Genomic DNA, 57,671 nt, shown 5'->3' with positions numbered 1-57,671 from the left:
CTTGGCTCTTTCGCTCACTAGTCTCTTTTACAAGTCTCTCTTGCTCTTGAAGCTCATAAAGTCTAGCCTTTAGCACCTTCATCGCAGCTTCTTTGTTTTTATGTTGGCTCTTGCCATCTTGGTTTGTTACAACAAGTCCTGTTGGTATATGCGTGATCCTAACGGCACTATCAGTTGTATTTACCGACTGACCGCCATGACCTGAGCTTCTCATAACATCAACTCTTATATCATTTGGATTGATCTCGATCTCACTATCCTCAACCTCTGGCATAATAGCCACAGTCACAGCTGAAGTATGCACCCTGCCCTGGCTCTCGGTCTCTGGCACACGTTGAACTCTGTGTGTGCCGCCTTCAAATTTTAGCCTCGAGTAAGCACCTTTACCTTTTATAAGTACGATGATCTCTTTAAAGCCACCAGTATTGCCTTCGCTTTGACTAACGATCTCAAATTTATATCCACGAAGTTCTGCATATCTAATGTAAGCATTAAAAAGATCCCCAACAAATAGCGCGGCCTCATCACCACCAGTACCTGCACGAATTTCTAAAAATATATTTTTATCATCGTTTGGATCTTTTGGAAGAAGTAAAATTTTTATCTCTTCTTCAAGCTTTTCTCTTGAAATCTCTAAATTTTTAAGCTCCTCTTTTGCAAGCTCTCCGAGCTCAGAGTCCTCAAGTAGGGCTTTATTTTCGTCGATATCTTTTAAAATTTCTAGATATTTTGTTGAGGCAGTTGCGACTGGCTCGATAGATGATTGCTCTTTTGAGAGCTTTGTCATCTTTTCGATATCGTTTGCTATATTTGGATCGCTAAGAAGCGTAGAAATTTCATTATAGCGATCCAAAAATGGATGAAGTTTATCAGCAAACATTAAATTTTATAGATTAAGCAGCTTTTAGAGTATTTACCAATTGTGCAAGACGACTAACACGGCGAGCAGCAGTTTGTTTTTTCAAAAAGCCCCTACTTACGAAGCTGTGGATACTTTTGTTAGCAACTTTTAAAGCTTCATTTGCAGCATTTAGATCTTTAGCTTCTACGGCTACACGCACTGCTTTTGTGATATTTTTAAGTCTTGTGCGGTAAAATCTATTTCTTTCTGTTCTTTTTATAGTTTGTCTGGCTCTTTTTTCAGCAGATTTATGGTTTGCCATAATATACCTTTTTGAATAATTTTAGTCGGTGATTATATTAAAGATATAATAAATTTAACCTTAATTTAAGTCATCCTTAATGAAAGTAAAATTTTAGATTTTAAATTAGGTAAATTCTGATAAAATAGCACAATTTTATAATAAAAAGGATGAATTTATGAAACTATTTGGAACGGATGGAGTTCGTGGAAAGGCTGGAGAGAAACTTTCAGCTCAAACATCTATGCGTCTTGCAATGGCGGCTGGAATTTATTTTAGAAAGACTTCAGCGACAAATGTAATTTTGGTTGGAAAAGATACTAGAAAAAGCGGCTATATGATAGAAACCGCTATCGTTGCGGGGCTAACTGCAGTTGGCTATAACGTCCTTCAAATAGGCCCTATGCCAACACCTGCAATCGCATTTTTAACAGAAAATATGCGCTGTGACGCTGGTATAATGATAAGTGCTTCACACAATCCGTACTACGATAACGGCATCAAATTTTTTGATAGCTTTGGCAACAAGCTTGATGAGACGATAGAGGCCGAGATAGAAAAAATCTTCTACGACGATGAGCTCATCGCAAACGCTCAAAAGACGATGACAGAGATCGGTGCAAACAAGAGGATCGACGATGTTATCGGCAGATATATCGTGCAGATCAAAAATTCATTCCCAAAAGAGCTAAATTTAAAGAATTTACGAGTAGTTTTAGATGTGGCAAACGGAGCTGCTTACAAGGTCGCGCCAACTGTATTTAGCGAGCTTGGAGCTGATGTCATCGTCATAAACGACGAGCCAAATGGTAGCAACATTAACCAAAACTGCGGTGCGCTTCACCCAGAAGATCTAGCAAGCGAGGTAAAAAGGCTTCGTGCTGACATCGGCTTTGCATTTGACGGCGATGCTGATAGGCTTGTAGTAGTTGACGAAAACGGCGAAGTTGTGCATGGCGATGCGATACTTGGCTCACTAGCTGCATTTTTACACGAGCAAAAGGCTCTAAAAGGCGGCGCCATCGTAGCTACGGTAATGAGTAACGCTGCACTTGATGACTATCTAAAAGCTCATAAGATCAAACTACTTCGCTCAAACGTAGGCGATAAATACGTGCTTGAGATGATGAAAGAAAATTGTATAAATTTTGGCGGTGAGCAAAGCGGTCACGTGATATTTAACGACTACGCCAAAACTGGCGATGGCCTTGTTACCTCAATGCAAGTTGTCGCGATGATGCTTAAAAAAGGTAAAAAAGCTAGCGAAATTTTTGGCGAGCTAAAGCCGTATCCACAAATTTTACTAAATTTAAAGATCACAGAGAAGAAGCCGCTTGATAAGATAGAGGGGCTAAAAGAGCTTGAGGCTAGTCTTGCAAAAGAGGGCATAAGATCGCTCTTTAGATACTCTGGCACTGAAAATTTGATCAGACTTTTGCTTGAAGGCAAAAATCAAACTTTAGTTGAAAAACGCATGGATGAAGTTGAGAAATTTTTTGTAAAAGCCCTAAATGCATAAAAGCTTAGTTAAATTTTTCATTGCGTTTTTTGTCATTTTTATCGTTGATCAAGCGATAAAAATGATATTTATAGATGGTTTTTCGTGGGAGGGCGAGTTTTTCTCGCTAGTTCTTACATATAATAAGGGCGTTGCATTTTCGATGTTTGCCTTTTTAGATGAGTGGCTTAAATTTATCCAGATCGCCCTCATTTTAGGCGTTTTTGTCTATCTGGTCGTTGAGAAAAAGCTGCTTTACTCGCATGCCATTTGGCTTGGAGCTTTGCTAGGAGCTGGCAGCTCAAATATCACAGATAGATTTATCCATAGCGGCGTTGTGGATTATGTCTTTTGGCACAAATGGTTTAACTTTGCGGTCTTTAACTTCGCTGATGTGATGATCGATCTTTGCGTTGTGATGATACTTTGGCAAAGTTTTAGAAAAAGGAGAGAGAGTGGGAAATAATATCTACGTCGCATACGCGCTTTGGCTACTTACTGGCTGGCTTGGAGCGCATAGAATTTACCTTGGTAAATTTATCACTGGCTTTTTGATGATGGGACTATTTTTTATCGGTTACTCTTTACAAATCATCCTTGTTGGATATATATTTTTAGCTATCTGGTTTATCTGGTGGATCATCGACGCATTTTTAGTCGGCAGTGGTGTGGATAAAAATTTACAAAAGGCCGAGCTAAAAGAGAGGCTAAAACTAAAAGATAAAGAAGAGGACTTAAAAAGGCTTTACGAGCTTTTTGAGAGTGGTGCTATCAGCAAGGCTGAATTTGAAGCTAGAAAAGAGATACTTTTTAGATAAGGAGACGTTATGGCAGAATATTATCTTTACTTAAAATACCTCCACTATTTGTTTTTCATCTCGTGGATGGCAGTGCTGTTTTATCAGCCAAGGCTCTACGTTTATCACGTAGAAAATATGGACAAACCTGACTTTGTAAAAGTGGTCGAAGTGATGGAGTACAAGATGTATCACTATATCGGCTGGGTCGCACTGATTGGCTCATTTGTCACTGGTATATTGATACTTATCGCGATGCCTGATCTTATAAAAACTGGTCACATCCATGTCAAAATTTTAGTTGTCATCTTAATGGCTATCTATCACCTAGACCTTGGACGCTACATGAAGCAGCTTAAAGAGAAACGCTGTAACAAAAGTGGCATCTTCTTTAGAGCTTACAACGAAGTGCCAACTATTGCGATGCTCATCATCATCTGGGTAATGATAGTAAATCCATTTTAAAGGAATTTGATGAAAAAATTTTTAGCATTTATCGCTTTGCCAGCGCTCTTGCTCGCGGCTACTCAGTATTTTGAGCCGATGCAGATAAAATTTGACAACAGACTCTACTCGCTAGCAGGCTCAGCCAAGCCTGTGCCAAATTTATTCACGCAGGAGTATTTGCTTCCTGGCGAGAAGATAGATAGTTTTAGCTACATGCTCTCGCTAAATACCCTTAAATTTGACGCTACGCCAGAGCAAGCGGTCGAGCAAAAGATAAATGATCTAAAAGAGCTAAAAGCAAAAGGGCTAAAAGTGGCTTATAAAAAGGGCTCGCTGGCAAATGAAATTTATCTTGATATCACGATATTTTCAAACTTAAATGGCGTGCCAACAGCCGAGCACTCGATATATCGCTACACCAAACAAGGCGGAAATTTAGTCCTTTTTACCATCCAAAGGCGTGCTTATAAAAAAGAGGGCATTCAAAGATTTGCTACAAATTTCACGATCGAGTCGCAAGATTTTAGCAAAAAAGCCCTAGCCACACCTTTCCCACAAATCATCAGCAAATAAAGAAATTTGAGTGTAAATTTAGCCTTTGCACTCAAATTTTAAAACCAGACTTAACAAATTTATCTAAAAATAAAACGAATAGTTATATGATAAGAAAAACTCAAAAAGGATAGCCTATGATACATAAAATTCTTATCGCAAATCGTGGTGAGATCGCAGTTAGGATAGTCAGAGCTTGTAGGGATTTACACATCCAAAGCGTAGGAATTTACACAGCACCAGACAGCGAGTGCTTGCATGTCAGGATCGCTGACGAGGCCTATCAAGTGGGCGAAGATCCGATCAAAGGCTATCTTGACGCCAAAGCTATCGTAAAGCTCGCTAAAGAGTGTGGGGCTGACGCCATACACCCAGGATATGGCTTTCTTAGCGAAAACTACGAATTTGCAAAGGCGGTTGAGGACGCTGGGCTTATCTTTATCGGTCCAAAGGCTGAAGTGATAAGAAAAATGGGTGATAAAAATATCGCAAGATACCTAATGAAGAGAAACGGCATACCAATCGTTCCAGGCACAGAAAAGCTAAATGACGAGAGTATGGACGCCATAAAAGAGCACGCTAGACGCATCGGCTACCCTGTCATCTTAAAAGCAAGCGGTGGTGGTGGTGGCCGTGGCATCAGGGAGGTCTGGCAAGAAGAAGATATGCAAGATGCCTTTGAATCATGCACCAGAGAGGCAAAAGCATACTTTAACAACGACGAAGTTTTTATGGAGAAGCTTGTCGTCAATCCTCGCCACATCGAGTTTCAAATTTTAGGCGATAACTACGGCAACATCATCCACCTTTGCGAGCGTGACTGCTCTATCCAAAGGCGCCACCAAAAGATCATCGAGATCGCACCTTGCCCATCGATCAGTGAAAATTTAAGAAAGATCATGGGTGTGACTGCAGTGGCTGCTGCAAAGGCTGTAGGCTACTCAAACGTAGGAACTATCGAGTTTTTACTAGATGACTACAACAACTTTTACTTCATGGAGATGAACACCCGTATCCAAGTGGAGCACGGCATCACTGAAGAGATCACAGGACATGATCTTGTCGTTAGGCAGATAAGAATAGCAGCTGGCGAAATTTTAGAGATCGAGCAAAGCGATATCAAGCCACGTGGTTACGCGATAGAGGCAAGGATCACAGCTGAAAATGTCTGGGAGAATTTCATCCCAGCACCAGGCACTATCGAGGGCTACTATCCAGCACTTGGTCCATCTGTGCGCGTCGATAGCCACGTCTATAAGGACTACACCATACCGCCATTTTATGACTCTTTGATCGCAAAGCTGATCGTAAAGGCGACCGACTACGATCTAGCGGTAAATAAGCTTGAAAGAGCACTTGAAGAATTTACCATCGAAGGCGTGCGAACGATCATCCCATTTTTGCTAACGATCAGCAAAAGCAAGGAGTTTAGAAGAGGATTTTTCGATACTAGCTACGTTGAGAAAAACTTAAAAACTATCCTTGAAAATACCTATGATGATATGAACAAAGAGCCAAATGACGACCTAGAAGAGGTCATCGTAGAGGCGATAAAAAGATATAAAAAGAAGAGATGAATTTATCTCATTGCGGCTTTGGCGATAAATTCCGCCAAGGCTAAATTTTCGCGCAAACTGCGTAAATTTTAGCTCCGTCATTTGCCAAGGCGTAGAGCCTGCCACCGCTTACTAGTATAATCTGATCTGTAACTAAACCAAAATTTCAAACCCTATCTCTTTTAAAAGCAAGCCATTTCTAGCGCTTATCAAAACTGGCTTATTTTTGTGATTTGCGAACAAAATTTGACCATTAATCCAAGCAAAGTACTCCGTGCAACTGGTTTTAAATTTAAATATCGCCCGTCACTTTTTACATCCACGGCGTAGAGATATAAAGTAAAACATCCCCCTCACACAGATAAACTGGCGTGTGGAAATATGTGCCAAGCTTTAGCCACCAGATAGTTTTGCCTATTCTTGTACTATGCTCTTTAGGCGGCACACTCGCGTTTAAATTTTCATCTTTTGCTTCATTATTGATCGCTGCGCCACCCAAAATTTCTTTGCACTCCATCATAAATGGCGAGCTCATGCGCACGCAAAAGCCTCAAGTTCGTATGTTTTAGCATCGTTATAAATCTCTTTTATGGGCTACGCTGCTTTATCAAGCTAATTTACCTCATCATTAACTCTTTGCAACATCTCGCATTTAGTGATTGCTAGTTTTCTTAGTTATCTCTGCCAGCTTCTTAAATTTATGAAGATTGTGGTCTAAATTTGGCGACAAATGGGTCAAAATTAAAAGCGCACCGAGTTAAATTTGATAAAATTTGCCAAAATTTAGCAGATTAAAGGACTGATATGTTTTTAAAGTTAAACCAGATAGCTCAAAAATTAGATCAAATTTTCTTGCCACTAGAGCAAGAGGGTATGACTGGCATGAGACTCTTGCTTCAAAATGATGTTAAAGCCACCGCACAAGCACTTAAAAACGCACAAGAAGCTCTTGGCATAAATTTCCCAGCTAAATTTACAAAGCTTTTAAGCAAATTTGACCTTGGAAATTTTGAAATTTGCAATGTCAAATTTGGCTCCAAAGGCGATTACGTGAGTGAGCTAGTACGGCTAAATAGCGTAGATGAGTTTGGTGGCAAATGGTGGCAAGGTGAAGCTCGCCCTTTAAATTTGATAGTCTTTGCCGTGGGTGATCCGTGGATATTTTTGCTTGATTGCACGAGTGGCGCGGTCTATGCATGGCTCTTTGGAGATGAGGAGCTTTGCAGCAGGTGCGTCGCAAGCGACTTTGAAAAATTTTTCATAGCGCTTGCCAGCACCTATATAGCAAGACTAAATGATGAAGCCATGCCATCAGCCAAACAAATCCTAAATTTTGTCCAAGCAGACGACACAGCACTTGATTTTTGGCAAGAGATGGCGCAAATTTAGTAAATTTAGGCTCCACTCAGCCTAAATTCTATTTTATAAATTTATCCCAGCGATCGAAACAAAAACCACTTTTTATAAATTTAGTTTCGATATGTAACGCTCATTGCCTAAAATAAAAATATAAAAATAAATTTAAATAAAAATTTTTTCTAGGAGAGTTAATATTCAACTACGAAAATTTGACGAATAGGAGCCAAAATGAGCGAGTACATCGAAAAAACGATGGAGTGGATAAAAAAGACCAATCCGGGTCAAGGCGTCTTTGTCCAGGCTGCGACCGAGGTTTTAAATAGCCTCGAGCCGCTTATAAAAAGAGAGAGCAAGTACCAAAAACACGCAATCCTAGAGCGCATCGTCATCCCTGAGCGCACGGTGATATTTCGCGTCACATACACGGGCGACGACGGCAGACCGCAGGTAAATAACGGCTACCGCGTGCAGTTTAACTCAGCCGTGGGCCCCTATAAAGGCGGTATCAGACTGCATCCTAGCGTCGATCTTGGCGTACTAAAATTTCTTGGATTTGAGCAAATTTTTAAAAATTCGCTCACGGGCGTAAATATCGGCGGCGCAAAAGGCGGCAGCACCTTTGATCCAAAAGGCAAGAGCGAGGGCGAGATAATGCGCTTTTGCCAAGCGTTTATGAGCGAGCTATACCGCCACATCGGCAACACTGTAGACGTACCCGCAGGCGACATCGGCGTGGGCGCGCGCGAGATCGGCTATATGTTTGGGCAGTATAAAAAACTCACGGGCAGATTTGACGGCATACTCACGGGCAAAGGCTTAAACTGGGGCGGCAGCCTAGCGCGTACGGAAGCGACTGGATACGGGTTAGTCTATTTTACGCAAAATATGCTGCAAAAAGCTGGGCTTGGGCTAGAAGGCAAAAAATGCAGCATAAGCGGTAGCGGAAACGTCGCCATATACACGGTAGAAAAGCTCTATCAAGTAGGCGCGCTGCCTATCACGGTTTCTGATTCAAACGGATACGTTTACGACGCCGAGGGCATCGATCTAGCGGTGCTTAAAGAGCTAAAAGAGGTCAAACGCGCGCGCCTTAGCGAATACGTTAAATTTAGACCGAACGCAAAATACGTAAGCGTGGGCGAGTACAAAGAGGGCAGAAACGGCGTGTGGGACGTGCCGTGCGACGGGGCGTTTCCGTGCGCGACGCAAAACGAGCTGCATCTAGCCGACATAAAGACGCTCTACGCTAACGGCTGCCGTTTCGTGGCTGAGGGCGCAAATATGCCAAGCACGCTTGATGCGATAAATTTTATGCTAGCGCAAAAGGATTTTTACTTCGCTCCGGCAAAGGCGGCAAACGCGGGCGGCGTGGGCACGTCAGGCCTAGAAATGATGCAAAATGCAGGTATGACCGCATGGAGCTTTGAAAAGGTCGATCATAGGCTGCACGGCATAATGAATCATATCTTTGAGCTTAGCTACGAGACTAGCAAAGAGTTTGGCGACGAGGGAAATCTGGTGCTTGGCTCAAATATCGCGGGCTTTAGAAAAGTGGCCGACGCGATGATAGATCAGGGATACGTGTAGGGCTGATTTTGCTCTTTGCTCTATAAATTTACGTCCAAGTTAAATTTGGACGTAAATTTATATGAAGTTACTTTGGGTTTTTAGTTAAAAAAGAATTTGCCTTTTGTGTGGCAAATTTTACTGACAAACTATCAATTTTACGCTAGTTTGAAGTATTGTATATATGTGGATTTGAAGCTCGCCTAAATTTAAAATATTGATACTAAGGTGGCGAGCAGATTACTATTTTTAGAGCATTTAATAGAAATTTTGTCAAAAAGCTGGCGTAGTAGCAAATAGTGGAGTGGCGAGATTTGTGCAACAAATTTGAAAGTTTTTGCCATGTATGCTTTTGCTTGATTGCACGAGTGGTATGTTTATGTGTGGCTGTTTAAAGATGAAGAAATTTGTAGCGGGCGCGTTGCGATCGAGAAATTTTTATAGTGTTAGCTGGCATCGATATAACAAGGCAAAATGAAGAAGTCCTGACAGAGAATGAGCAAACACTAAATTTTATCCAAGCAGATTATAGGGCATTTGATTTTTACCAAGAAATGGCTTATAAAATTTAGTAAATTTATGCTCACCCAGCCTAAATTCTCTTTTATAAATTTAAGCTACAAACAAACGAATCTCTTAGCAAATTTATACAGCTACTAGGCGAAATTTAGCTTATAACACTCGAACAGACACTATGAATTTACAACTCGAAAGAAGTTATCAAATTTACTCTTTCAGGCGAGCTCTTGCCTAGTCGAATTTCAGCAAAGCACCCATGTAATGGTTGGCAGAAAAAGGATGGAGCAAATTCTAGTAAGCAAAAATTAAAATTTGCTACATTTAATCCACGAACAAGCAAATTTATCGTCAAATTTGGTCGCCACATAAAACCAAGAGTAGTCAAAGCTTTTTGTAAAAAGTATTATTAAAGCGATATCCCATTACCAAATTTAGCTAAATATTAGGCAAAATTTAGCTTAAAAATACTCACGCAAGCACTCAAATTTTGTAAGCTCACAAGAAATATTTTCAGCACAACATCCATACGAGCGATAACAAAGCGGGTAAATTCCAGCAAGTAAAGACCAAAATTTACTAAATTTAAACCACATCCAAATTTTGCCTATCAAATTTAACCATAAGGTATATCAACCCTGCAAACGCCTTTGCGTAAATTTAACACATATAAAAATGATAGGATTTTTGAAAATAGTTATTTATAAGTTTTTGTATTAAAAAATTTAATGTAACAAAGAGCAAGCCCTAGCCTGCTCTTTGTGAAAATTTAACCCTTTTTTGGAGTTACAAGCATATTTACATAACGACCTTCTATCATAGGTTCTTTGTCGCGATCAGCTTCATTTTTTATCATTTCCCAGACCTTCTCAAGCATAGCTACACCAGCTTCTGGAGTACTCATCTCGCGACCCTTTAAAAATACACGAAATTTAACGTGTTTGCCATCTTGCAAAAACTCACTTGCGTGTTTAACCTTGTAGTTTATATCATTTTGGGCGATCTTGACAGAGAGTTTTATCTCTTTTATCTCGATGGTTTTTTGCTTTTTCTTGGCTTCTTTTTGCTTTTTCTCTTGCTGATAGCGGAATTTACCATAATCCATTATCTTGCAAACTGGCGGCTTCGCATCTGGCGCTATAAGCACTAGATCAAGCCCAAGCTTATTTGAGATCTCTAAAGCCTCTTCTCTTGAGATGACACCGTATGCCGTGCCATCATCCCCTACACATCTTACCTCTCTCGCCCTTATGTCCTCATTGAGCAATACTTCATTTTCCTTACTCAAAAATGTACCTCACTAAGTTTCTCCTTCGTTAAATTTATAAATTCCGCCAAGCTCATATCGCTCTGCGTCCTAGCCTGTCTGTCGCGTAGCGCAACGCTCTTATTCGCTACTTCGTTGTCGCCTAGCACGACTATCATAGGCACCCTTTGTTTTTCAGCCGTTCTTATTCTCTTATTTAAACTCTCATTTTTACTTGCGATCTCGCTATCGACGTTGATCTTTCTTAGCTCACGTGAAATTTCTTTTGCGTAGTCTAAATGTGCGTCGCTAATAGGTACAATGACGACTTGCGTAGGAGCGATAAAAAATGGTAGCTCACCAGCAGTGTGCTCAAGTAAAATTCCTATGAATCTCTCAAAACTGCCAAGCAGTGCTCTGTGAAGCATTACAGGGCGTTGTCTTTCGTTATTTGCGTCGATGTAGCCCAGATCAAAGCGCTCAGGTAGGTTAAAATCGACCTGGATCGTGCCGCACTGCCATTTTCGTTTTAGTGCATCGGTGATTTTGATGTCGATTTTTGGACCGTAGAATGCGCCGCCGCCCTCGTCGATACCGTATTTAAAGCCGTTTTCGTCAAGCGCTTCTTTTAGCGCTTTGGTCGCAGTTTCCCAAATTTCATCTCCGCCGATCGCTTTTGCGGGCTTGGTCGAAATTTCCATCTCGTAATGAAAGCCAAAATTTTCCATTATCTTGCCAGCAAATTTTAAAATTTCTAGGATATTTTCTTTGATCTGGCTTGGCATACAAAAGATATGTGAGTCATCTTGTGCAAATTCGCGAACTCTAAAAAGTCCGTGAAGCACGCCACTTTTCTCATGGCGGTGAACGACGCCGTACTCGAAAAATTTAAGCGGGAGATCGCGGTAAGAGCGGATGTCACTTTGATAGACTTTGATGTGGCCAACGCAGTTCATCGGCTTGATGCCATACTCTGTCTCATCGATCGTTGTAAAGTACATATTTTCTTTGTAGTTTGCGTAGTGGCCGCTTCTTCTCCACACATCAGCCTTTAAAAGCTCAGGACCTCGCACTGGCTCGTAGCCGCGGTCGCGGTGAGCTTTGTATAAAATTTGCTCTAACTTAGAGCGCAAGCGTCCACCATTTGGTAACCATATCGGCAAGCCGCCACCCACTTCTTCATCAAAAGTAAATAGTTTCATCTCGGTGCCAAGCTTTCTGTGGTCACGCTTTTTGGCCTCTTCAATGATTCGGATGTGCTCTTTTAAACTCTCTTTATCTGCATAAGCTGTGCCGTAAATTCTAGTTAGCATCTCACGGCTCTCATCGCCGCCAAGATAAGCTCCAGCCACGCGTGTAAGCTTGAAAAATTTTAAAAATTTAGTATTTGGTACGTGTGGTCCGCGGCAAAGATCCTCAAAATCGCCTTGCGAATAGCTGCTAACTTCACCATCTGGGATTCTTTTTAAGACCTCTTGTTTTAGGTCGTCATCTTTAAATTTATCGCTCATATTAGCTTTGGTTGAGCAGGTTTTGATGATATCAATTTTCTTCTCAGCAAGCTCTTTCATTTTTTCTTCGATCGCTGCTAGATCGCTCTCGCCTAGCTTCGTGCCCTCATCATCAACTCTAAAATCATAATAAAACCCATCTTCTACGTTTGGTCCGACAAAGAATTTTGCCTTTGGATAGAGTGATTTGATAGCTTGTGCCATGAGGTGTGCACAGGAGTGTCTGATAACGTGTAGTGCCTCTTTTGAGTTGTCAAAATAGATAGGCTCGGCACTACTCTCGCGCCCTACGATACTTTGAGTATCGACTATTTCGCCATTTAGTTTGTATGCGATGATATCGCTCATTGTTTTTCCTTATATCAAATTGTCTTTTTTACGATAAAAGAACGATTAAGGATTTTATCTAAATGGGCTTTAAGCTAAACTTAATATTTACTAAGCAAATTTTTATAAATTCTTTTTAAATCCACAAGCTTTGATATATAAATTTATTTATGAAATATATATATTTATATTTAAATGTATAAATCCCTAAATTTAAGGCTTTTTATTTATATAATTTATTATATTTTAAGATTATGCCTGATAATATTTGTTCTTGAAATGAATTTAGCAATTTCTCGTCTTTGCATTATTTAAATTCATTTTTCTCCCGACAATATTTAGTGCTAGGAAGTGGTTAGCCTAGCACTTTTTATTCTGCAAAATTTATTAGCGTTGGTCGTACTATCTTTGTATAATCTTTTGTATTTAAAATGATCGATCTATCAAGTAGTCCTGCATTAAATGCGATCTCATCGTTTCTTTGTAGCAACCTTTCATCAACTACAATGTGTAAATTTTTATGAAAGCTAAATGGTGGCACTGAACCAAAAACACAATCTGTCAATGCCAAAACTTCATCTGGACTAGCTAGGCTTGCTCTTTTGCCGTCAAATTTTTGTGTCAAGCTATCAAGATTTGCTTGCATATCGGCTGGCAAAATAGCCAAAATATAAATTTTACCAGCCTTCATCGCTGGCTTTTCATCGCTTAGCAAATAATCATTTAGCACATTTTCATCTTTAAAAATTTGCCTAAATTTTTCCTCATCTACCCCTTTTATAGAGCAAACTAGAGCCTTTGCGCCTTGGCTCATCTTTGTTCCCCTAAGTTTTGCCACCTCTTCTGAAGTGGTCGCACTCTCATGATTTAGGACTTTAAATTTGGCTTCATTCTTGCTAAGAAGCTCATATATCTTATTAAAAATTTGCTCAGACACAACTCTTTCCTTTAGATAAATTTTAGTTAAAATTATACCGCTAAAACTTACAAAAGACAGGAAAATGCAGATAAATTTAGATGATATAAAGATTGAGCCAAGTTGGAAAGAGGTGCTAAAAGATGAGTTTTTGAGTGAAAATTTCGCGCATATCAAAGAAAATTTCTTAAAAGCAAAGAGTACTGGCGTCGTCTATCCACCAAGTGCACTTATTTTTAATGCATTTAATCTAACGCCTTTTCACTCTGTCAAAGTCGTCATCCTAGGCCAAGATCCATACCACGGTGCAAATCAAGCCATGGGGCTAAGTTTTTCAGTGCCTAGTGGCGTAAAAGCCCCACCAAGTCTTGTAAATATCTACAAAGAAATTTACGCCGATCTTGGCATAAAAGAGCCAAATAGCGGCGATCTTACAAAGTGGGCAAAGCAAGGCGTGCTGCTTCTAAACTCGACTTTAAGCGTAAGCGCTGGAGTGGCAAATTCCCACGCAAACTTTGGCTGGCAAGGCTTTACTGACGCTGTAATAAAAAAAGTTAGCCAAAATTTACAAAACGTAGTTTTTATACTTTGGGGCAATCCAGCTAGAGCCAAAGCACCGCTCATTGACGCCAGCAAGCACCTTATCTTAGAGGCAGCACATCCAAGCCCACTGGCTCGTGGCGCATTTTTTGGCTGCCGTCATTTCTCAAAGGCAAATATCTACCTAGCAAATCACGGTAAAACGCCAATAGACTGGGATCTAAACGTAAAAATTTGATCTATTTTTTTAGATCATTTAAAAGTTTGTTTGTCTCTTCAAGCTTTCTTTTGCAAAATTTCTCATCTTTGTTTTGCAAAATTATGGCTTCTTGGCCGCTTTGTCTTTGTTTAAACTCATCAAATTTAAGCTCAAAAAGCCTTAACGCCTTTTCATCATTTGCAAGTCGTTTGCTCTCTTTGGCATAAAGCTCGTCAAGATAGAGCCTACTTTGCTTTATATATTCATTGCAAACATCGTTTGCATGGACTAAGTTTATGCCAAGCAAAATGGCAAAAATAGCTATTTTTTTCATGTTTTTCCTTGAAATTTTTGCGTTATACTAGCCTTTAAGCACTTAAATTTTAAAATGCTCTTTCCAAAAAAAGGATAAAAAATGAGACGAAAAGATAGAGAGCTAAGCCGTGAAGATGGCTTAAAAATCATAGATGAATGTGAATATGCGGTAATTTCATGTGTGGATGATGAGGGAGAAATTTTTAGCGTGCCTATCTCGCCAGTTAGAGTTGGTGAAAGCATTTTTATACATGGAGCTACCGCTGGCTGTAAGGCAAAACTGCTTCAAGATGGGCGAAGAGTGGAGTTTGTTTGTGTAAGCTTTAATAAAGTCCCGCATCTAAATGATAGCGAGCTAGATGCGATAAAAAACGATGGCAAGGCACTTGGAGGCAAGGTTTTTACGACTGAGTATAAAAGCGCCATCGCAAAAACTAGAGTTTATGAGATCACAGACGAAGCTAAAAAATATGAAATTTTAAAAATTCTCAGCCTAAAATACACAGCCTATGCGATGAACACCTTTGAAACAGCGGCTCAGTATGGGTTAAAGATTACTAAAATTTATGAGCTAAAGATAGAAAGCCTTAGCGCAAAGGCTAAAATTTTGCCAAAAGCGATAAAGGAGTAAATTTGAGCTCACTTGCACTGATGTTTAGACCAAAAAACTTGGATGAGATTTGCGGTCAAAAGGCGGTTAAAGCGGCATTTTTAAAATTTATAGCCTCTAGCAAAATCCCGCACTCCATCTTTTATGGTCCAGCAGGCTGTGGCAAGACGAGCTTTGCAAGGGCGGTGGCAAGTGGTGCAAACTACGACTTTTACGAGTTTGACGGCGGAAATTTAAAGATAGATGACTTCCGCAAAATTTTAAAAAACTACGAAAACGCCCTAAACAAGCCGCTCTTTTTCATAGATGAGATCCATAGGCTTAGCAAAACCCAGCAAGAAGCACTGCTCATCCCCATGGAAAACTACAAAGCCCTAGTCATCGGCGCTAGCACTGAAAATCCCTTTTTCACACTAAGCTCAGGTATCAGAAGTCGCTCGATGCTCTTTGAGTTTAGACCGCTTAGCAGTAGCGATTTTGAGGAGCTTCTTGGCAAGATAAGAGAGCAAATTTCATTTAGTATTAACGAGGAGGCGAAGGAGTATCTCTTTAAAAGTAGCGGCGGTGACGCAAGAGCTATGCTAAATTTATTAGAATTTGCCGTCACGCTTGATGAAAATGTGAGCTTAGAAAATTTAAAAACACTTCGACAAAACGCCCTAAAAGAGGGAGCAAAAGAGGACGACACGCACTATGAGCTAGCAAGTGCTTTTATAAAAAGTATGCGCGGAAGCGACGAAAACGCCGTCATATACTACCTAGCAAGGCTCATAGACTCTGGCGAGAGTGCGGACTTCATCGCTAGAAGGATGGCGATATTTGCCAGCGAAGACATCGGCAACGCAAACCCAAATGCGCTAAATTTAGCCGCAAGCACACTAAGTGCGGTAAAAGAGATAGGCTTTCCAGAGGCTAGGATCATACTGGCTCAGTGCGCCGTCTATCTAGCTAGCTCGCCAAAGTCAAACTCCAGCTACAACGCGATAAATGCCGCCCTAAGATATGTGCAAAGCGAAGAAATTTTAAAGATCCCGCCATATCTAAAAAATCACACAAAAGAGAGCAAGGACTACCTTTATCCGCATGATTTTGGCGGCTGGGTCGAGCAAAAATATCTAGAAAAACCGCTCGTTTTTTACAAAAGCAAGGGCATAGGCTTTGAAAAAACGCTAAATGAGTGGCTAGAGAAAATAAAATCCAAGGGCTAAATTTTGGGCTTTACTCTATCAGATTTATTTATGGCGAGTATAAGAGTAAATTTTAAAAGGAATGCAGATGAACGAGCAAAATTTAGTGTACATCGCAAATTTAAAGATAGAAGACGTGCCTTGGAGTAGATTAACGACGGCTTATAACAGAGCAAGTAGCTTTCCAGAAATTTTTAAACAACTTTGGGCGGCGATCGATGAGAAAAATTTGATGCAGAGCGTGGCTACTGACAAGTCAAATAGCGGATAAAATATGGCAAATCCAGCAAATAACAATGAAGCAAAATTTAACGCCAAAGCTGCTTGTGACGTGCTTTATAAGATTTTTAGCAAACTAAGAGCCAAATATGTTTTGCCAAGTTATATCCGCGCAATAAAGATTGCAAATTTCGTGTAAAAGCCTCCTAAAACACGCAAAAACCTAATTTTAAAATCTAAAAACCATTCTAAACCTTCATTGTGGGATAAATTTAGAAATTATCAATCAAAAAACGCCTTAGAGCACAAAAATATTGGTCGCAAAATCTTGCTAGTAAAAACAAGTTCACTACGAGTAAGCCAAAACTAGCACGAAATTTTAAGCCAAGCTAAAAAATTTTTCTTATTTATTCTAATTTTATATTTTTTTAAATATACTCGCTCTCTAAACTACACCAATGAAAGTCAAGAAAATGCCTACAAATTTTGCTGAAATTTTAAATAATTGTGTTGAAAGTATAAATTCATTTCTTTGGGGTCCATACTTCCTTATCGCCTTACTTTGCGGCACTGGACTATTTTTTACTATTAGGCTTGGGTTTGTTCAAATTTTTAAGTTTAAAATGGGTCTAAGAGAACTTTTTGGAAATTTCTCACTTCACGGCGAAGCTGCTGGCAAGGCTGGCATGAGCCAGTTTCAAGCAGTTGCAACTGCGATCGCCGCACAAGTTGGCACTGGCAATCTAGTAGGTGCGACAACAGCTCTTATCATGGGCGGTCCTGGAGCGATATTTTGGATGTGGTGCGCTGCATTTTTAGGCATGGCCACAAATTTTGCTGAAATTTGCCTAGCTCAAATTTACCGCACAAAAGATGATAGCGGGCACACGATAGGCGGTCCGGCATTTTATATAAGTCGTGGATTAAAGGGAAAATGGGCAAAAATTTTAGCTGGATTTTTCGCTATCGCTATCATTATCGCGCTTGGCTTTATCGGAAATATGGTGCAAGCAAACTCGATCTCAGACGGCTTTAAAGGTGCCTTTGGTATACCTCAGTGGATAACTGGAGCTTTTTTAGCAATTGTCTGCGCGGTCATCTTTATAGGTGGCGTAAAGGCGATCGCAAGAGTGGCTGAAAAGATTGTGCCTTTGATGGCTTTGCTTTATGTAGGTGTTGGACTAATCATTATCGCTTTAAATTTTCATGAAATCCCAGATGCAGTTTTGCTTATCTACAAAGCAGCGTTTGATCCTTCAGCTGCGTGGGGTGGAGCTACTGGAGCTAGCATAGCAGCTGCGATGAGATACGGCATAGCAAGGGGTCTTTTTAGCAATGAAGCTGGCATGGGCTCGACTCCGCACGCACACGCCGCAGCTAATGTCAAACACCCAGTCGATCAAGCAGTACTTGGCATAATGAGCGTATTCGTAGATACTTTTATCGTTTTAAATATAACCGTTTTTGTAGTACTTACCGCAAATGTTATTAGCTTTGAAAACGGCAAGGCGGTCTTTACAGGCATAACCTTAGTACAAGAAGCCTTCTCATCGCATATCTTTGGCAAGGTTGGCGGATATAGTTTCGTAGCTGTTTGCCTATTTTTCTTTGCATTTACAACAATTCTTGGATGGTACTATTTTGCTGAGATCAATGTAAGATACCTTCTTGGGGCAAAAGCGGTCAGAGCTTTTCAAATTTTAGTAGTCATTTTTGTATTTTTGGGAAGCTTGCAAAAAGTTGATTTTGTCTGGAGCCTAGCAGATATGTTTAATGGCTTGATGGTCGTACCAAATTTAATTGCCATCATCATTTTAAGCCCTATCGTGGCAAAGCTTTTAAAAGATCACGATGCTGGCAAAGAGTATGATGTGAAAGATTATTTGAAATAAGTCTTTACCACATCTTTAGAAATTTTACTAATAATTAATTTTTAAATCTCTTGTTTGGGATATTTTGCTAGAAGTGGTGGCCCCGAATGGACTCGAACCATCGACCACTACCATGTCAAGGTAGTGCTCTACCAACTGAGCTACGGGACCAAAGATTTGGGATTATATTTTATTTTCTATTTTATTTAGCTTAATTCTTTAGTAATTAAATTTGTTTATAAGCAGTAAATGCAATGGAAAAATTAGAATTAGCTGGCGCTTACTTTGTAGTTATCGGCAAAGATGAAAACTACCTAGTCAATATCTGCAACTCACGTGTCGTCATAAAAACTCCTTGATAGCGATAAAGAGCCAAAACGTGCAAGCTGCCACTATGATGCAGGTCACAGCACTGGTTTTAGAAACTACCTTGAGTACTGGAAGCCTTCATATAAAATTTACGATAAGAAGATGCTTGAAAAGAGGATAGAAACTAAGCAAAAATTCTTCAAAGATGAGTTTAAACCTACAAAAGATGAATAGGAATTTTTAAAACAAAAGGCCAATAAGAACAATATAAAAACTAGTTGGTGGACTAGTGGGTTAGTAGAAGTCTAGCTTAAAAAACTAACCAGCTTGTCTTGGTTTTTATTATTTAAATCACGATAAGTTTGCTAAAATCCAGTCAATATAAATTTTTAAATTAAAAATCTAAAAATGGCAATGTGCTATTTCCCAATAATAATCTTTGCAAGTCTTTCATTCTTTTCATTTATATTAAATTTTACTTCAGCTATTTTTCTGCTTTCCATACCCATTTGGACTATCATTTCTGAATTTTGTATAAAATAAATCATCTTTTGTGCCAAAATTTTACTATCAAATGGTGGCACCAAGAATCCATTTACTCCATCTTCAACAGTTTCTTTGCATCCTACACTATTTGTGGTTATTACTGCCCTTCCTATCGCCATAGCTTCCTGCGTACTTCTTGGTACACCTTCTCTGTAATACGAAGGCAAGACAAAAATGGAACTATTTACTATCCGTTCTTTTATATCATTTACGAAGCCAGGATATATAACTACGTCACTATCAAGATAAGGTTTTAGCTCTTCTTGCGTTAATCCAAATGGATTGTGCTCATCAAAACTACCAAATATATAAAACTTTACATCTTTATATTTTTCTTTTACGATTTTAGCTGCCTCTAAATACTCAAATATTCCCTTTTCTGCAAGAAGTCTTGCTATAAAAATAAAACTTATAGGATCAGTAGGTGCTTTAGTATATGAGAATTTATCAAGATCAACACCTATACCACCTAATATATTTATGGATTTTACTTTTATATTGTATCTATCGATCAAGTCCTTTTTGTCGTCATTATTTAAAAATATAAGCTCATCAAGAGATGGTAGTGAAATTTTATACAAAAGAACTTGTATAGTTTTGATAATTTTCGCCTTTTTTGTTTGCCCATTTTTATGGACTGTAAAAGCTCCGCCAAGCCCTTCTATCATGCCTACTATTCGTGGCACTCTTGCTATTTTTGCGGCTATAGTTGCAAAAATAACTGGTTTAACAAAAAAAGAAAAAATCGCATCTGGTCTATGCTGCCTAAATAGCTTAACCAAATCATATGTAGCAATGAGATCTTTAAATGGATTTAGCCCTTTTGCATTTAAAGTGTGGTCAAGCGGTGTTGCACCCAATGAGATTATTTTTTTTCTACTTTCTTCATTGTGGTCACTAACTAAACAGTAGACATCATACCCTTTTGATACAAGTATTTTTATAAACTCTTCTCTGAAATTTATCATCATAGACGAGACATTACCGATTATAAAAATTTTTATAGCAACTCCAATCATATGAATCTAAAAATTTCTAAGCCTAATAAATACTTTTTTTGCAAAAACAAAAATTTGCGGGAACCCTATAAAAACTGTGCTATATAAAATTTTATAGATTATATTTCTATTGATTTGAAAAACATATTTTATATTATTTGCTTCTGGGCATATAGCATTTATTTGTTTTTTGAAATCACTTTCAGAATAATCCAAAGTAAATTTTAAAATAGTAGGAATATGAAATTTAAAATATTCATCGAAAAGATCTTTTTGTATCAAAAAATTCTTTACAGCTCTGCTAAAATCAGCAAAATCATCAAGGGCTTTTTTATTATTTGAAAAACTACTAGAAAGCGAATTAGGATTTGTCCTATAGTGATAAAATGGTTTTGCAATGTGAATAATTTTTTTTGCCCAATAAAAAAGCTGTAAATTTACAAAACTATCTTCGCAGTGTGAAAAATATGGAAATTCAACATTTTCATAAAGCTCTCTTTTAACCAATTTATCACACATGGAAACAGAAATTTCATGAGATAAAATAGCTTTTACAAAGTTCAAATTAGACTTTGGGTGATTTTTTGTATAAAAAAAACTTTTTACAATGCTTTTTTTATTAAATTCTTTAATATAGTCAAAACAAACTATGTCTGCATAACTTTTTCTAGTTTCATTAATCAAAGAACTTACCATATCTTTATCGACCCAGTCGTCACTATCTACAAACAAAACATATTTACCATTTGAAGCATCCAAACCATATTTTCTAGTAAGACTTGATCCACTATTTTTTATATTGTTGATAATTTTTATATCATCTTTTCTATTTGGATATTTTTCAATGGTATCTTTCAAAATTTTTATAGAACCATCTGGAGTACAATCATTTACAAAAATATACTCTATATTGTTATAGTCTTGCTCTAAAAGCGTAGTTACACACTTTTTTATATATTTCTCCACATTATAAATAGGCACTATTATAGAAACATTATATTTTTCCATTATTTGCCTTTGAGAACACTAGCTACGCCAAACCAAAAATAGCTATAAAATATAGCTCTAATATCTTTATGGCAAATAAGATTATACAACCATCTTCTACCAAGTACTTGTTTTAAAGTAGTCAAGTCTACTACTTGTTTATTCTCACTGGCTTTTAAAATTTTATCAAAGTAGTTCTTTATACGTTTTAATTCGATTTTATTATTTTTTATTCTTGCATTATCGGATATTATAAAATGTACTTTCATATCTTCTTCGTTTATACTTAAATCAACTGCCTTAAGAGCTTCTTTAAAAATATCTTTTAATACGTTATATCTTTTTGAACAATCCTTGTCTGATAATCTTGTAATGCTTGTTTCTAAAAATCTATATTTTAAGAGTATTTCTGGGATATTATAAAATTTACCAACCTTTGCAAGCTGAGTCCAAAGATGATAATCTTCTGCATTTTTAAACCTTTCATCATACAAAATATTATTATTTGTAAAGGCATCTTTTCTAATCATTACTGATGGATGAGCAAAACAACAAGAAACAAGCAAATTTGCTTTTATTTGTTTGTCGTGTTCAAAATATCTAGCAACTTTTTCATTTATATTTTCCCCAAAAATATTTATCCAACTTCCACAAACAACTATATCTTTGTCATGTTCCATCACTTGTAGTTGTTTTTCTATCCTAAACGGCAAACTAATATCATCTGCATCCATTCTTACTATATACTCACCTCTTGCTTTTGCTATCCCCTCATTTAAGCTCGATATTAATCCTCTGTTTTCCCTGCTGATTAAAACTATGCGATCATCTTCATTCTTATACTTTTTAATTATTTCCAGGCTCCTATCATTTGAGCCATCATTGATAATGATAAATTCAAAATTATTATATGTTTGTTCCAGTATGCTTCGTATAGCAGCATCTAAATATTTTTCAGCATTATACACAGACATCACAACGGACACGACTGGATTTTTACTAATGTCTATCATTTTATATTACCCTTTAATACGCTATATATTCTTTCTGCTATACAAAAAAGTCCAATACCTTTTAAAAAAATTATTAATTTTGCCCTAATCTTTATATTTATATAGAATAAGTCCTGTTTGATTCCATTTATTAGTTTTTTTAAATTATTATTTTCTATCAAAGCTTCCATTATTTTACAATCATTTATATCCTTTTTTTCATGGCGATTTTTTTTCATTTTATATAATTGAACAAATGATACAAATTTTAAACCATTAAAATAAAAATAATTCTCTGGATTGTAAATAATATCGCTTTTTTCTTTTTTATGATATCTCAATTCTTCATCGTGGGCTTCAAATTCCTTATTCTCAATTTTTATGCTTGAAAAATAATCTATATCTCGAGATTCTCTTAACCCATAAACGGATAAGATTATGCTACCATCCAACGCTACATCATCAGTATTAAGCTTATTATCTACTATAAACTTCTTAAATTTATCTATATTTCTATGAACAACAATATATTTGTTTGGCTTTGCATAGTTTAAAAAGTGAATACTGTTATCATTTAAAACTATACGTGATGCTCTTATAGCTTCTTCTTTAGTGTCAGTTATATGTACAGAATGTTTTCCAATATTAAAAATATTTCTTATTTTATCTTTTATTTTTAATACATTATTTAAACTATCTTCTTGAAACACCACAATTCTTACCGGATTAAAATTAGTAAAACACTCTATAAGCTTGCCTTTGGACCCACTAAAATTATTCTCTACTCTACCCAACCACTCTTCCCCATAATATATTTGAGAAACTAAGTTGTGCGCACCATTTGGATTAAGTTTTATCTCTTTTTTATATACTATTCTTGGCACTATTTCTTCTATTTCTTCGTCGTGTCCTTGTGCTGTAGGCCATATAAAGGCGATATATGTATTGTTGGCATATTCTATAAATTTAGCAACTACAGCATCTAAGATTTTATTCGACACATTTCGCTCATAGAAAAATTTGTAGTTATAAATATGGTCTGCAGTATCTATTTGCACACACCCAACATCTATATCCATATATATAGCACTGGAAACCCTATGTGCTCCATTTGCTATAGACTTATTTTTTGAAAGTGGCACAATAGTTTTACGACAGTCAAATCCATTTTTCTTAATACTCTCAAAAGTACTATCAAATTCTTTTATAAAAGAAATAATGCCATTTTTGTTTTTATTACCAAACTCAGTAAATTTCCCCAAACTAAACGCACGTATATGCTCTTCATAAACTTTTTTTGCAAAAGCACTATCCTTATTTATCATATCAAGGTATAAAAGTTTAAAGGCCAGGTCCAATCTAGTATGAGTTAATAAATTTATAGCTTTTATTGTTTTAATTTCATAATAATCCTTGATTAGATCTCCTTGAAAATGTGGCTCAATTAGTTTTTTAAGATCATTTGTAGCAATATTCATTTAAATGCTCCCTAATAATCTCTACTTCTTTTTTATATTTGGGATATTTTTCCCAAAGTCTAGTCCAATTTTTAGATACAGCTGGATTAAAATATTGTCTTTTTTTTATATGTTCTTCTTCTGCTAAACCTAGAAAATTATACAAACGCCCTAATGACTTATCATACTCGTATATAAGTTCTTCTATCATCATATAAACTACATTATTATTTTTTTTCTCTGTTTTTCTATGTTCCCTCATTGTCTTATACCAATTTATATATTCATATATATTAGTTGTGTCACAGATATAAGATGCGCCATTCCAGTGCGTCTCATTCAACAAAAAAAGATCCCTTGGATCACGATCTACTACAATTACTTTTAAATTATCAACATAGTTAAAATATCTATTAGTATTAATAGACGGCACCAATTGATCTATGGCAATAAATTTATATTTGTTATCTGTATCTAATAAACTAAAAAGTTTACTAGTATACTTTTTAGTTTCGATATAAAATCTATTTTTGTCTGGAATAGAATAATACTTATCAATCAGACGTATCTTTGGTGAAAATTCAAATGTATCTTGTTTTAAGATTTTTTTTATCCCGAGCTGCATAATCGGGTAAAGTTTAAAGTACCATAGTTTCAAAAAACTATTACTTACTTCATAATCACTCAACGCTTTCCTAAAGCTTGCATCAACTAAAGAATTAATATATTCATTTGAATATTTAATAAAATTTTCACCAAAAAATTTATTGTAAAAAGTATTATGGATTTTTATATATTTAATAAATTTGCTGATTGCCATACTAACTTTAGATCTATGATTTCCATCTATTAAATAATACTCTAGATCAGATACCCCATCATAGTCTTGTAAGAACCAAAATTCAGCATCACCCATAGAAATTCCAGAATCAAACTCTTTAAGTAGATCAGTTATGGCACTACTGCCCGTACCACCATAGCCAGTAGAGGTAATTATTTGTTTATGCATTATTCTTTCCTAAAATTGGCTTCCATTTAGGTGATATATTTTCTATATGAAATTTCTTTGCATACTCTTTCGACGTTTTTCCAAACTCTAGTCTAAGATTAAAATCATCTATCAATTTCTTTAAATTTGTCGATAAAGTAGCAATATCTCCAGTGCGACACACTAGTCCATTTTTGCCATGTTTGACTAAAAATTTAGCTCCGACATTATCAAAGGCTACTATGGGCAAGCCACACTCCATGGCCTCTATTACAACCATTGGCATTCCCTCCTCAATGGAAGACATTACATAAATTGAACTATCAATATAGTATTGTTTAATATCAAATTGCTGTGGTATAAATTCAATATTTCTTGCATCAAGCTCTTCACATATTCTTTTGAGATTATCTTCTTCCTGTCCGCTGCCGATAATCCTCAGTCTCCACTCTCCAACATCATCACAAATTAATTTCCATGATTTTATCAATAAATCAAATCCTTTCACTTTGTCAAGTCTTCCTACAGCTAAAACATTTTTTTGCATCAAATTACTAGGATTTTCAACATAAAAAGTGACTGGATTTGGTATATACACTATTTTACTTGCGATCTCTTGCCAATAATCTTTAAAAATTTTATCAATTATTTTTCTTTTAAATGCTTTCTTAACGGTAGCACTATCAAAACTATCGTAATCATTATGTAATGCAATAATATTATCAAACGTACAAGCTATCATATAATTTTTAAAATTATCATACAGTGTTATAAAATCACTACTTCCACCATGAGCAAAATAAACCAATTTTATACTTTTATCTATCAAACCTATTTTTTTGAGTAAATACAGATATGGTATATATAGAGCTTTATTGTAAATGTGTATTTCATCTCTTCTTTTATATATAAATTTAAATATTTTAAAAAGAGTTCTAGCTCTTGATCGTTGTTGAAATTTATCAATACCCAAAATGGAATATTTAATTTTTTTATTAAAATCATAGAAAAGCGGTACATCAATATTAGATACTATCTCTACATCATAACCCTTATCTATAAAATAATTACTCCATAAATTGATAACTCTAGCTGGTCCACCAGCTTGCATTGTAGAGTTTAAAAAAACTATTTTCTTCATTATTTGCCTAGTATTTTTTGACAGTTGCAAGCAAACCAAAATGATCTAAAATATTTCTAATTCCATTTTCAAGAAGGAATAAAACATTTTTAGCTTTTATTTGAAACGAATTAAATTCTCTCATTTTCTACCATCATTTTTAAATCTGCCGATTAACAAATCCTATCCTAATCTTTTTGAAAATTAATTTTAATAAATCAATAAAATTATCTATTAAAACAAATAGATTTTTTAAAACTATTTTTCCGTCTGCTATCTCTATATCATTAGCAATATTATATGTATGAAAAGCTATATAGCCTTTTGGTGGATAAATCATTTTAGATACTTCTTCTTCATATTCTGTGTCGGTTATTTTATTGACTTTCATAAAATTAATTTTATACCCATATCTCTTTTTACAATCTTGGGAAACTCTAAAGAAGCCAGACTCATCTTCTATAAACCGTCCCCCATTTCTAACAAATTCTTTATCTGTAAGCACTGGATTATTATGAACCTCTACGAAATCATCGTTTAAAAGGTCATTAGACTGATATATAGATAAATTCTCAGAGTGTAAACATCTACTATGAGCATAAATGCTAGTAAATAAATAAACTTTTTGATCTTTAAACAAAAGGACATTGTCTGCTGCACTTATATCATTTACTAATGTTTTTATTTTTACTATACTATATGGAAAATTTATAAATTTATACAAGTCTATTGTTTTGTTTTCACTACTTTCTGGAATCATGTAATATTCATTTTTATATAAAAAGACATTTGGAAATGATAAGTGGTATTTTTCATTCAATATAACTCTTATGTTTTTAATTTCATTACAATTCCGACAATACTCTCCAGCGCATAAGTAGCCGTGCCTTTTTTTTATATCAAATTCTTCAAAAAATATATAATACTTACCATCTTTATATATAATAAATGGATCTGCTCTACTTACATCTTTTGGTTGTTTTAGTCTACTCCAAACACTTTCATTTGACTTTTTTATTAAAATATACCACTGATGCGTCTTAAAAAGATTCTCGATAATTTTTTTTATAATATTAAACATTTTTTACCTTAATAGCATAAATTACCGAATCAATATAAAGATTGGTTGTTTTTTGACAAAACTTTAAATTTAGTAATCCAATTAAATTTAAGAAAGGAGTAACTAACAATTTTAAAATTCTTCTTAGAAACTTAAAAGTAATTTTACCAATCATATCATTAAAATATACGTTTGCTAGCAAAAATAGTGAGCTTAAATTTGGATTTGTTTTTTCTCGTTTTATAATTTCAAATCCATAATCAATAAAAAGCTTTTCTGCGTAATAAGTAGAAAATTTTCTCTCGGAGTGCTTTTCGCCATCAAACCATATAAACGGTACAGAAATTAAAATTTTACCGTTAATTCTTAGTACTCTGTTAATTTCTTTCATAATATTCTCAATATTATCTGCCTGGTATATAGCCTGAAAACTAACAAGACCATCAAATGAACTATCCTAAAAAGGGAAAGTATTACCATCATAAAAAATCGGCATTGTTCTGCCCCCCCCTATTAGTTCAAGACCTATATATCTCTTACATTCAAATAGATCGATATAAGGTTTTGTTCCGCAGCCTAAATCCAAAATAGAGCCATTAAAATTTTTTGAAAATTTTTGAATATATCTCCAAAGTTCCTTTCTCTCTAAAAAATTTGCATTTAAAAAGAACTCTAATATTTTTGGATTCCAGTCATTTCTTTTAAACATTACATAACCTTATAACTTTTTTTATAGAATTAACCCAATTTTCAAGGCTATATCTTTTAGCCATATTAGAATTTATATATGAATTAATATTATCTATATACTCCAAATACCTTTTATCTTCTATGCTAGATATAAATGCATGCATTTCATCAATAGAATTAAATTGTCTAAAATCTATAAAACATTCTTTCGGGATAATTTTTTCAATATTTGGTGCCCCCAAATAGATAGGAACCGTGCTGGCCAAAAAACAATCAAATATCTTTTCACTAACATAATCTTCCACATTATTTGCATTTTCAAAACAAATCACAAACTTGTACTTACTTATAGTTGCTATCTTGTCTTCAACAGTGCCTTTATAAGAGATCCTTTTGGGCGCCAATAGTTTTGAGCTAAATATAGTTTTATTTCTAATTTTTAGTATATATTTATCCCACCCATAGCCATACAAATCAAAATCATTAATATATTTTTTTTCAAACCATCTAATGATTTTAAACCTATGTGAGTATAACTCCCCTTTTATCTTTGATGATAGATTGCTATTAATCAAAACACATAGCTTTCTATCTAGATAGTCTTTAACTATTGCCCTTCCTGAAAAAACATACCTTGTAGATGGGAAGAAAAAGTACTTTTTATTATCTATTAAACTATTTTTCCATGTTAGAATAAAATCAAATTCTTGGTGTCGTTTTTTATCGTAATTGATTTTATTTATAATTTCTGCTTCTCGTAACATTACTATTGATTTTGTTTTTTTCTTATTTATGATCTTGTTTATACTAAAAGTCGGCATATCCAAAAAAATACAAATGTCCGGATCAATGTTTTGTTTTTTATATATATCCAAAGTATGAATTTCATACCCTATTCTTTTTAAATCATTAGTCAAACTAACATATTCATTCGTTAATGGATAGTGAAGCAGAAAATGATCATCGTTTACTCGTTTATCGTATTCGCAATAAAATGCTATTGTTTTCATATCTATAGCAACTCTCCACCAAGAGATTGCTTTAAGTAATCTTTATGCACATAGATATCATCCAAGCCGATTATTCTTCCCCATAAAACAAAATCATTTTTTAACATAATTTTTCTTATTGACTCATCTCCATAAATCGGAGAGCAAGGAGGGTTATTTTCTATAGTTAATACATTAATTCTAACGGCATTAAAATCAATTCCTTCTAATACATTTAATTCGTGCCCTTCAACATCTAATGATAAATAATCTATATGAGTAATATTTTCCTCTTTCATAACTTCTCTAAAGGTCCTAGCCTTCACTAAAATTTCTTCCGTTTCATATTCATAATCTATAGTTCTTGTTTCTTTGACAAAAGAAAGCATGTCTTCCCATCCGGTGGTATTTTTTACAATAGTAAAAACCATTTCCTTTTCAGCATCAGAAAGAGCATAAGAAAAAAGCTTTGCCTTCCTGTGCCTAATCCAAAGATCAGCCAGATACGGCAAAGGTTCAAAGGCTACACCGTGCCAGCCTAATTGCTCGAAATATAAAGTATTATTTATCTTTAACGGATGATTCCCGCCAATGTCGCAAAAAAAACCATCTTTTTTATTTTTAAAAAAATTTTCATATATGATATAATCTTGATTATCTTGTGAGAATAATTTTCTATTGCCCTGAGAAATAGGACCAAATATTTTTAAGTTTGGGTAGTTATCTTTTAACTTATTAATAACCTGTTTTTTTCGCATTTCACTCAATTTTCTATATAGTCTTGGCATTATTATTTTTGCCATTCTTCTAATTTTAGATTGCATTTTTATTCCTTAACATTATTTAGTGGTGTCCAACATACTAGTTTTAAATAATAATATTCTCTTAATTTCGGATCCAACAAATCAAAAACATAACTTACACATATTAGTGTAATTAGTGTCGCCATAGCAGCACCAACAACACCATGTGTATTAATTAAAATATAGTTAAGTACTATATTAATTAATACACCAAATGTGCTTTTATATAAATACCTTGACTCAAATTTTTCAACATAGAGTATTTTTACAAAAACTGCATCAATCGATGCAAAGATAATACACCATGAAAGGACAGATAAAATATGCGGGGCACTAGCAAACTTTTCACCATATAATATTGTAATAATAAAACTACTACAAAAGGTCATTATTAAGGCAATCGGAATAGATATCCACAATACCAATCTATAAAGTTTTTCAAGTAGTTTTAAATAGCTGTCTTGATTTTGTAATTTTAATTCTACTAATTTTGGATATATAGAAGCCACGATAATACTAGGAATAAAATAAAACAGTTCACTAACTCTTATTGCTGCTGCATAGTTCCCATTTGCATCGTCCCCAAGCATATGTTTTATCATAATTTGATCAGTTCTTGTATATATAAATGCTGTTATAGATACCATAAGCATTGGTATAGAAATTTTTATATATTTTTTTAACAATACTTTTTCAATTTTCCAACCTAATATATTTCCGCCCTTGTAATTATATATAAACAAACAACTCAATGCTAAAAAAAGACTATCGAACACAAGCGCATATGCAAAATACATTAATGGCATACTAAAATAAACTAATAATATTTTTATAAAAGATGAAACCAAAAAACCTGTATTACTAGCAAAAACTATATATTTTGATAAAACTCTTGCTTGGAAAAAACTTTCAATTAAAATATAAAAAACTTGAAAAATAACAGTTATTGCCACTATATTTACTAATAACCTAGTTTGAGATTCTTTATAAATAAAAAAACTTAATATAAAAATAACTCCCATGGATATAATAGACGAGGTAAGCATCATAAAAAATGCGGTTCCAAGCACCTTATCTACATTATTTTGATCGTTTACAATATCTCTTACTATAATTTGACTTAGACCTAAAGAGGCAAATGCAATAAATATACTTACAAAGCTCTGAGCATATGAAAGCAAACCAAACCTTTCTGGGCCCAAATATCTTGTTAAATATATAACTACAAAAAAAGATATTAACATTTTGAAAATCTTATCAAAAAGTAAATATGATGTATTATTAAAATATTTCATAAACTCATTATTTGATTTTAATGATTTTATTTTTTTAATCATCTGTTTAAATACTCTTTTAAAATTACAATAAAATCTTCAATATCTTTACTATCTATCTGCCCTATATTTGCAATCCTAAAAGTATTAAATTCTGCCACCTTTCCAGGGTAAATAGTAAAGCCTCTCTCATAAAAATAATTATGCATATCATTAAAATCTATACCATCAGGTATATGAATAGAAGTGATAATTTTAGAGTGATATTTGTCATTTACTAAATAAGTTAACCCCATCTCTTTTAGGGCTTTTATTAAAGTTTCCCAAGATTTACAATACCTCTTGTATCTATTTTCTATACCCTCATCTTTAGCTTCAATAATAGCTTGCTTAAGAGCATATATGGTTTGTACTGGTGGAGTAAATCTCATTTGATAATTTTTTTTAAAATTATCATACTGTTCATAAAGACTTAAATAAAAAGTTCTTGGTGTTATGTTTTTTAACTCATCCAAAGAAGATTTTTTAGCAACTACAAAACTGACACCGGCCATACCTTGAATATTTTTGTTACTACTAGAGGCCAAATATGAAATATTTTGTTTTTGCATATCGATTGGGATAGCAGCATAAGAACTCATAGCATCTACTATAAACTCTATATTATATTGTTTTGCCAATTTTCCTAAATCACTAAGGTTATTTAAAATACCCGTAGTAGTCTCGTTGTGTATAACAGCAAGATGAGAAATGGAGCTATTATTTTGCTTTATTACTTCCTTTACTTTTTTTAAGTCCACTGGCTCTATAGATGAACTTTTAAATTCTATATATTTTATCTTATATCTTGATGCTATTTGACACATTCTTGTTCCATAAGCACCATTATTTATAATCAGTATGCTCTTATTGTATGGAACAACGGAAGTTAATATAGCTTCTACAGCTGCTGTACCACTTCCACCAAATAATACCGTGGTATAGTCATTAGTATTAGCAACAATACTTGTAAGTTCGGACGAAACATATTCCATGATATCACCAAATTCTTTTTCTCTTGGGCAAATATCTGGTACAACTTGAGCCATTTTGACAGTATCGGTTGTTGTTGCTGGCCCTGGATTTAATAATATATTTCTTTTAATTTTCATATTTTTTGCCTTTATTTTAGGTAGTATTTTTTCAATTGCTCTTCTTAAATGGTCTTTGTCATCTATCTCACACCATATAAGACCGTTTATCTTTTTAACAAAAAATGAACTTTTACTTGAAATTTTAGCCATGATATTTTCATAATCTATTTTTAGATTATCTTGTTTTTCAAAGGTCTCACACATAATCTTATAATTTTTTATTGAAACTTTCGATATCCCAACAAGTTCTCCGTATATAGATCCTAATTCTTCTCTTTTTTTTGACAAAGAAACAAGATTATAATTTTCATCGATCTCTATATACACTTCATCATTCGAATTTGTTTTATCACTTGCCAAAACAATATTGTCCAATTCATCTTCAAGAAGAAATTTTAATGCATCTTTTTCATATAATAAATCAGATTCAAGGAGCAAAAAATCATCATTTAACTTTTCTTTCATACAATAAAGAGTATACATACTACTAGTTATCTCGTACTTATCACTTTTAACTGTTTCTATTTGTGGATAATTAAGTGAAAATTTTTCATATATTTCAGCCAAATAGCCAGTACCTATATATATTTTTTCAATTCCACATGATAATAAATTATCTATACTTCTTTTGACAAGAGAAATGCCTTCTATTTCTAAAAGACCTTTTGGTTTTAATTTTGTCCTTTCTTTTAATCTACTTCCGAAACCTGCTGCCAGTATAACTGCTGTATTTATCATATCTTTTTTTAAAATATCCCTTTTATTAAGTTTATTTGTATATTTTTAATTAAATTTATTAACTTTTATAACTTCTAGTGGCGGTCTTGGCACTTCATTGTCTAGACCACACTTCACATGGATAAATTTTAATCCTTTAATAACTTTTACTTTTTGTTCAAATTCTTCAATACCATAAACTATGTTATCAACTACATATAGTCCACACGCTTTTGCGATGCTTATATAATCTAAATGCTTTTGATATGTACTCTGTCCACCGGTAGATTTATTTGACTCATTATCAAATAAAATATAAGTTAAATTTACATCGTTTTTATATCTTCCAGCAGTAGTAAGTCCACCCATATGCATAACAAATTCTGCATCACCTCCACATACTATAACATTTTTACCTACCTTAGCAGCTCCAAGTCCAATACTTAAAGCTCCACCCATATTTCCAACCATATAAAAATTATTTGTATTTTTCATAAATGTATACATTTCTCTTGATGTGTTTCCGGTGGTTCCAATAATTAGCACATCATTATCTTTAAAAATTCTATTCAAAGCCTCTAAAAACTTACTTCTAGGAATATAAATAGACAAATCCAATTTATTTTTGTCCTCAAGCTCAACCTTAGTAAAACTATTTTTTTCTATAATCCCAATAGTTGGTGTATTATTGCAGATTTCAATTTGTCTTATGGCATCATTAATACTATTATTATCTAATATCTGGCTCTTATATCCATATGCAGATATAAGAGACGGCAATCCTGTTGCTAGATGCTCATGTTGTATTTCACTATCTCCATCACTATACGTTCTCCAACTAGATAAAATCGGAAAAGTAATATTATATGGTTTTAATAGGCTGGTAATGCAACTACCCATGTTTGTAATACCACTGGACTGGACTAATACAATTGGCTTTTTATCTGCCATTTTTAAACCAGATGCTATACTGCAAGCAACTGCCTCACTGGCACATGGGACATACTCAATATTCGGATTATTTATTGCCTCATTTATAACATATTTTATAAAACTACATGGAACAACGCAAAGATGTGTATATCCGTTCGCTATTAATCTACTAATAAAATCTCTTGTATCAAGTGCCATTATTTTGTACCTGGTATCAGTTCTAAAATAGCCTTTATGGGCATACAGTCAGGTTCTGCTTCAAGCGACCTTTTATGTTTTAAAATAGACTTTGCAACCTTCATCATACCTGGATAAGCAGCCCTTAACATATGGTTTGCATATATCACAACATTTACCCCCATTTCAGAAAATTCATCTATTGTAACAGTATTAAATGATGTTGGAACAACTACTATAGGGGTACTATTGTCTTTTTGTCTAAACTCTTTTATAAAATTTATTATTTCAGTTGGGTCTTTTTTTCTTGAATGTATCATTATTCCATCTGCGCCAGCATCTATATATGCAAAAGCTCTTTTTAGAGCATCTTCCATACCTTTATCCAAAATTAAGCTTTCAATTCTAGCAATAATCATAAAATCATCTGTAATTTGTGCCTTTTTGCCAGATTTGATTTTATAACAGAAATTTTCTACAGTATCTTGTGTCTGCTCTACTTCTGTTCCAAAGAGAGAATTTTTCTTTAATCCAGTTTTATCCTCAATAATTACAGCGCTAACTCCAATTCTCTCTAATGTTTTAACAGTAAATTCAAAGTGTTCCGGTTTTCCTCCAGTATCTGCATCATATATAAGAGGCTTTGTTGTTACTTCAAAAATCTCATTTATGGTTGTTAACCTGGCTGTAGTATCTACAGCCTCAATATCTGGTTTGCCTTTTGAGGTAGAATCAGTAAGTGAACTAGACCACATACCATCAAATGTTACAATCTCTCCATCTTCTAGTACTTCACTAGCATTTTCAACAATAAGACCGCTTAAAGCATTATGAACCTCAAGTATTTTTAAAACTTTTTTTGCTTTTAGTAGTTTTTTTAACCTGCTTTGTCTGGCAGTAGATGTTATGCCTAATTTTCTAATATTTTCCTTTACTTTTATTTCATTTATATCATGACTATAAGGCACTTCTATTAATTTTCCATTCCATTGTCTTAATAATTCTAAAGCCTCTGTACGATATTTTTTTTGATAACCAAATTGCCAATCATCACCATGAATAACAAAATTTGGTTGTATTTTTAACAAATTATCTTTATAACTGGCACTATCTTGTGGAACAATATTTTTTATCATAGAAAGATTTTCTAGAACTTCTTTCCGTTTATTATAATCTAAATAAGGAATATCATTTAACTCACCACATGCTTTTAATGTCAAAAGACCAACTGTAACTTCTCCGTATTTTGCGGCTTCTTTTAAAATTTTAATATGTCCGGCATGTACCAAATCAGCTATTATACTTACATAAACTTTTTTCATTTATTACTTTCTTTATTTTTTAATACCACTTATAAAGCATCTTTATTCCATCTTCAAGCTCTACTTTATGTTTCCAACCAAGAGAGTGGAGCTTAGAGGGGTCCGTTAGTTTTAACATCGTGCCATCAGGTTTGCTATCATTAAAGCACAGCTCTCCTTTAAAGCCAACTATATTTTTAACCAAATTTGCTAGCTCTTTTATAGATATATCTTTGCCAGTACCTATATTTATATGCGTATTTCTTATCTCTTTGCTATTTTTGTCATAAGTATCTTTAAAGTCTCTATTTTCCAGTAAAAATATGCAAGCATCGGCCATATCTTCTGAATATAGAAACTCTCGCCTAGGTTTTCCTGTGCCCCAAATTTCTACTCTATCTTTTGAAATACCAAATTTACCAAGATAAGCCATAGCCTCATTTATATCTTTTGCTTTTAGATCTTTTACCACTGCGTCAAATTTTTCTTCGCTTAAAAGCTTTGCTAGGTGTATCTTTCTTATAAGTGCTGGCAATACATGCGAAGTTTCTAGATCAAAGTTGTCGTTTGGACCATATAAATTTGTAGGCATAACAGATATAAAATTTGTGCCGTACTGTAAATTATAGCTCTCACACATCTTCATGCCGGCTATTTTAGCGATCGCATATGGCTCATTTGTGTATTCAAGTGGAGATGTCAAAAGCACCTCCTCCCTCATTGGTTGCGGAGCATTTTTAGGATATATACAAGTACTTCCCAGAAATAGTAGTTTTTTTACCTTATGCACATAGCTTTGATGGATCACATTATTTTGAATTTGCAAATTTTCATAGATAAAATCAGCTCTATACGTGCTATTAGCCACTATTCCGCCGACCTTTGCAGCAGCTAGCACCACATACTCAGGCTTTTCTTTTTCAAAAAACTCATAAACTGCTTTTTGATCCATTAGATCAAGCTCACTATGAGTTCTTGTGATTATATTTTCATAGCCTTTTGATTTTAAATTTTTCACTATAGCAGAGCCTACCAGTCCTCTGTGTCCTGCTATATAAATTTTGCTATTTTTATCCATTTCTTACTCGAAATAGCTCATTGTCTCATATCCGCCATCTTTTAGATAGACATCTTTTGTCATGAGCTTTAAGTCCGACTTCATCATATCGTTTACTAGATCTTGAAGCTTAAATTCTCTCTTCCAGCCTAGTTTTTTCTCTGCTTTACTCGGATCTCCAAGTAGCAAATCAACCTCCGTTGGCCTAAAATATCTTGGATCTACGCAAACCACAGTTTGTCCGATACTTAAATGTAATATATCTAAATTTAACTCTTTTGCTTTTTCAAAATTTAGTGAGTCCACGACTCCTACCTCATCTACACCAGCCCCTTCAAATCTCAAATTTATGCCAGCATAAGCAAATGCAAATTTTACAAAATCTCTAACCGCTGTTGTTTGTCCAGTTGCTATCACCCAGTCTTCTGGCTCTGGGGCTTGTAGTATCATCCACATCATCTTTACATAGTCTTTTGCATGGCCCCAGTCTCTTTTGGCATCTAAATTTCCAAGATAAAGCTTGTCTTGAAGCCCAAGCGCTATCTTACTAGCTGCTCTTGTGATCTTTCTGGTTACGAATGTCTCGCCTCTAACTGGTGATTCGTGATTAAACAATATGCCATTACAAGCAAAAATGCCATAAGCCTCTCTATAATTAACCGTTATCCAGTACGCATACATCTTTGCGACTGCATAAGGACTTCTTGGATAAAATGGAGTCGTTTCGCTTTGCGGCGTCTCTTGTACTTTTCCGTAAAGCTCAGATGTAGAGGCTTGATAAATTTTAGTCTTTTTCTCAAGCCCTAATATCCTTATAGCTTCAAGTAGTCTAAGAGTGCCTGTGCCATCAGCATTTGCGACATATTCTGGTGTCTCAAAGCTAACATGTACATGGCTCATGGCAGCTAGGTTATAAATTTCATCTGGCTGTACTTCTTGAATGATCCTTGTTAAATTCATAGAGTCCGTCATATCACCATAATGTAAGAAAAAGTTTCTATTATCAACGTGTGGATCTTGATAGAGATGGTCTATTCTATCTGTATTAAAAAGGCTCGTTCGTCTTTTTACGCCATGGACTATATAACCTTTTTTTAGTAAAAATTCCGCCAAATACGATCCATCTTGACCAGTTATACCAGTTATTAACGCTACTTTTTTATCCATAAATCACCTTTTAAAATCATCATCTAGGCGAATTATATCATCTTCACCTGTATATTCACCGACCTGAGCTTCTATTAAAACCACAGGAATTTTTCCTTCATTAGACAGCCTATGAATTTCACCCATTTTTATATAGATAGACTCATTAGGACAAATGAGTCTAGTTGTCTCACCTATCGTCACAGTGGCACTTCCTGATAGTACTATCCAGTGCTCATTTCTATGAAAATGCTTTTGTAAAGATAGTCTTTTGCCAGGTTTTACCTCTATTATTTTTATCTTATAACCATCTTGATTTTCAAGGATAGTGTAGTTTCCCCAAGGCCTATTTGTCGTGACATGGGCATTACAAAGCTCAGAGCTCTCCTCTTTTAAAATTTCTACTACATTTTTTACTTTTTGGCTAGAAGATTTTTTAGATATTAAAAGAGCATCTTTTGTATCAACAACAGTTAAATCATCGACATCTATTAAGGCTATTTTTTTGCCACTAGATAGGACTAGATTATTGTGAGAATTTATCTGTAACAGATCACTATTTATTGTATTACCATTGATATCTTTTGGCAGCTGCTCATCCAAACTATCAAAGCTTCCAAGATCACTCCAAGGCGCATCTGAAGCTACCATTTTTACGATACCAGACTTTTCCATTACAGCATAATCTATGCTATTTTGTGGGATATTTTGCATATCGGTAGTGTCTATTTTAATATCAAATTCGTCTTTTTTTGCGTTGTCAAAAGCTACTTTGCATGCTTCAAATATCTCAGGAGCAAAAATTTTCATCTGATCCAAGAAAATGCCTGCCTTAAAGACAAACATACCTGAATTCCAGTAGAAATTTTGATCTTTTAGGAATTTCACTGCCCTTTCATAGTCTGGCTTTTCATAAAAGGCCTTTACATCGCCATTATAGCTCTCTATATATCCAAATCCCGTCTCAGGTGACCTTGGCTTTATGCCAAAAGTAACTAAGAAATTTTGCTCTGCCAGCTCTTTTGCAGCTTTTACACTTGTATGGTATGCTTTAATGTCCTTTATCAAATGATCCGATGGCGTTACTAAAACAATCTCATTTGGATCAAGTGCGAGGCAAGCTAGTGTGATCGCTGGTGCAGTATTTCTACCAACTGGCTCAAGTAGATATTTAAAATTTGTGATATTTAAATTTTCTATCTGATCCATCGCCAAGTAGTAATGATCGATATTTGTAATCACAAATGTATTGTCACAAATTTCACTATTCCGTAGTGCAGTTAGCTGAAAAAGTGACCTGTCATCAAATAATTTAATAAATTGTTTTGGCATTAAAGTCCTGCTAATAGGCCACAACCTCGTACCAGAACCACCACATAATAATATATTTGTCATAAATTTTATCTACTTTAAAATGAGCTTAAAAATCTTATATAATTAAATCTAAAAAAGACTAAGAACTTACTAAAACCACATAAAATATAAGTTTTGATAGCTTTTAAACTATCAAAACACCTCTCTCATCTTATGTGTTAGTTCTAGGCTCGCTTCTATCTCAGCTCTTTTTGCCATTACGCTCTCTATATTGACACCGACATTTATGCCAAGCTTTTTAGCAAATTCATAAAGCTCTGCGAAATTTTCAAGGCAAATTTGTGATGCCGTGGCTAAAAAATCATCACTCTCAAGCATCCTTTTTTCGCTCTTTTCATCAACGCTTATGCCAAGCCACTTGATAAACTCTAGCGTTTTTGGCGTGCCACAAGTCGTAAAAGTTAAAATTATAGGCAAATTTAACCCACTTTTTGCCACGCTTGTTAGTAAATTTTTAGCCAAATTTATATCAAAAACCGCCTGCGAGATGAAAAATTTTGCTCCCATTTTTGCCTTTTGGCTCATTCTTTGCTCTTCATCGCCCTTTTTAGCATGCCTCTCAGCTATGCAAACACCGCCCACTACAAGCTCTTTAAACTCGTCTCTAGCGATCTCATAAGCACGCTCTAAGCTCATTTTAGGCTCTACCTTGCCAGAAGCAACGCCAACAAAGACATTTATATCGCTGCTACTTTTGGCTAAATTTGCTCTAAATTCGCTCTCATTATATTTGTTCGCGACTCTATAAAAGATGCTTGGTGTCTTTAAATTTAGATACTTTGAGTAGTAAATTTCAGGGCTTAATGTATCACTAAATTCAAAGGTTCGCTCGCTTTTTATGCGGCTACTTTCGTCTTGGATCTCGTAAAGCACCAAGCCATCAGCCTGCACGTCTGTGATCCTCTTGTCCCATTTTGCAGCGATCTCTTTAAGCTTAGCCTCGTCAAATTCAGCCTTTGGCGGCGTTAGGCCATAAAGCACTATGCCACTTTCATTGTTTATGATCTTATCTTTTAACATTTTCTAACTTTTTTTGAAATTTAAACGGAGTTTAGCGCCTAGGCTTGCTAGACGCTAAAATTTGAATTATAGATCTCTCACGATCTTGACAGCTTCCACCATATTTTTAAGGCTTGGCTCGACCTCTTCCCATTTTCTGGTTTTTAGGCCGCAGTCAGGGTTGATCCAGAGTTGCTCTTTTGGCAAGACTTCAAGCAGAGCTTTGATCTGAGCGACGATCTCCTCGACACTTGGCACGCGTGGGCTGTGGATGTCGTAAACGCCAGGTCCGACCTCTTGTTTGTAGCCAACGGCTTTAAAAATTTTAAGTAGTTCGTTGCCACTTCTTGCGGTCTCGATACTGATAACATCAGCATCCATTGCCTCAATGGTCTTAATAATATCGTTAAATTCAGAGTAGCACATATGCGTATGGATCTGAGTTTTTGCTTCAGCCGAGCTTACTGAAAGCTTGAAGCAATCAACCGCAAATTTCTCATAAGCTGGGATATTTTCAGCTCTTAGCGGATAGCCCTCTTTAAACGCTGCCTCATCGACTTGGATCACTCTGATGCCCGCATTTTGAAGGTCTGCGATCTCGTCATAGATACAAAGCGCAAGCTGTTTTGCTACCTCGCTTCTTGGAAGATCATCACGCACAAAGCTCCAGTTTAGCATAGTCACAGGTCCAGTTAACATGCCCTTCATTACGTGTTTTGTGATGCTTTGAGCGTATTTCATCCACTTAACAGTCATAGGCTCTGGGCGGCTTACGTCACCAAAGAGAAGTGGTGGCTTGACGCAGCGGCTGCCGTAGCTTTGTACCCAGCCATTTTGGCTAAATGCATATCCGCTGATCTGCTCGCCAAAGTACTCAACCATGTCATTTCTCTCTGGCTCGCCGTGTACTAGCACGTCTAGGCCGATATCCTCTTGAAATTTCACGCAGTGATCGATATATTTTTTGATGCCTGCTTCATAAGCGGCCGCATCGATCTCGCCTTTTTTGAAATTTTGGCGAAGTACGCGAAGATCAACCGTTTGAGGGAAGCTACCTATCGTTGTTGTTGGCAAGATACCGTATTTTAGTGTTTCACGTTGAATTTTGATACGGTCTTCAAATTTCTCATCACGCTCAAATTTGCTTAAATTTTTGATGCGTTTTTGAACGCTTTCAGAGTGGATGAGCTTTGAAGTGGCGCGAGTTTTAACAGCATTTTTATTTTCTTCATAAATTTTTGTTTCGCTCTCATTTAGCTTCTCGCCGTTTGCAAGTTTTGTGATGATCTTGATCTCATCAAGCTTCTCAACCGCAAAACTTAGCCAGCTTTTGATCTCAGGGTTTAAATTCTCTTCATATTTTAGCGTGTATGGCACATGTAGAAGTGAGCATGAAGTGCCGATGTAAAAGTCTTTGCCGCCTATTTTCTCTGAAATTTCACGAACAAGTTTTACCTTATCATCGATGTTGCTTTTCCAGATATTTCTGCCGTCGATCACGCCTGCAAATAGCGTCAAGTGGCTATTTTTGATAGTCTCAAGTGCTTCGAAATTTCTCTTGCCGTGGATGAAGTCAAGTGCGATGCCGTAAATTTTAGTTTTAGCCACTTCGCTAACTGCCTTGATCGCATGCTCAAAATATGTTGCAAATACGATCTTAACGTTGCTAGCTACGCTTGTTAGCTCGTTATAAACCTTTGTGATAAGTGGCAAAAGGTCGCTTTCATTTTTGTCTGTTACAAAGATCGGCTCGTCAAACTGCACTAAAATTTCATCATCAAGCTTAGAAATTTGCTCAAGTAGCTTTTTATACTCGCCTACAAGCGCGTCAAGGTGCTTAAATGGGCAGCTGCCGTCAGTCGTCTTTGAAAGAGCCAAAAATGTGATAGGGCCGATCAAATTTACCTTGCCTTTTACGCCGTTAGCCTTCGCCTCTTTGTATTCATTTAAAATTTTGTCCGCTTTTAGGCTAAATTTACTCTCGCTGCTAAGCTCTGGCACGATGTAGTGGTAGTTTGTATTAAACCACTTTGTCATCTCCATCGCAACGCCATTTTTGTTGCCTCTTGAGCAAGCAAAATATTGCTCCAAGCCGCTTAAATTTGCAAATCTTGGAGGCGTAGCGCCAAAAGCGATGATGTTATCAAGCATTAAGTCATAAAATGAAAAATCATTAACGCTAATAGCCGAAATGCTAGCATCTTGTTGATAATTCCAGTGTCTTTGGCGAAGCGTCTTTGCAGTCTCTTGCAAATTCTCTTCACTAAAGCCCTCTTTGCCAGCCCAAAAGCCCTCTAACGCACGCTTTAACTCTCTTTTTTCTCCGATTCTTGGAAAACCTAAAACATAACTTTTTATCATTTTTATCCTTTTTAAATTTCTATTTTAAATTAAATCTGTGCAAAGCACAGCAACTTTGAATATTTTTATGCAGGTACAAAGGGTTAGAATTACGAAACCGCCCCCTTATCCCTACAACCCAAAACCCCAGCACGTTCGATGTTGTTGCGCTGCGCACAAGTCTGGGTTACCCAAAACGAGGTGGATGACACCCGCTTCTTCTTAGACTAAAGTAAAATTTATAAAAAACCCTGCTAAAAAGATCCTTGCCAAATTTTAAACACTGCTTAGCTTTGCTATTAAAAATGCAGTTACAATGCAGCGGACCTGCTAGCAAAAAGGGATTTATTTCAATATAAAAAAATGTGAAATTGTTTAAAAATTTGCGTGATTTTTGAAAATCGCTGATATGTTTTTTGCCGAGATTAATGAGCTTTATGCATGGGACAAGGCATCAGCGTTTTTCCTTTGAGATAAATTTTGTCCGGCATTATAAACGCTCTTTGCCAAATTTTTGTTTAAAGTTTGGGCGCTACTAAATTTCACGCCCAGATTTTTTTAGTCTTTTTTACCTTTATTTAGGGATTTTAGCTTAGCATCCATATCAGCTGTGAGCATCGTAAAGACCTTATTTGTAAGCTGCTGAGTTAGATCTTTAGCCTCTTGCATAGTCTTTTGGCTAAATTCATTTAAGAGTTTGTCCGCTTTTTTCTTATCTTTTTTGTAAAGCTTCATGTACTCATCTTCAAATTTAGCCTGTTTTACCGCCAACTCCTTTTCAAATTTAGCGTAGGCCTCTTTAACCACTGGCGAATACTTCTCATAATCAGTCATCACAAGGGTTTGAAGCTTTCTATAAACCCAGTATATTGAGGTGTCATCAGCGTCGTATGAGCCATCTGAGTAGCCTTTTATAAAGCCATCAAGTCCCTCGTAATACGGCAAATAAACACTAAGATCAGCCATGCCAAGAGCTACATATGTCACGCGGCCGATCTCTTTTGGTAGCCAAGGGCGCACCTGCATGACGTGAGACTCGTATGTTCTAAAGACGCTTATGGCACGGTAGATGTTTTTCTTATCTTCGTCTTTGCTAGCGTAGTTATCAAACGCAGTGCCGTTGTAGTGGGCTCTCATCGCAGCTTTTAGGTCTTCAACACTTAGTTTTTTCTCTGGTTTTAAAAATACTGGAAATTTCTGACCATCGGCGAAGTCTTGTTTTAAGCTTGGGTTAAACATGCTTTGAACCCAGCAAACGCGTGGGTAGTTATAAGTCATATCCCTCTCATCGTCTCTTGTATAGGCTTTTGTAAAGTTAAATTCTCCATCTTTTGCAGGGTCATAAGTCTTGTTATCGATCGCAAATTTGATCACATCTTTTGCTCCCATGAAATTTGGATCATTCTCTTTATAGTTTTGAAGTCTGCCTTGATTTGCCGTGACAAAATACTCATCTGGAGCGATCTTTGTAGCGATCCATTTGTGGCCTGTACCAGTCTCAAAGTACCAAAGCTCATTTGCATCGATAAATACCACACCAAAGCCCTCTCCAGCACCCTTTGTCTCTACTATTTCGCCAAGAAGCTTAACACCCTCTTTTGCACTCTTCATACGTGGCAAAAGCACGTCTGGGATGTCATCCTCGGTGATACCGCTCTCTTCGTTATATGGGTCTATCTTTAAAAGCTCGTCTTTTGCGTAAATAGTCTCAGTGCCGCTTAGCCCAACCCCTGCCTCATTGTAGCCGACCGCTCCATGAAGCTTTGTGTGCGAGTTTGCGATGGTTGTGTATCTCATACCATCTTTTGGAAGCGGATATGTAAAGTCATTTGCGCCGTCATGGGCTTTTGAGCTATGCATGCCAGTTTGGTTTTTCTTTGCTGGATGGATCAAAAAGACTTGAGCTTTTATAGCCTTACTGTCTGCGCTCCTAGCGACCAGCATGGAGCCGTCATTTGAAGCTTTATCTCCTACTAAAATGGTAGTGCATGCCAAGCTACTTGTGCCTAAAATCGCACTCATAGCAACGATTGATGCAAGAATTTTGCCTTTCATTTTTACTCCTTTAGTGAAATAAAATTTCTTTATGTGATTATATGCAATTTTTAATAATTTAATTATAAATTTTAAAATTTTTTTAAGTTTAATGTAAATTTATTGCAAATTTTGTCTAAGTGAAATTTAAATTTCCTAAAGGATTTTTCGCTATAATCCAAAACTTACGCAATTGCGTATAAAACTTCAAAAAGGATTAGCATGCCAAAGATGAAAACCGTTCGCGGTGCTGCTAAGCGCTTTAAAGTAGGTAAAAATAAGATAAAAAGAGGCTCTGCTTTTAGAAGCCATATCTTAACAAAAAAACCTAGTAAGCGTATGAGAGACCTTCGTGGACCACACTACGTGGATAGCACAAACGTCTCAGCCGTTCGCAAAATGCTCGGCGTATAAAGCAGCGTAGATTTAAGTTTTTGACAAAAAGTCATTCAAACTCCCCCAAATTTAGGGGCAAGACTCACTTCGTGAGCGCCAATTTGTAAAAGGATAAATATGGCAAGAGTAAAAACAGGCGTAGTTAGAAGAAGACGCCATAAGAAAGTTTTAAAGCTAGCACGTGGCTTTTTTAGTGCTAGACACAAACACTTTAGAAAAGCTAAAGAGCAACTAGAGAGAAGTTTAGTTTACGCATACCGCGACAGACGCCAGAAAAAACGTGATTTCAGACGTTTATGGATCGTTCGTATCAACGCAGCTTGCAGACTAAACGACATTAGCTATTCAAGATTTATCAATGGCTTAAATAAAGCTAACATCGAACTTGATAGAAAAATTTTAGCTGATCTAGCTATGAATGACGCGAAGGCATTTGCGGCACTTGCAAAACAAGCAAAAGATGCTTTGAAATAACACCTTTTCTCCGCTTCGGCGGAGATCTTCTTTTTTTTAAATTTCTATTCAAATTTTTATTAAAATTTATTTTTCGAGACTTTAACTTAGTTATTTTGTATTCAAATTTTAAATTAATACCACTATAAAATTTTACTTCATCAGCTAGGCGCAAATTTAGTAATATAAATTTGAAAAATTTGCTTACCATTGCTAACCAAACTAGCCAAGAGCAAGTATAAAACTCGCTCTAAAAACTAAATTTCAATACTTGTATCAAAACAGTGTTTCACCGCTCCGCTAAATAAAATTTTGCCGTTTTTAAGCCCAAGACCAAGCTCCTCGCCGCTTTTTGGATAGACTTTTAGGCATTGCGCTGCGTTTAAATTTAAAGTAGCGCCGTAAAAGCAAGCCGCCATGCCAGTGCCACAAGCTAGCGTCTCGTCCTCCACGCCCCTTTCATAGGTTCTCACCTTTAAAATTCCATCCTCAAATTTGGCTAAATTTACATTTGCATTGTATTTTTGACGAAGTGCCCTGCACTCTTTGACGTCAAATTCATCTAAATTTTGTGTGAAATTTACAAGATGTGGCACGCCTGTATCGTAAAAATACCAAGTTTTGCCGCCTTCATTTAGTGGCTCGCTTAAAATTTTTGGACTTGTTAGCACAACCTCGACACACTCGTTTTTCACACTTGCCACAACCTCGCCACTACCAGTTAGCAAGACAAATTCGTTTGAACTAACAAGACCATTTAGATAGGCATATCTAGCAGCCGCGCGCGAGCCATTGCCACACATCGCAGCGTAGCTTCCATCGCTGTTGTAAAACTCCCATTTCACGCCCTTTTCGTAAGGCAAAAGCACGATGAGTCCATCAGCTCCCACGCCGTTTGTTCGGTTACAAATTTGCCTTGCTAGCTCACTTCTATCTTTACTCAAAAAAGTATGAAATATGACAAAATCGTTGCCACTAGCGTTATACTTTGAAACTCGCATTATTTTTCCTTTAAAATTGCTCTACTTTTTACCAAATTTATATAAACTCAGCCGCAAATTTGCCTTAGAAATTTATCGAGTTCTTGCTCTAAATTTTCTTTATCGCCACTGTTATCTATGATGAAATTTGCTTTTTTTCGCTTTTGCTCGATATCCATCTGAAGCTCTACTCTAGCTTTTGCATCCTCTAAACTTAGACCATTTCGGTTCATTAGGCGACTTAACAAAAGCTCTTTTGGTGCATAGATCACAGCTATATTTTTAAACTCGGTGTATCGATCCTCTTTTTCAAAAAATAAGGGGATATCCACAAAATAAACCTGCCTCAAGCACTCAAGCTTCGTAGCGCAAGATAGAATTTCTTCCTTTATCTTTGGATGCAAAATTTGCTCTAAAATTTTTAATTTTTTTGGATCATTAAAGACAATGGCACCAAGTTTTTGACGATCGATCTTGCCAGTCTCATCTAAAATTTGCTCGCCAAAAAATTCTGCTATCTCACATTTACAAATTTCAAGCTGTTCATGAGCGATCACGTCCGCATCAATCACACTAAAGCCTTGTTCTTTTAGCAAATTTAAAACAGTGCTTTTACCGCTAGCAATAGAGCCTGTAATAGCATAAGCGTTTGGAAATTTCTGCAAACTCGCTCCATTTTTGAAAATTGATGACAATTTTAGCAACTTTTGGCTAAAGTTTTAAAAAATTACAAAAAAGGACAAAGATGATAAGCTATAAAGATGCTGGAGTGGATATAGATGCTGGAAATAGCTTTGTTGAGGCGATAAAGCCTTTCGTAAAATCTACACAAACACCAAATGTTATAGGTGGCATTGGGTCATTTTCAGGAGCGGTCAGACTACCAAGCGGGTATAAAAATCCAGCCATTCTAGGCGCGACTGACGGTGTCGGCACAAAGCTTCGCCTAGCTATCGATGCTAAGAAATTTGACGGCGTGGGCGAGGATCTAGTTGCAATGTGCGTAAATGATCTCATCTGCAACTTCGCTACACCGCTCTTTTTCCTCGACTACTACGCAACAGCAAAGCTCGAGATAGAGAGCGCCAAAGAGGTAGTAAAAAGTATCGCAAATGGCTGCAAAAAAGCCCAGTGCGCGCTGATAGGCGGTGAGACAGCGGAGATGCCTTCGATGTATGAAAAAGGCGACTTTGACCTTGCTGGATTTGCCGTTGGTATCGCTGAGGTTGATGAGATCGACAGAAGCAAATTTGTAAAATCTGGTGACGTTTTAGTCGCGCTTCCAAGTAGTGGTCTACACTCAAATGGCTTCTCTCTTGCAAGAAAAGTGGTAAGCGAGCTTGGACTAAAATTTGATGAAAAAGTAGGCGATAAAAAGCTCATCGACGTACTTCTTGAGCCAACTAGAATTTACGTGAGCGACTTTTTAAGATTAAAAGATAAGATTACGGCAATGGCGCATATAACAGGTGGTGGCATAGTTGAAAACTTGCCTCGCGTCTTCCCTGCTGGACTTGGTGCAAAAGTACAAAAAAGCGTTATAAAAACGCCTGAAATTTTTAAAATCATCGCTCAAAAAGTAGAAGATAGCGAGATGATGAGAACCTTTAACATGGGCGTTGGCATGATATTGGTTGTACCAAAAGAAAATGTTGATGCTGTCCTAGCAAATAGCGATGGCTACGTGATCGGTGAAGTAGTAAATGGTAAAGGCGTAGAGCTAGTTTAATGCAAGAAAATAGCAAAAAACGCTTGCTAAGGACCGAAAATAAGAGTTTTTTTGATCTTAGCATTTATGAGTATATAGGCTGTTTTGGTGTACTAGAAAGCGATATCAAAAAACTTGATCTCTATAGTCACTGGTGCAAGGTCTCACGTGCCTCTACTATGCTCTGCGTCACGCATGATAGCGGCGAGAGCGACAACCTAGTCTATCTATATGACTGGGAGAAATTTAGCCGTATCTACATAAATACAGGAAATTGAGTTGGCAAAACAAAAGGCAAAAATCGCACCTGTTTGGGCTAGAGTAAAGGCATTTATCATCGATCTTTTTATCATCGGTATGCCTATATTTTATGCGACAACATATCTTGTGCTTGATGGCAAAGAGGCATTTTTGCATAACCAAATTGCCATTTTTGGTGCAAATAGCCTGATCTCACTTATAATGTGCCTTTTTTTTAGCATAAAAGCACAAACTCCAGGCTACAAAGCACAAGAAATTTATCTAATAAACCTAAAAACCGGTAGAAAACTAAGCTTTTTTCACACCATCTTGCGCCAAATTTGCTTTGCCTTTGCTGGCTTTAGCATACTTGGACTTTGCCTTTGTTTCTTTAGAAAAGATAAACTAAATCTGCACGACATCATCACTCACTCAGCTGCCGTGCAAAGATCAGAGGGATAAATTTTTACTTCGCTCCATGCCAAAGTAAGCGATTTTTACCAAGTTTTGTATCTATGCTCTCTTTTATGATAGAGCAAATATACTCTTTTGAAAGTTGTATAGACTCCTCTAAGCTCTTGCCCTTTGCTAAAAAGCAAGCAAGTGCAGTTGAAAAGCTACAACCAGTTCCACTCATTACAAGCGGATTAACAAGTGGGGTTTTAAAATTTCTTAGTGAGCCATCTTTTTTATAAAGTGTGTCTATGCTGCTATCTTCGCTGATATGTTTCTTTACGATGACGTCACAAGGTAGATCTTTATAATTATCGCCAAAAAGCACATTTGCCTCATCTAAATTTGGAGTAGTTACCGTTGCTAAACTCATTAGCTCTTTTAGTTTTGCCACCGCACTATCTTTTATAAGCTTGTGTCCGCTTTTTGAGACGCAAACTGGATCAAGCACTACTTTGGTATTTTGAGCTAGTAAAAACTCACGCACCACCTCCATGATCTCTTCACTAAATAGCATGCCAATTTTTATCGCATCAAAGCTAAATTCTTCCGCAAGCGTATTTAGCTGATCTTTGACAAAACTAGGCTCTAAGCAAAATACACTCTTTACAGCATCCGTAGTCTCAGCGACCAAAGAAGTTACCGCTGTTGCACTATAACAATTAAGCCTAGCACATGTTTTTATATCTGCTTGAAGCCCAGCTGTGCCGCTATTACAAGAGCCTGCGATGATTAGAATTTTTTTCATCGTTTTCCTTTGAAATTTTTGGCTTATTATAGAGGATATTAGATAAATTTGAGTTTTTTAAAACAGAAGAAATTTGAGCAAAAAGCTCAAATTTATGAAAGTTTATTTAAGTCGTTATCGATATCTATATATATCGTAGTTGCGTTAAGATTTGTATGCTCAAAGCTAGGATCTATCTGCTTATCGCTCTCTTTATGTTCATTCATTTTAGCTAAAAGATCATCTTCTCTTAATCCATGCTCATTTGCTAAATTTGGATCTATTTCATTAAAACTAATATTTACGCTAGCCTCATCATTTAGCTCTTCTTGCTCTAAATTGGTTGCACTAAGGATATCATCTACTTTTTCATTTATATGATCTAAAATCGATACATAATCATTGCCAAGAAGTGCTTTAAACAATGCGTCAGTATCTATACTAGACTCGCCAATATCATCGCTTACTACGCTACTATCTAGCCAAAGAGTATCGTATCCGTTTATTGATATATCTTGTCCATCATTTGCAGTGATTGTAATGCTTGCACTTTCGCTCTCGCCCTTTATAGCCTCTCCGATATATACTTTATCATTTACGTCTAAAACTCTTACATGATCATTTTGGTCTATCGCTATAACATCAGATGAAACACTTTTAACTATACCAGCTACTGCTGCCATCTTTATTCCTTATTTTTATTTGTCGGTATTTTAGTATATTTAATTACTTTTGTATATTGTACTATGGTACAAGGTGGCGATAATTCCAAATCATTCAGATTTTGTGATTAAAATATATCCACTCTCGCTGATATTTTTAAATTTCACACCAAGCTCACGCTTTAGACGAAGTATCACATTTTGGATAGCCGCCTTGCTAACATCGCTTTCATAGACAAATTCTTCTATCATCTCATAAGTAACTAGCTTATTTAGATTATAAGCAAAGAGCCAAAATATCTTATTTTGCAAAAAGCTAAGATAAATTTCAATGCCGTTTTTATAAATTTTCTCTCTTTTTAAATTTATACTCACCTCATCGCTTAAATAAACCAGCTTTTCATCTCGTTCAAAACTTAAACTAATAAGCATTGACCTAAGATCCTTCATATCAATAGGCTTTTTTAAAAAAAGCATCGCCCCTTCCTCCATGCTTTTTATCAAATTTTCATCGCTATCATAAGAGGTAAAGACGATAAATTTTTGGTGCGGTTTTATGCGCTTCATCTCATTCATCATCTCAAAGCCATTAAGCACTGGCATGTGAATATCACTCATCACAATATCAAAGCCTTGCTTTTTAAATTTCTCCACGCCATCTTGTCCATTGCAAGCACCAATTACCTGCTCGCAATAAGGTTTAAGTCCGCTAATAATAAGCTCTCTTGCCATATCGTCATCTTCGACTACCAAGACAGACGTCTTTTTTAAAATTTCTAAGACTTCTTGCATTTTAGTCCTTTAAATTTATATCAAAACTTAGCTCAAACACCGTTGGCTTTGCGTTATTTACGAGTCTTACGTCACCATTTAGCTTTTCTTGTGCTAGCTTTTTAGCAAAATAAAGTCCTATGCCATTTCCTTGCTTTTTGGTGGTATTTAGCCAAGTAAAAATTTTCTCGCTCATTTGCTCGCTTACGCCATTTCCATTGTCATAAACTCCGATGTAGCACTTATCTTCAAAGCTTCTAAATTTTATCTCGATGATACGTTTTAGTGGCTCATCTTTGTAGCTTTCGACAAGTGAGTCTTTTGCGTTGTGTATTAGGATTAGTAAAATTTGTTGGATTATATTTTCTATCTGACGAACTTTTTGTTCGTTAAAGCCGCTAAATTTTACACTAACATTTGCACGGCTAAGCTCTGTGTGCATAAGTGTTATTAGATTTTTAACGCTTGTTTGTATCTCAAATTCGCTCACATTTTCAGCACTTTTGTAAAAATTTCTAAAAATTTCAATAGTACTTGAAAGAAGTTTGACCGAGCTTTGCCCTTTTTCAAGTAAATTTATTAGCTCCTCATCGCTTAATTTACCTTCTTTTTTTAACATTATGCACGAGCTTAGCATTAGTTTTAGCGAATTTACAGGCTGAATGAATTGATGATTGATACCACTTATTAGCTCGCCAGCCTCACTCATTTTGGCTCTATGAGTTAGCAATGTTTCATACTCATCTTGTATCTTTTTTATCTTGTTATACATAAAATTATGAAGAATATTTGCCAAAAATGTGAGCGCAACGAAGGCAAAGAGCAAGCTTAGAGCATTTTTTAAAGCTTCTTTTGTTAAAGCTGAAATTTCTTCTTCGTTATTTGTGCCAGCTCCTATGAACCAATTTATCGTTGGTATCTCAGCTACTTGGATTAAATTTTGTCCTATTTTTAAGCTTGTAATGTCTTCATCTTTTAAAAACAACTCTTTAAATTTTTCCTCGATCTCTTTTTTTAAAGCAAGATCAGGTATCGATGTTAAAATTTCACCGCTATGAGTCACCAAAAATGAGTAAGAATTTGGTGCAAGGCTAAAATTTTTAATGCTATTAAAGATATTTTCTATACGCACGACGCCACAAAGTGCTGCTTTAAATTTCGTTTGTTTTGTGACTGGAACGCATAAATTTAGAGTTGAGCCCTTTAAAATTTTATGTTTTTGCATGAAATTTACGCTTGGGGCATTTGTATTTTTTGTCTCGACATACCAGATAAGCCCTGCTCTTTCACTTTTTGGCATAACTTCTTCTAAAATTTTCTCTCCATCTACAAAAATTTCTCCATCATCCCTTAAAAGCTGCATTAGATCAAATTCTTTCGCGTTTTGCTTAAAGAGCTTTATAAAGCCGGCTATCTTTTCATCGTCATCTACGATGTCTGCATTTTGTATAAATTTTGACGCACGAATGAGTGAATTTATACGTTCATCAAGCCAAATTTGAAAGTTATTTACGATATTTTTGCTAACTGCTATGTTATTTTTATCAGATAGCTCTATGATTTTCTCTTTGGCATTGCTGTAAATATTTAGCCCAAGAAGTATCACAAAAAGGCTAGCAAGCAAGATGATGGCGTAGATTTTAATATTTTGTGATTTTAAATTAAGACCCATACTTGCAGTATATCCTAAGTTAGCCCAAATTTGGGCTAACTAAATTCATTTTAAAAAGGATAAAAGCTTTGAAACGAGCATAAGTGCAAGCACTACAAAACAAACACCAAATCCAAGTAGCGTACAATCAGCCATCGACATAAATTTAGATGAAGGCACAAGATACCAGCCATCAGCGTAAAGATCAACTATTCTCTTTTGCAGATCGCTTAGCACCGCGCCATCAGGCACCATAGGGCTGTCATATCCGCAGTCGCCTGTTGGCATAAACCAGTCAGGCGCCCACTTCTCAAGTGGCAAACCAAATGGATAGTGTGGCTCAGTAGAGCAGCCCTGCATGCCAAAAGGATCATCACCATGCACTGCATCGTGGATTTTGGCTAGCTTTACGCTATACATTATGCCCTGCACCGCTCCCCAAAAGGCAAAGACGTAGCCAATTAGAGCAAATAGTAAATTTTTAGGATTTATGATAGCGATCACGCCGCCAAGTGCCATACATAAAAATGCAAAACGTATATAGACGCACTGCTCGCAAGGAGGCATATAAGCGTAGTTTTGAAAGAGCGAGTGCGCGATAACAACAAGCGCGACGCTTACAAAGACTAAGATCGCCCAAGAGATGCGTGAGTCTTGAAATTTAGCCATTTTTTTAAAAAAGCTCATGTGACGCCTTATTTTTTAAGAAGCTCTTCGATGAGTGCTGCCATGCCATCAAGCGAGCTGATTGATTTTGTCATGATGAGGTATTTGCCATTTACGACAAATGCTGGCACGCCTTGAATTTTGGCCACGTCATAGCTCTCGTCCCACTTTTTAAGCAGCTCAGTCACTTTTGGATTAGCTAGCTCTTTTTCATAATCAGCCTTGCTAACGCCAGCTGCCTCAAGACCAGTCTTTAAAAAACCCTCAGCGTCTTTGCCATCACTCCAGCGCTCTTTTTTGTCGTGATAAGCCTTGTAGTAGGCAAATTTAGCCTTTTTAAATAGCGAATTTTCATCAAATAAGCCGACACCTTTTGCCTCGTCCATAACGATAAGCACGGCAAAAACCTTACTCGCAACCTCGCCGTAATCGCCCTTTGTCTTTAGGTGAAATGGCTCGTATTTTAGTCCAGGAATTTTCTCAACTACCTTTGGAGTGACGCTCTTGTCGTACTTATAGCAAAATGGGCAAGCGTAGCTAAAAATTTTAACTAGTGTATTTTGTCCCGCGCTTAGTGGCTTTTCAAGCTTAACGTAGTCCTCGCCCTCACTAAATGCACTAGCACTAATCGCTCCAGCTACCGCAACAGCAAAGATAGCCTTGCTAAATTTAGATAGAAAACTCATGATAATCTCCTTTAGATGATTTATTTTGAGTTATTCTACAACCAAGCTCAACCGCAAATTTAACGCTAGAATAAATTTTGGCTGAAATTTATAAGATATCGCATTGATTAAAAATTTAATTTTTACTAGAACTTATCTCATTTATTGCTGATAATGCGTTTAAAGCACTCGGATAGCCTATAAATGGTATAAGTGTCGTAACAACGCTTATTAGTTTAGCTCTATCGTTGCCGATACCAAAATTTGCAGCAATGTGCCCTAAAAGCTGTGGTTTTGCAAAGCCAAGAGTCGTGATATAGACAAATGTCAAAAGCTCCCTAAGCTCTAAACTAAGCCCATCTCTTGCATAAAAATCGCCAAAGCAGTTTTGCGATAAAAACTCCATTATATGTTTTTGATCATTTGGCATTGATGCGATAAATTTATCAACCGCTGGGAAGAGTTTTCTTTGTATCTCAAGGCCTCGTTCACCTCTGCCTTCTCTTGATTTTTTAGGCATATTCTCAGGCTCTATGTAGCGCTCATTAAAAATTTCATCAGCTAAAAATATACAATCTTCTACCTTGCCAAGCCCAGCATAAGGCACTGCTTGATATAAAATTTCTCTTATCTCTTTTGCTGATATGCCTACATTTAAAGCAGCCCTAACGAAGCTTTTAAATGAGCTTTTTGCACCTTTACTCACGCAAAGAGAGGCGATGATAACCGAAAGCCTTGTTTTTTCATCAATATTTATCACTTCACCAATATCGCCTAAAAAATTTAAATAATCTTCTAAAAAGCTAGCATTGCTCTCTTCAAGCTCACTTTTTGAATCAAACCAATTTTCATAAATTTTCTTTGCATTGTAAGTTAGTGTCATAAGTTCTGCTCCATTGTTTGGGGCTGATTATAAGTGCTAAAGCGTAAATGCTAGCTTAAGATCCAAAAAGGCAAAAATTTTTAATATAAATTTAGATTTTAAGCCATTATAAAGTTTATCGTGATTTTTATGTTATAAGGTTTTATTACAATTACGAAGGACGCAATATTTTTTATTACTCCTTTTACCTATTTTAAGCCTTGGGCGTTCCAAGGCTTTTTCTAAATTTTATAAGCTTTATGAGTAGAGTTTATAAAATTTATCTAAAGGAGATGTTATGAAAAAGACTTTGAGTTGTGTTGCACTAGCCTCTGTACTTTGCTCAAGCGCTTTTGCGATAGGCGGTCCAAGCGGGGCTAAACTAGACTATGCTATCACTGGGCAAATAGGCGAAGTAGTGGTAAATCCATACGATACTGCCCCACTTACAGCAGTCATCAAAAATGGCGGCTACACATTAAGCAATGCCAAAGTAACCATCGTGCCAAAACAAGGCGGTCAGGTGATAAGCTACAAAGTGGCTGATAAGCATCTTCGCACACATGGTGGCATCCCAGTTTTTGGCATGTATCCTGACTATCAAAATACCGTTGAAGTCGAGTACGACAAGAGCTACAAAGGCAAGACTGAACACATAAAAGAGAGCTATAAAATTTATGCCCCAGCCATCTACCTAGAAAGCTCAGGCACGCCAAATCAAAAGGGCACGCTATTTGACAAGATCGAGGTTACTAAGCCAGCAAGCGCTAAATTTGCAAACCGCCTATACTACGTAAATAACTTTGTAAATAAAACCGGCAAGGGCACAAAAGTCGTTTGGAACAACCCAGCTGGCGGTGCGATCGAGTGGAACTACAGCCCAAATAACTTCATCCTTGATACAAAAGGTGAGGTTAGATGGTACCTTGAGCCAAGCAAAATTTATGATCTAAAACAGCCATTTCACGCTGGCGTAATGATGGGCTTTAAGCAAAATGACGATGGTGCGATGACTTGGGGATATGGTCAAAGATACGCAAAATACGACATCATGGGTAGAGAAATTTTTAACCGCGAGCTACCAGCTAGCTACAACGACTTCTCTCACTCAATGGACGTAGCACAAAACGGACACTACTTCTTGCGCGTGGCAAATGCTGACTATAAAAGGGCTGATGGTAAAAATGTAAGAACAGTGCGTGACGTGATCGTTGAGCTTGACAGAGATGGCAACGTAGTTGATGACTTTAGACTATATGAAATCCTCGATCCTTACCGTGACATCGTGCTAAAAACACTTGATCAAGGCGCAGTTTGCTTAAACATAGACGCTAAAAAAGCAGGCCACACTGCAAGCGCAGATGAGCTTCAGTCTATGGATACGCACGATAAATGGGGCGACATAGTTGGCGCTGGTCCCGGACGCAACTGGGCGCACGTAAATAGCGTGGATTACGACCCAAGTGATGACAGCATCATCATCTCAAGCCGCCACCAAGACGCAGTCATCAAGATCGGCCGCGATAAACAAGTAAAATGGATCATGGGCGCTCACAAAGGTTGGAGCGATAAATTTAAAGATAAACTTCTTCAGCCAGTTGATAGCAAAGGCAACAAAATAGTCTGCGAAGATGAGTACTCAAAATGCCCAGGATACGAGAGCGACAAAGGTGGCTTTGACTGGCAATGGACGCAACACACGGCATTTAGGATAGATAGCAAGTCTAAAAAAGGCGAAATTTATCTAAGCGTCTTTGACAACGGCGACACAAGGGGCATGGAGCAACCAGCCATCGCTGGCATGAAATACTCTCGCGCAGTCGTTTATAAGATAGATGAAAAGAAAAAGACTGTTGAGCAAATTTGGGAGTACGGCAAAGAGCGTGGCAAAGAGTGGTATAGTTCGGTCACTAGCCTTACGCAGTATCAAGATGACCTTGATAGCGTGATGGTCTATTCAGCCGTTGCTGGCATGCAGTTTGACATCGCAAAAGGTCGACCAGTAGGACTTCCTAGCCCGCACATCGATGAGTTTGAATGGGGTGCAAAAGAGCCTAGTATCGAGATAAAGATGACAAATGCTATGGGCTATCAAGCGTTTCCATTTAGCCTGCAAAAAGCTTTTGAGAAATAATCTCTCTTTTCTCCCTTTTTTGCCAAGTGCAAGAAGGGGAGCACTTGCTATAAATTTAATCTATCAATAATAGATAAAAATTCACATTCACTCATAAATTTTAAAGCTCTAAATTAGAAATTTATATTGTAAAGATATTGTTTATTAAGGCGATAACATATAGTATTAGCACTTATATATAAAAATATATATTTAACACAGGGAGAAAAAATGAAAAAATTTTTCATGGCTTTAGTGGTGCTGTTTGCAAGCCTTTTGCTTAATGCAGCTGAGTTTAGAGATGTCAAAGACATCACTGGCGACGTCGTAAAAGTCGCCGCAAAAGTAGAAAAAATCGCCACGCTTTGGTATGCGAATAACCAAATCATATTAATGCTAGGCGGCGCGGACAAGATAGTAGCGACTACCGATCTTATCAAAAACAACAAATGGTTTGCACATGTTTATCCTAGAATTTCAAGCATTCCAAACGGCGTAAACGGCAAAGACTTACAGGTAGAAGAGCTAGTTAAACTAAGTCCAGACGTCGTTATAGCCGCCGATAAAAAGAACAAAGAAGAGCTAACCAAAAACGGCTTTACCGTGCTTTATCCGTCATTTACCAATCATACGGATATGAAAAAAAGCGTATCTATAATGGCCGAGGTCATAGGAGGCGACGCGCCGAAGATCGCGGAGAAATTTAACGAATATTTTGACGGCAACCTAAAAAGAGTGCTAAGCAAAACAGATAAGATCGCTGTATCAGATAGACCAAAAGTACTTCACATAGCAGACGGCAAGAATTTATTTAAGGTTGACGGCGCAAATACGATCATAGACGAGTGGATAAGGGTCGCAGGCGGCCAAAACGCGGTTCAAAAAGCAGGAAATATGCTTGAAATCAATGCCGAAGAGATACCAAATATGAACCCTGATGTGATCATCATAGGCAGAGCCAAAGCTCCCGAAATTTTACAAAAGATATACGAAAATCCTATCTACGCGGGCACCAAAGCCGTCAAAAATAAAAGAGTTTACGTAAATCCAACTGGCGTTTTTAGCTGGGATAGATACGGCGCCGAGGGGGCTTTGCAAATTTTATGGGCAGCTAAGATATTACATCCTGAAATTTTTAAAGATATAGATATAGCAGCTGAGACAAAGAAATTTTATAAAGAATTTTTACACTATGAGCTAAGCGATGATGAAGTAAATTACATCTTAAATGGCTTAGACCCAACTGGAAAATAATTTGTCCTTACGGCGGTAATTTTATCTACATTTACCGCCAAATTTAATCCATTTTCGGTCTTTGTTTATCATCCAGACTTACTGATTTATATACTAACTACTTAAATAACTAAAATTTTGTAAATCTGATGCTATTTAAAAAGACAAACAATTATAAAAATTTAATGACAAGAAAGAATATCCCAAAGGAAATTCCTTTGGGATTAAAAGTATAGATATTAAAGTACGTGTATTTGGTCTTGAACTTCGATTGTAGTTGTACCACTAGTATA

General features: G+C 36.1%; 58 protein-coding genes, 1 tRNA gene and 1 pseudogene (1 of these 60 running past the window's edge). 21 read left to right on the top strand and 39 right to left on the bottom strand.

Annotated elements, in window-relative coordinates:
- Positions 1-880 carry the 5' portion of a peptide chain release factor 1 gene (prfA, locus tag G6W45_RS08800; RefSeq protein ID WP_194168225.1) on the bottom strand. It extends 188 nt beyond the left edge of the window, so 880 of the gene's 1,068 nt are visible here — the first part of the coding sequence; the start codon lies at positions 878-880; the stop codon falls past the left edge of the window.
- Positions 881-893: 13 nt separating this feature from the next.
- Entirely contained in the window at positions 894-1,163 is a 270-nt protein-coding gene (rpsT, locus tag G6W45_RS08795) for a 30S ribosomal protein S20 (protein ID WP_004317319.1), read from the bottom strand.
- A 157-nt stretch (positions 1,164-1,320) separates the two neighbouring features.
- Between rpsT and glmM the strand changes: the two genes are divergently transcribed.
- The 6 genes from glmM to G6W45_RS08765 all read left to right on the top strand — a co-directional run bounded on the left by glmM (position 1,321) and on the right by G6W45_RS08765 (position 6,013).
- Positions 1,321-2,661: a phosphoglucosamine mutase gene (glmM, locus tag G6W45_RS08790; protein WP_194168224.1), complete on the top strand. Its 1,341-nt coding sequence runs from the start codon at positions 1,321-1,323 to the stop codon at positions 2,659-2,661.
- Positions 2,654-3,106, top strand: a complete 453-nt coding sequence (gene lspA / locus G6W45_RS08785; RefSeq protein WP_194168223.1) for a signal peptidase II — start codon at positions 2,654-2,656, stop codon at positions 3,104-3,106. The genes glmM and lspA overlap by 8 nt, the downstream gene beginning before the upstream one ends.
- Entirely contained in the window at positions 3,096-3,458 is a 363-nt protein-coding gene (locus tag G6W45_RS08780; RefSeq protein WP_087577240.1) for an NINE protein, read from the top strand. The genes lspA and G6W45_RS08780 overlap by 11 nt, the downstream gene beginning before the upstream one ends.
- A gap of 9 nt (positions 3,459-3,467) precedes the next feature.
- Entirely contained in the window at positions 3,468-3,902 is a 435-nt protein-coding gene (locus tag G6W45_RS08775) for a HemJ family protein (protein ID WP_004317437.1), read from the top strand.
- 9 nt (positions 3,903-3,911) lie between these two features.
- A complete protein-coding gene (locus tag G6W45_RS08770; protein ID WP_021086664.1) occupies positions 3,912-4,457 on the top strand; it encodes an HI_0983 family protein in 546 nt (181 codons plus the stop codon).
- Between the two features lie 116 nt (positions 4,458-4,573).
- The gene (locus tag G6W45_RS08765; protein WP_107811486.1) at positions 4,574-6,013 is read left to right on the top strand and encodes an acetyl-CoA carboxylase subunit A; all 1,440 of its coding nucleotides are present in this window, start codon (positions 4,574-4,576) and stop codon (positions 6,011-6,013) included.
- A gap of 292 nt (positions 6,014-6,305) precedes the next feature.
- Here G6W45_RS08765 and G6W45_RS08760 read toward each other — a convergent pair whose 3' ends face one another.
- Complete coding sequence (locus G6W45_RS08760) at positions 6,306-6,527, bottom strand: hypothetical protein (protein ID WP_141081769.1); 222 nt, start codon at positions 6,525-6,527, stop codon at positions 6,306-6,308.
- 269 nt (positions 6,528-6,796) lie between these two features.
- Here G6W45_RS08760 and G6W45_RS08755 point away from each other — a divergent pair, with 269 nt between their 5' ends.
- Together G6W45_RS08755 and gdhA are read left to right on the top strand one after the other, a co-directional pair.
- Complete coding sequence (locus G6W45_RS08755; protein WP_194168222.1) at positions 6,797-7,381, top strand: SMI1/KNR4 family protein; 585 nt, start codon at positions 6,797-6,799, stop codon at positions 7,379-7,381.
- Positions 7,382-7,579: 198 nt separating this feature from the next.
- Positions 7,580-8,938, top strand: coding sequence for an NADP-specific glutamate dehydrogenase (gene gdhA / locus G6W45_RS08750; RefSeq protein ID WP_072594044.1), 1,359 nt, complete (start codon positions 7,580-7,582; stop codon positions 8,936-8,938).
- A 956-nt stretch (positions 8,939-9,894) separates the two neighbouring features.
- On the opposite strand, the gene G6W45_RS08745 is transcribed toward gdhA, so the two are convergent.
- The 4 genes from G6W45_RS08745 to G6W45_RS08730 form a co-directional block, all read right to left on the bottom strand.
- Positions 9,895-10,047, bottom strand: coding sequence for a hypothetical protein (locus G6W45_RS08745; RefSeq protein ID WP_159070044.1), 153 nt, complete (start codon positions 10,045-10,047; stop codon positions 9,895-9,897).
- A gap of 155 nt (positions 10,048-10,202) precedes the next feature.
- On the bottom strand, positions 10,203-10,721 hold the full coding sequence (gene infC, locus G6W45_RS08740) for a translation initiation factor IF-3 (protein ID WP_054195973.1): 519 nt from the start codon (positions 10,719-10,721) through the stop codon (positions 10,203-10,205).
- Positions 10,718-12,538 carry a threonine--tRNA ligase gene (gene thrS / locus G6W45_RS08735; RefSeq protein WP_194168221.1) on the bottom strand — a complete coding sequence of 607 codons (1,821 nt, stop codon included), beginning with the start codon at positions 12,536-12,538 and terminating at the stop codon, positions 10,718-10,720. The genes infC and thrS overlap by 4 nt, the downstream gene beginning before the upstream one ends.
- A 349-nt stretch (positions 12,539-12,887) precedes the next feature.
- Complete coding sequence (locus G6W45_RS08730; protein WP_103580666.1) at positions 12,888-13,454, bottom strand: YbaK/EbsC family protein; 567 nt, start codon at positions 13,452-13,454, stop codon at positions 12,888-12,890.
- 64 nt (positions 13,455-13,518) lie between these two features.
- Between G6W45_RS08730 and ung the strand changes: the two genes are divergently transcribed.
- Positions 13,519-14,211 (top strand): uracil-DNA glycosylase, encoded by a 693-nt coding sequence (ung, locus tag G6W45_RS08725; RefSeq protein ID WP_194168220.1) that lies wholly within the window; start codon positions 13,519-13,521, stop codon positions 14,209-14,211.
- A 1-nt stretch (position 14,212) separates the two neighbouring features.
- Here ung and G6W45_RS08720 read toward each other — a convergent pair whose 3' ends face one another.
- Positions 14,213-14,506 carry a hypothetical protein gene (locus tag G6W45_RS08720; RefSeq protein WP_085657969.1) on the bottom strand — a complete coding sequence of 98 codons (294 nt, stop codon included), beginning with the start codon at positions 14,504-14,506 and terminating at the stop codon, positions 14,213-14,215.
- An 81-nt stretch (positions 14,507-14,587) separates the two neighbouring features.
- Here G6W45_RS08720 and G6W45_RS08715 point away from each other — a divergent pair, with 81 nt between their 5' ends.
- The 5 genes from G6W45_RS08715 to G6W45_RS08695 all read left to right on the top strand — a co-directional run bounded on the left by G6W45_RS08715 (position 14,588) and on the right by G6W45_RS08695 (position 18,395).
- The gene (locus G6W45_RS08715; RefSeq protein ID WP_194168219.1) at positions 14,588-15,118 is read left to right on the top strand and encodes a pyridoxamine 5'-phosphate oxidase family protein; all 531 of its coding nucleotides are present in this window, start codon (positions 14,588-14,590) and stop codon (positions 15,116-15,118) included.
- Positions 15,119-15,138: 20 nt separating this feature from the next.
- Positions 15,139-16,305 carry a replication-associated recombination protein A gene (locus tag G6W45_RS08710; RefSeq protein WP_242039091.1) on the top strand — a complete coding sequence of 389 codons (1,167 nt, stop codon included), beginning with the start codon at positions 15,139-15,141 and terminating at the stop codon, positions 16,303-16,305.
- 67 nt (positions 16,306-16,372) lie between these two features.
- A complete protein-coding gene (locus G6W45_RS08705) occupies positions 16,373-16,555 on the top strand; it encodes a hypothetical protein (protein ID WP_194168217.1) in 183 nt (60 codons plus the stop codon).
- Positions 16,556-16,558: 3 nt separating this feature from the next.
- Entirely contained in the window at positions 16,559-16,702 is a 144-nt protein-coding gene (locus tag G6W45_RS08700) for a hypothetical protein (RefSeq protein WP_194168216.1), read from the top strand.
- 274 nt (positions 16,703-16,976) lie between these two features.
- On the top strand, positions 16,977-18,395 hold the full coding sequence (locus G6W45_RS08695; protein WP_194168215.1) for an alanine/glycine:cation symporter family protein: 1,419 nt from the start codon (positions 16,977-16,979) through the stop codon (positions 18,393-18,395).
- Between the two features lie 74 nt (positions 18,396-18,469).
- On the opposite strand, the gene G6W45_RS08690 is transcribed toward G6W45_RS08695, so the two are convergent.
- From G6W45_RS08690 to G6W45_RS08585, 22 genes and pseudogenes are all read right to left on the bottom strand, one after another.
- Positions 18,470-18,545: transfer RNA gene (locus G6W45_RS08690), tRNA-Val, on the bottom strand.
- Positions 18,546-19,102: 557 nt separating this feature from the next.
- Positions 19,103-20,248 carry a glycosyltransferase family 4 protein gene (locus tag G6W45_RS08685; RefSeq protein ID WP_194168214.1) on the bottom strand — a complete coding sequence of 382 codons (1,146 nt, stop codon included), beginning with the start codon at positions 20,246-20,248 and terminating at the stop codon, positions 19,103-19,105.
- 6 nt (positions 20,249-20,254) lie between these two features.
- On the bottom strand, positions 20,255-21,235 hold the full coding sequence (locus G6W45_RS08680) for a glycosyltransferase family 2 protein (protein ID WP_194168213.1): 981 nt from the start codon (positions 21,233-21,235) through the stop codon (positions 20,255-20,257).
- Positions 21,235-22,227, bottom strand: a complete 993-nt coding sequence (locus tag G6W45_RS08675; protein ID WP_194168212.1) for a glycosyltransferase family 2 protein — start codon at positions 22,225-22,227, stop codon at positions 21,235-21,237. The genes G6W45_RS08680 and G6W45_RS08675 overlap by 1 nt, the downstream gene beginning before the upstream one ends.
- Positions 22,224-23,684, bottom strand: a complete 1,461-nt coding sequence (locus G6W45_RS08670) for a hypothetical protein (protein WP_194168211.1) — start codon at positions 23,682-23,684, stop codon at positions 22,224-22,226. The genes G6W45_RS08675 and G6W45_RS08670 overlap by 4 nt, the downstream gene beginning before the upstream one ends.
- On the bottom strand, positions 23,665-24,672 hold the full coding sequence (locus G6W45_RS08665; protein ID WP_194168210.1) for a sulfotransferase domain-containing protein: 1,008 nt from the start codon (positions 24,670-24,672) through the stop codon (positions 23,665-23,667). The genes G6W45_RS08670 and G6W45_RS08665 overlap by 20 nt, the downstream gene beginning before the upstream one ends.
- On the bottom strand, positions 24,665-25,792 hold the full coding sequence (locus G6W45_RS08660) for a glycosyltransferase (protein WP_194168209.1): 1,128 nt from the start codon (positions 25,790-25,792) through the stop codon (positions 24,665-24,667). The genes G6W45_RS08665 and G6W45_RS08660 overlap by 8 nt, the downstream gene beginning before the upstream one ends.
- Before the next feature lie 139 nt (positions 25,793-25,931).
- Entirely contained in the window at positions 25,932-26,852 is a 921-nt protein-coding gene (locus tag G6W45_RS08655; protein WP_194168208.1) for a glucosamine inositolphosphorylceramide transferase family protein, read from the bottom strand.
- Positions 26,845-27,276: pseudogene (locus tag G6W45_RS08650) on the bottom strand (hypothetical protein); the annotation flags it as partial. The gene G6W45_RS08655 and the pseudogene G6W45_RS08650, both read right to left, overlap by 8 nt.
- A 12-nt stretch (positions 27,277-27,288) precedes the next feature.
- On the bottom strand, positions 27,289-27,540 hold the full coding sequence (locus tag G6W45_RS08645; RefSeq protein WP_194168206.1) for a hypothetical protein: 252 nt from the start codon (positions 27,538-27,540) through the stop codon (positions 27,289-27,291).
- Positions 27,533-28,531 (bottom strand): glycosyltransferase family 10 domain-containing protein, encoded by a 999-nt coding sequence (locus G6W45_RS08640; RefSeq protein WP_194168205.1) that lies wholly within the window; start codon positions 28,529-28,531, stop codon positions 27,533-27,535. Before G6W45_RS08640 ends, G6W45_RS08645 begins: the two co-directional genes overlap by 8 nt.
- Positions 28,532-28,533: 2 nt before the next feature.
- Positions 28,534-29,334: an FkbM family methyltransferase gene (locus G6W45_RS08635; RefSeq protein WP_072594061.1), complete on the bottom strand. Its 801-nt coding sequence runs from the start codon at positions 29,332-29,334 to the stop codon at positions 28,534-28,536.
- Between the two features lie 2 nt (positions 29,335-29,336).
- Positions 29,337-30,650 carry a flippase gene (locus G6W45_RS08630; RefSeq protein WP_194168204.1) on the bottom strand — a complete coding sequence of 438 codons (1,314 nt, stop codon included), beginning with the start codon at positions 30,648-30,650 and terminating at the stop codon, positions 29,337-29,339.
- Positions 30,647-32,458: a 2-aminoethylphosphonate aminotransferase gene (locus tag G6W45_RS08625; protein ID WP_194168203.1), complete on the bottom strand. Its 1,812-nt coding sequence runs from the start codon at positions 32,456-32,458 to the stop codon at positions 30,647-30,649. The genes G6W45_RS08630 and G6W45_RS08625 overlap by 4 nt, the downstream gene beginning before the upstream one ends.
- A 45-nt stretch (positions 32,459-32,503) precedes the next feature.
- Positions 32,504-33,568, bottom strand: a complete 1,065-nt coding sequence (locus G6W45_RS08620) for a thiamine pyrophosphate-dependent enzyme (RefSeq protein ID WP_194168202.1) — start codon at positions 33,566-33,568, stop codon at positions 32,504-32,506.
- Positions 33,568-34,869, bottom strand: a complete 1,302-nt coding sequence (gene aepX, locus G6W45_RS08615) for a phosphoenolpyruvate mutase (protein WP_194168201.1) — start codon at positions 34,867-34,869, stop codon at positions 33,568-33,570. The genes G6W45_RS08620 and aepX overlap by 1 nt, the downstream gene beginning before the upstream one ends.
- Before the next feature lie 19 nt (positions 34,870-34,888).
- Positions 34,889-35,926, bottom strand: coding sequence for a GDP-L-fucose synthase family protein (locus G6W45_RS08610; protein WP_103579987.1), 1,038 nt, complete (start codon positions 35,924-35,926; stop codon positions 34,889-34,891).
- 3 nt (positions 35,927-35,929) lie between these two features.
- Positions 35,930-37,072: a GDP-mannose 4,6-dehydratase gene (gmd, locus tag G6W45_RS08605; protein WP_194168200.1), complete on the bottom strand. Its 1,143-nt coding sequence runs from the start codon at positions 37,070-37,072 to the stop codon at positions 35,930-35,932.
- Between the two features lie 3 nt (positions 37,073-37,075).
- Positions 37,076-38,446 carry a mannose-1-phosphate guanylyltransferase/mannose-6-phosphate isomerase gene (locus tag G6W45_RS08600; protein ID WP_194168199.1) on the bottom strand — a complete coding sequence of 457 codons (1,371 nt, stop codon included), beginning with the start codon at positions 38,444-38,446 and terminating at the stop codon, positions 37,076-37,078.
- A 111-nt stretch (positions 38,447-38,557) separates the two neighbouring features.
- Positions 38,558-39,445, bottom strand: coding sequence for a DNA-binding protein (locus G6W45_RS08595; protein ID WP_194168198.1), 888 nt, complete (start codon positions 39,443-39,445; stop codon positions 38,558-38,560).
- A gap of 66 nt (positions 39,446-39,511) precedes the next feature.
- Positions 39,512-41,785: a 5-methyltetrahydropteroyltriglutamate--homocysteine S-methyltransferase gene (gene metE, locus G6W45_RS08590; RefSeq protein ID WP_194168197.1), complete on the bottom strand. Its 2,274-nt coding sequence runs from the start codon at positions 41,783-41,785 to the stop codon at positions 39,512-39,514.
- Positions 41,786-42,322: 537 nt separating this feature from the next.
- Positions 42,323-43,819 (bottom strand): C69 family dipeptidase, encoded by a 1,497-nt coding sequence (locus G6W45_RS08585; protein WP_194168196.1) that lies wholly within the window; start codon positions 43,817-43,819, stop codon positions 42,323-42,325.
- Positions 43,820-44,020: 201 nt separating this feature from the next.
- On the opposite strand from G6W45_RS08585, the gene rpmI reads away from it, so the two are divergent.
- Both rpmI and rplT read left to right on the top strand, forming a co-directional pair.
- On the top strand, positions 44,021-44,212 hold the full coding sequence (gene rpmI, locus G6W45_RS08580) for a 50S ribosomal protein L35 (protein ID WP_054195943.1): 192 nt from the start codon (positions 44,021-44,023) through the stop codon (positions 44,210-44,212).
- 99 nt (positions 44,213-44,311) lie between these two features.
- A complete protein-coding gene (rplT, locus tag G6W45_RS08575) occupies positions 44,312-44,668 on the top strand; it encodes a 50S ribosomal protein L20 (protein ID WP_009295119.1) in 357 nt (118 codons plus the stop codon).
- Between the two features lie 236 nt (positions 44,669-44,904).
- Here the strand turns inward: rplT and dapF are convergent, their stop codons facing one another.
- Together dapF and coaE are read right to left on the bottom strand one after the other, a co-directional pair.
- Entirely contained in the window at positions 44,905-45,648 is a 744-nt protein-coding gene (dapF, locus tag G6W45_RS08570; protein ID WP_194168195.1) for a diaminopimelate epimerase, read from the bottom strand.
- 47 nt (positions 45,649-45,695) lie between these two features.
- Positions 45,696-46,292: a dephospho-CoA kinase gene (gene coaE / locus G6W45_RS08565; protein ID WP_194168194.1), complete on the bottom strand. Its 597-nt coding sequence runs from the start codon at positions 46,290-46,292 to the stop codon at positions 45,696-45,698.
- 80 nt (positions 46,293-46,372) lie between these two features.
- Between coaE and purM the strand changes: the two genes are divergently transcribed.
- Genes purM through G6W45_RS08550 form a run of 3 tightly spaced genes read left to right on the top strand, consistent with a single transcriptional unit; the run spans position 46,373 to position 48,037 of the window.
- A complete protein-coding gene (purM, locus tag G6W45_RS08560) occupies positions 46,373-47,356 on the top strand; it encodes a phosphoribosylformylglycinamidine cyclo-ligase (RefSeq protein WP_194168193.1) in 984 nt (327 codons plus the stop codon).
- Entirely contained in the window at positions 47,356-47,613 is a 258-nt protein-coding gene (locus G6W45_RS08555; RefSeq protein WP_107811471.1) for a hypothetical protein, read from the top strand. The genes purM and G6W45_RS08555 overlap by 1 nt, the downstream gene beginning before the upstream one ends.
- Position 47,614: 1 nt before the next feature.
- Positions 47,615-48,037: an RDD family protein gene (locus G6W45_RS08550; RefSeq protein WP_107793788.1), complete on the top strand. Its 423-nt coding sequence runs from the start codon at positions 47,615-47,617 to the stop codon at positions 48,035-48,037.
- 4 nt (positions 48,038-48,041) lie between these two features.
- On the opposite strand, the gene G6W45_RS08545 is transcribed toward G6W45_RS08550, so the two are convergent.
- From G6W45_RS08545 to G6W45_RS08515, 7 genes are all read right to left on the bottom strand, one after another.
- Positions 48,042-48,776: a hydroxymethylpyrimidine/phosphomethylpyrimidine kinase gene (locus G6W45_RS08545; protein WP_194168192.1), complete on the bottom strand. Its 735-nt coding sequence runs from the start codon at positions 48,774-48,776 to the stop codon at positions 48,042-48,044.
- Positions 48,777-48,868: 92 nt separating this feature from the next.
- Positions 48,869-49,438: a hypothetical protein gene (locus G6W45_RS08540; protein WP_087577281.1), complete on the bottom strand. Its 570-nt coding sequence runs from the start codon at positions 49,436-49,438 to the stop codon at positions 48,869-48,871.
- Between the two features lie 90 nt (positions 49,439-49,528).
- On the bottom strand, positions 49,529-50,209 hold the full coding sequence (locus tag G6W45_RS08535) for a response regulator transcription factor (protein WP_194168191.1): 681 nt from the start codon (positions 50,207-50,209) through the stop codon (positions 49,529-49,531).
- Position 50,210: 1 nt separating this feature from the next.
- The gene (locus tag G6W45_RS08530; RefSeq protein ID WP_194168190.1) at positions 50,211-51,860 is read right to left on the bottom strand and encodes a sensor histidine kinase; all 1,650 of its coding nucleotides are present in this window, start codon (positions 51,858-51,860) and stop codon (positions 50,211-50,213) included.
- A gap of 45 nt (positions 51,861-51,905) precedes the next feature.
- Positions 51,906-52,526, bottom strand: coding sequence for a protein-disulfide oxidoreductase DsbI (dsbI, locus tag G6W45_RS08525; RefSeq protein WP_194168189.1), 621 nt, complete (start codon positions 52,524-52,526; stop codon positions 51,906-51,908).
- 8 nt (positions 52,527-52,534) lie between these two features.
- Positions 52,535-53,191, bottom strand: coding sequence for a thiol:disulfide interchange protein DsbA/DsbL (locus tag G6W45_RS08520; protein WP_085658013.1), 657 nt, complete (start codon positions 53,189-53,191; stop codon positions 52,535-52,537).
- A 115-nt stretch (positions 53,192-53,306) separates the two neighbouring features.
- Positions 53,307-54,053: a carboxymuconolactone decarboxylase family protein gene (locus tag G6W45_RS08515; RefSeq protein ID WP_021090213.1), complete on the bottom strand. Its 747-nt coding sequence runs from the start codon at positions 54,051-54,053 to the stop codon at positions 53,307-53,309.
- 277 nt (positions 54,054-54,330) lie between these two features.
- Here G6W45_RS08515 and G6W45_RS08510 point away from each other — a divergent pair, with 277 nt between their 5' ends.
- Positions 54,331-56,166 (top strand): aryl-sulfate sulfotransferase, encoded by a 1,836-nt coding sequence (locus G6W45_RS08510; protein WP_194168188.1) that lies wholly within the window; start codon positions 54,331-54,333, stop codon positions 56,164-56,166.
- 210 nt (positions 56,167-56,376) lie between these two features.
- Entirely contained in the window at positions 56,377-57,399 is a 1,023-nt protein-coding gene (locus G6W45_RS08505) for an ABC transporter substrate-binding protein (protein ID WP_194168187.1), read from the top strand.
- Positions 57,400-57,671: the final 272 nt, after the last annotated feature.

This window comes from Campylobacter concisus (assembly GCF_015229955.1).
Taxonomy (GTDB): domain Bacteria; phylum Campylobacterota; class Campylobacteria; order Campylobacterales; family Campylobacteraceae; genus Campylobacter_A; species Campylobacter_A concisus_AT.
The sequence above is the reverse complement of the archived record's forward strand: the minus strand, read 5'-3'. Positions and strand labels throughout refer to the sequence as shown.

What these genes read in the sequence shown, in the direction of transcription:
- G6W45_RS08620 (WP_194168202.1), bottom strand. Translation starts at nt 33,568, where the DNA reads ATGGCACTTGATACAAGAGATTTTATTAGTAGATTAATAGCGAACGGA.
- G6W45_RS08715 (WP_194168219.1), top strand. Translation starts at nt 14,588, where the DNA reads ATGAGACGAAAAGATAGAGAGCTAAGCCGTGAAGATGGCTTAAAAATC.
- G6W45_RS08555 (WP_107811471.1), top strand. Translation starts at nt 47,356, where the DNA reads ATGCAAGAAAATAGCAAAAAACGCTTGCTAAGGACCGAAAATAAGAGT.
- G6W45_RS08635 (WP_072594061.1), bottom strand. Translation starts at nt 29,334, where the DNA reads ATGCAATCTAAAATTAGAAGAATGGCAAAAATAATAATGCCAAGACTA.
- ung (WP_194168220.1), top strand. Translation starts at nt 13,519, where the DNA reads ATGCAGATAAATTTAGATGATATAAAGATTGAGCCAAGTTGGAAAGAG.
- G6W45_RS08685 (WP_194168214.1), bottom strand. Translation starts at nt 20,248, where the DNA reads ATGATTGGAGTTGCTATAAAAATTTTTATAATCGGTAATGTCTCGTCT.
- G6W45_RS08710 (WP_242039091.1), top strand. Translation starts at nt 15,139, where the DNA reads ATGTTTAGACCAAAAAACTTGGATGAGATTTGCGGTCAAAAGGCGGTT.
- aepX (WP_194168201.1), bottom strand. Translation starts at nt 34,869, where the DNA reads ATGAAAAAAGTTTATGTAAGTATAATAGCTGATTTGGTACATGCCGGA.
- G6W45_RS08515 (WP_021090213.1), bottom strand. Translation starts at nt 54,053, where the DNA reads ATGACACTAACTTACAATGCAAAGAAAATTTATGAAAATTGGTTTGAT.
- G6W45_RS08610 (WP_103579987.1), bottom strand. Translation starts at nt 35,926, where the DNA reads ATGGATAAAAATAGCAAAATTTATATAGCAGGACACAGAGGACTGGTA.
- rpsT (WP_004317319.1), bottom strand. Translation starts at nt 1,163, where the DNA reads ATGGCAAACCATAAATCTGCTGAAAAAAGAGCCAGACAAACTATAAAA.
- G6W45_RS08640 (WP_194168205.1), bottom strand. Translation starts at nt 28,531, where the DNA reads ATGAAAACAATAGCATTTTATTGCGAATACGATAAACGAGTAAACGAT.
- G6W45_RS08770 (WP_021086664.1), top strand. Translation starts at nt 3,912, where the DNA reads ATGAAAAAATTTTTAGCATTTATCGCTTTGCCAGCGCTCTTGCTCGCG.
- metE (WP_194168197.1), bottom strand. Translation starts at nt 41,785, where the DNA reads ATGATAAAAAGTTATGTTTTAGGTTTTCCAAGAATCGGAGAAAAAAGA.
- G6W45_RS08630 (WP_194168204.1), bottom strand. Translation starts at nt 30,650, where the DNA reads ATGATTAAAAAAATAAAATCATTAAAATCAAATAATGAGTTTATGAAA.
- G6W45_RS08755 (WP_194168222.1), top strand. Translation starts at nt 6,797, where the DNA reads ATGTTTTTAAAGTTAAACCAGATAGCTCAAAAATTAGATCAAATTTTC.
- purM (WP_194168193.1), top strand. Translation starts at nt 46,373, where the DNA reads ATGATAAGCTATAAAGATGCTGGAGTGGATATAGATGCTGGAAATAGC.
- G6W45_RS08670 (WP_194168211.1), bottom strand. Translation starts at nt 23,684, where the DNA reads ATGAATATTGCTACAAATGATCTTAAAAAACTAATTGAGCCACATTTT.
- G6W45_RS08775 (WP_004317437.1), top strand. Translation starts at nt 3,468, where the DNA reads ATGGCAGAATATTATCTTTACTTAAAATACCTCCACTATTTGTTTTTC.
- G6W45_RS08600 (WP_194168199.1), bottom strand. Translation starts at nt 38,446, where the DNA reads ATGACAAATATATTATTATGTGGTGGTTCTGGTACGAGGTTGTGGCCT.
- lspA (WP_194168223.1), top strand. Translation starts at nt 2,654, where the DNA reads ATGCATAAAAGCTTAGTTAAATTTTTCATTGCGTTTTTTGTCATTTTT.
- G6W45_RS08660 (WP_194168209.1), bottom strand. Translation starts at nt 25,792, where the DNA reads ATGAAGAAAATAGTTTTTTTAAACTCTACAATGCAAGCTGGTGGACCA.
- G6W45_RS08720 (WP_085657969.1), bottom strand. Translation starts at nt 14,506, where the DNA reads ATGAAAAAAATAGCTATTTTTGCCATTTTGCTTGGCATAAACTTAGTC.
- G6W45_RS08695 (WP_194168215.1), top strand. Translation starts at nt 16,977, where the DNA reads ATGCCTACAAATTTTGCTGAAATTTTAAATAATTGTGTTGAAAGTATA.
- G6W45_RS08655 (WP_194168208.1), bottom strand. Translation starts at nt 26,852, where the DNA reads ATGTTTAATATTATAAAAAAAATTATCGAGAATCTTTTTAAGACGCAT.
- G6W45_RS08645 (WP_194168206.1), bottom strand. Translation starts at nt 27,540, where the DNA reads ATGTTTAAAAGAAATGACTGGAATCCAAAAATATTAGAGTTCTTTTTA.
- dsbI (WP_194168189.1), bottom strand. Translation starts at nt 52,526, where the DNA reads ATGAGCTTTTTTAAAAAAATGGCTAAATTTCAAGACTCACGCATCTCT.
- G6W45_RS08665 (WP_194168210.1), bottom strand. Translation starts at nt 24,672, where the DNA reads ATGCATAAACAAATAATTACCTCTACTGGCTATGGTGGTACGGGCAGT.
- G6W45_RS08520 (WP_085658013.1), bottom strand. Translation starts at nt 53,191, where the DNA reads ATGAGTTTTCTATCTAAATTTAGCAAGGCTATCTTTGCTGTTGCGGTA.
- dapF (WP_194168195.1), bottom strand. Translation starts at nt 45,648, where the DNA reads ATGCGAGTTTCAAAGTATAACGCTAGTGGCAACGATTTTGTCATATTT.
- G6W45_RS08705 (WP_194168217.1), top strand. Translation starts at nt 16,373, where the DNA reads ATGAACGAGCAAAATTTAGTGTACATCGCAAATTTAAAGATAGAAGAC.
- glmM (WP_194168224.1), top strand. Translation starts at nt 1,321, where the DNA reads ATGAAACTATTTGGAACGGATGGAGTTCGTGGAAAGGCTGGAGAGAAA.
- G6W45_RS08540 (WP_087577281.1), bottom strand. Translation starts at nt 49,438, where the DNA reads ATGGCAGCAGTAGCTGGTATAGTTAAAAGTGTTTCATCTGATGTTATA.
- thrS (WP_194168221.1), bottom strand. Translation starts at nt 12,538, where the DNA reads ATGAGCGATATCATCGCATACAAACTAAATGGCGAAATAGTCGATACT.
- G6W45_RS08595 (WP_194168198.1), bottom strand. Translation starts at nt 39,445, where the DNA reads ATGTTAAAAGATAAGATCATAAACAATGAAAGTGGCATAGTGCTTTAT.
- G6W45_RS08680 (WP_194168213.1), bottom strand. Translation starts at nt 21,235, where the DNA reads ATGGAAAAATATAATGTTTCTATAATAGTGCCTATTTATAATGTGGAG.
- G6W45_RS08585 (WP_194168196.1), bottom strand. Translation starts at nt 43,819, where the DNA reads ATGAAAGGCAAAATTCTTGCATCAATCGTTGCTATGAGTGCGATTTTA.
- G6W45_RS08505 (WP_194168187.1), top strand. Translation starts at nt 56,377, where the DNA reads ATGAAAAAATTTTTCATGGCTTTAGTGGTGCTGTTTGCAAGCCTTTTG.
- G6W45_RS08760 (WP_141081769.1), bottom strand. Translation starts at nt 6,527, where the DNA reads ATGAGCTCGCCATTTATGATGGAGTGCAAAGAAATTTTGGGTGGCGCA.
- G6W45_RS08675 (WP_194168212.1), bottom strand. Translation starts at nt 22,227, where the DNA reads ATGATAGACATTAGTAAAAATCCAGTCGTGTCCGTTGTGATGTCTGTG.
- rplT (WP_009295119.1), top strand. Translation starts at nt 44,312, where the DNA reads ATGGCAAGAGTAAAAACAGGCGTAGTTAGAAGAAGACGCCATAAGAAA.
- rpmI (WP_054195943.1), top strand. Translation starts at nt 44,021, where the DNA reads ATGCCAAAGATGAAAACCGTTCGCGGTGCTGCTAAGCGCTTTAAAGTA.
- G6W45_RS08700 (WP_194168216.1), top strand. Translation starts at nt 16,559, where the DNA reads ATGGCAAATCCAGCAAATAACAATGAAGCAAAATTTAACGCCAAAGCT.
- G6W45_RS08765 (WP_107811486.1), top strand. Translation starts at nt 4,574, where the DNA reads ATGATACATAAAATTCTTATCGCAAATCGTGGTGAGATCGCAGTTAGG.
- G6W45_RS08535 (WP_194168191.1), bottom strand. Translation starts at nt 50,209, where the DNA reads ATGCAAGAAGTCTTAGAAATTTTAAAAAAGACGTCTGTCTTGGTAGTC.
- G6W45_RS08545 (WP_194168192.1), bottom strand. Translation starts at nt 48,776, where the DNA reads ATGAAAAAAATTCTAATCATCGCAGGCTCTTGTAATAGCGGCACAGCT.
- G6W45_RS08625 (WP_194168203.1), bottom strand. Translation starts at nt 32,458, where the DNA reads ATGATAAATACAGCAGTTATACTGGCAGCAGGTTTCGGAAGTAGATTA.
- G6W45_RS08510 (WP_194168188.1), top strand. Translation starts at nt 54,331, where the DNA reads ATGAAAAAGACTTTGAGTTGTGTTGCACTAGCCTCTGTACTTTGCTCA.
- gdhA (WP_072594044.1), top strand. Translation starts at nt 7,580, where the DNA reads ATGAGCGAGTACATCGAAAAAACGATGGAGTGGATAAAAAAGACCAAT.
- G6W45_RS08530 (WP_194168190.1), bottom strand. Translation starts at nt 51,860, where the DNA reads ATGGGTCTTAATTTAAAATCACAAAATATTAAAATCTACGCCATCATC.
- gmd (WP_194168200.1), bottom strand. Translation starts at nt 37,072, where the DNA reads ATGGATAAAAAAGTAGCGTTAATAACTGGTATAACTGGTCAAGATGGA.